This window comes from Roseitalea sp. MMSF_3546, from assembly GCF_030732865.1.
In the GTDB taxonomy this organism is placed as follows: Bacteria; Pseudomonadota; Alphaproteobacteria; order Rhizobiales; family Rhizobiaceae; genus Roseitalea.
Genome location: NZ_JASHKB010000029.1, coordinates 1 through 44,849 on the forward strand (window position 1 = coordinate 1; position 44,849 = coordinate 44,849).

The 44,849-nt window shown below is 68.4% G+C and carries 38 protein-coding genes and 1 riboswitch; of the genes, 16 read left to right on the forward strand and 22 right to left on the reverse strand.

Going from position 1 to position 44,849, the window contains the following annotated elements; all coding sequences use genetic code 11:
* Window positions 1-74: 74 nt before the first annotated feature.
* Window positions 75-2,249: a methylmalonyl-CoA mutase gene (scpA, locus tag RBB34_RS17260; RefSeq protein WP_306120491.1), complete on the reverse strand. Its 2,175-nt coding sequence runs from the start codon at window positions 2,247-2,249 to the stop codon at window positions 75-77.
* A gap of 98 nt (window positions 2,250-2,347) precedes the next feature.
* Here scpA and RBB34_RS17265 point away from each other — a divergent pair, with 98 nt between their 5' ends.
* The 7 genes from RBB34_RS17265 to RBB34_RS17295 all read left to right on the forward strand — a co-directional run bounded on the left by RBB34_RS17265 (window position 2,348) and on the right by RBB34_RS17295 (window position 9,635).
* On the forward strand, window positions 2,348-3,262 hold the full coding sequence (locus RBB34_RS17265) for a sugar kinase (protein WP_306120526.1): 915 nt from the start codon (window positions 2,348-2,350) through the stop codon (window positions 3,260-3,262).
* Between the two features lie 107 nt (window positions 3,263-3,369).
* On the forward strand, window positions 3,370-3,651 hold the full coding sequence (locus RBB34_RS17270; protein WP_306120492.1) for an acyl carrier protein: 282 nt from the start codon (window positions 3,370-3,372) through the stop codon (window positions 3,649-3,651).
* A 28-nt stretch (window positions 3,652-3,679) separates the two neighbouring features.
* Window positions 3,680-4,879, forward strand: coding sequence for a beta-ketoacyl-ACP synthase (locus RBB34_RS17275; RefSeq protein ID WP_306120493.1), 1,200 nt, complete (start codon window positions 3,680-3,682; stop codon window positions 4,877-4,879).
* The gene (locus RBB34_RS17280; protein WP_306120494.1) at window positions 4,876-6,156 is read left to right on the forward strand and encodes a beta-ketoacyl-ACP synthase; all 1,281 of its coding nucleotides are present in this window, start codon (window positions 4,876-4,878) and stop codon (window positions 6,154-6,156) included. Before RBB34_RS17275 ends, RBB34_RS17280 begins: the two co-directional genes overlap by 4 nt.
* Before the next feature lie 37 nt (window positions 6,157-6,193).
* The gene (locus RBB34_RS17285) at window positions 6,194-7,225 is read left to right on the forward strand and encodes a zinc-binding dehydrogenase (RefSeq protein ID WP_306120495.1); all 1,032 of its coding nucleotides are present in this window, start codon (window positions 6,194-6,196) and stop codon (window positions 7,223-7,225) included.
* A 9-nt stretch (window positions 7,226-7,234) separates the two neighbouring features.
* Complete coding sequence (locus RBB34_RS17290) at window positions 7,235-8,170, forward strand: lipid A biosynthesis lauroyl acyltransferase (RefSeq protein WP_306120496.1); 936 nt, start codon at window positions 7,235-7,237, stop codon at window positions 8,168-8,170.
* Between the two features lie 94 nt (window positions 8,171-8,264).
* Entirely contained in the window at window positions 8,265-9,635 is a 1,371-nt protein-coding gene (locus RBB34_RS17295; RefSeq protein WP_306120497.1) for a cupin domain-containing protein, read from the forward strand.
* 11 nt (window positions 9,636-9,646) lie between these two features.
* Here RBB34_RS17295 and RBB34_RS17300 read toward each other — a convergent pair whose 3' ends face one another.
* Window positions 9,647-10,078, reverse strand: coding sequence for a L,D-transpeptidase (locus RBB34_RS17300; protein ID WP_306120498.1), 432 nt, complete (start codon window positions 10,076-10,078; stop codon window positions 9,647-9,649).
* A 177-nt stretch (window positions 10,079-10,255) separates the two neighbouring features.
* Between RBB34_RS17300 and RBB34_RS17305 the strand changes: the two genes are divergently transcribed.
* From RBB34_RS17305 to RBB34_RS17320, 4 genes are all read left to right on the forward strand, one after another.
* Entirely contained in the window at window positions 10,256-11,731 is a 1,476-nt protein-coding gene (locus RBB34_RS17305) for an ABC transporter substrate-binding protein (RefSeq protein WP_306120499.1), read from the forward strand.
* A 334-nt stretch (window positions 11,732-12,065) separates the two neighbouring features.
* Window positions 12,066-13,010 carry an ABC transporter permease gene (locus tag RBB34_RS17310; protein WP_306120500.1) on the forward strand — a complete coding sequence of 315 codons (945 nt, stop codon included), beginning with the start codon at window positions 12,066-12,068 and terminating at the stop codon, window positions 13,008-13,010.
* Complete coding sequence (locus RBB34_RS17315) at window positions 13,007-13,882, forward strand: ABC transporter permease (protein ID WP_306120501.1); 876 nt, start codon at window positions 13,007-13,009, stop codon at window positions 13,880-13,882. The genes RBB34_RS17310 and RBB34_RS17315 overlap by 4 nt, the downstream gene beginning before the upstream one ends.
* Window positions 13,883-13,888: 6 nt before the next feature.
* Entirely contained in the window at window positions 13,889-15,565 is a 1,677-nt protein-coding gene (locus RBB34_RS17320; protein ID WP_306120502.1) for a dipeptide ABC transporter ATP-binding protein, read from the forward strand.
* A 99-nt stretch (window positions 15,566-15,664) separates the two neighbouring features.
* Here the strand turns inward: RBB34_RS17320 and cbiB are convergent, their stop codons facing one another.
* Genes cbiB through cobA form a run of 4 tightly spaced genes read right to left on the reverse strand, consistent with a single transcriptional unit; the run spans window position 15,665 to window position 19,825 of the window.
* Window positions 15,665-16,627, reverse strand: a complete 963-nt coding sequence (gene cbiB / locus RBB34_RS17325) for an adenosylcobinamide-phosphate synthase CbiB (protein ID WP_306120503.1) — start codon at window positions 16,625-16,627, stop codon at window positions 15,665-15,667.
* 23 nt (window positions 16,628-16,650) lie between these two features.
* Window positions 16,651-17,652, reverse strand: coding sequence for a threonine-phosphate decarboxylase CobD (cobD, locus tag RBB34_RS17330; protein ID WP_306120504.1), 1,002 nt, complete (start codon window positions 17,650-17,652; stop codon window positions 16,651-16,653).
* Entirely contained in the window at window positions 17,652-18,995 is a 1,344-nt protein-coding gene (locus tag RBB34_RS17335) for a cobyrinate a,c-diamide synthase (protein WP_306120505.1), read from the reverse strand. The genes cobD and RBB34_RS17335 overlap by 1 nt, the downstream gene beginning before the upstream one ends.
* On the reverse strand, window positions 18,992-19,825 hold the full coding sequence (gene cobA, locus RBB34_RS17340; RefSeq protein WP_306120527.1) for a uroporphyrinogen-III C-methyltransferase: 834 nt from the start codon (window positions 19,823-19,825) through the stop codon (window positions 18,992-18,994). The genes RBB34_RS17335 and cobA overlap by 4 nt, the downstream gene beginning before the upstream one ends.
* A 74-nt stretch (window positions 19,826-19,899) precedes the next feature.
* Here cobA and RBB34_RS17345 point away from each other — a divergent pair, with 74 nt between their 5' ends.
* Both RBB34_RS17345 and RBB34_RS17350 read left to right on the forward strand, forming a co-directional pair.
* Window positions 19,900-21,024: a cobalt-precorrin-5B (C(1))-methyltransferase gene (locus tag RBB34_RS17345; protein ID WP_306120506.1), complete on the forward strand. Its 1,125-nt coding sequence runs from the start codon at window positions 19,900-19,902 to the stop codon at window positions 21,022-21,024.
* Window positions 21,021-21,695, forward strand: a complete 675-nt coding sequence (locus tag RBB34_RS17350; RefSeq protein ID WP_306120507.1) for a cobalt-precorrin-6A reductase — start codon at window positions 21,021-21,023, stop codon at window positions 21,693-21,695. Before RBB34_RS17345 ends, RBB34_RS17350 begins: the two co-directional genes overlap by 4 nt.
* Window positions 21,696-21,714: 19 nt before the next feature.
* On the opposite strand, the gene cobM is transcribed toward RBB34_RS17350, so the two are convergent.
* From cobM to RBB34_RS17425, 15 genes are all read right to left on the reverse strand, one after another.
* Entirely contained in the window at window positions 21,715-22,494 is a 780-nt protein-coding gene (gene cobM / locus RBB34_RS17355; protein WP_306120508.1) for a precorrin-4 C(11)-methyltransferase, read from the reverse strand.
* A 4-nt stretch (window positions 22,495-22,498) separates the two neighbouring features.
* On the reverse strand, window positions 22,499-22,900 hold the full coding sequence (locus RBB34_RS17360) for a hypothetical protein (RefSeq protein ID WP_306120509.1): 402 nt from the start codon (window positions 22,898-22,900) through the stop codon (window positions 22,499-22,501).
* Window positions 22,869-23,081 (reverse strand): DUF6516 family protein, encoded by a 213-nt coding sequence (locus tag RBB34_RS17365; protein WP_306120510.1) that lies wholly within the window; start codon window positions 23,079-23,081, stop codon window positions 22,869-22,871. Before RBB34_RS17365 ends, RBB34_RS17360 begins: the two co-directional genes overlap by 32 nt.
* Before the next feature lie 118 nt (window positions 23,082-23,199).
* Window positions 23,200-25,011 (reverse strand): precorrin-3B C(17)-methyltransferase, encoded by a 1,812-nt coding sequence (gene cobJ, locus RBB34_RS17370; RefSeq protein ID WP_306120511.1) that lies wholly within the window; start codon window positions 25,009-25,011, stop codon window positions 23,200-23,202.
* Window positions 25,008-25,739: a precorrin-2 C(20)-methyltransferase gene (gene cobI, locus RBB34_RS17375; protein ID WP_306120512.1), complete on the reverse strand. Its 732-nt coding sequence runs from the start codon at window positions 25,737-25,739 to the stop codon at window positions 25,008-25,010. Before cobI ends, cobJ begins: the two co-directional genes overlap by 4 nt.
* The gene (cbiE, locus tag RBB34_RS17380; protein ID WP_306120513.1) at window positions 25,736-26,938 is read right to left on the reverse strand and encodes a precorrin-6y C5,15-methyltransferase (decarboxylating) subunit CbiE; all 1,203 of its coding nucleotides are present in this window, start codon (window positions 26,936-26,938) and stop codon (window positions 25,736-25,738) included. The genes cobI and cbiE overlap by 4 nt, the downstream gene beginning before the upstream one ends.
* Window positions 26,935-27,588, reverse strand: a complete 654-nt coding sequence (locus tag RBB34_RS17385) for a precorrin-8X methylmutase (protein WP_306120528.1) — start codon at window positions 27,586-27,588, stop codon at window positions 26,935-26,937. Before RBB34_RS17385 ends, cbiE begins: the two co-directional genes overlap by 4 nt.
* Window positions 27,589-28,476: 888 nt before the next feature.
* A complete protein-coding gene (locus tag RBB34_RS17390; RefSeq protein WP_306120514.1) occupies window positions 28,477-29,634 on the reverse strand; it encodes a sirohydrochlorin chelatase in 1,158 nt (385 codons plus the stop codon).
* A complete protein-coding gene (locus RBB34_RS17395) occupies window positions 29,634-29,831 on the reverse strand; it encodes a DUF6732 family protein (RefSeq protein ID WP_306120515.1) in 198 nt (65 codons plus the stop codon). Before RBB34_RS17395 ends, RBB34_RS17390 begins: the two co-directional genes overlap by 1 nt.
* Before the next feature lie 225 nt (window positions 29,832-30,056).
* Window positions 30,057-30,476 carry a TerB family tellurite resistance protein gene (locus RBB34_RS17400; protein WP_306120516.1) on the reverse strand — a complete coding sequence of 140 codons (420 nt, stop codon included), beginning with the start codon at window positions 30,474-30,476 and terminating at the stop codon, window positions 30,057-30,059.
* Between the two features lie 59 nt (window positions 30,477-30,535).
* Window positions 30,536-31,162, reverse strand: a complete 627-nt coding sequence (gene cobO, locus RBB34_RS17405; RefSeq protein ID WP_306120517.1) for a cob(I)yrinic acid a,c-diamide adenosyltransferase — start codon at window positions 31,160-31,162, stop codon at window positions 30,536-30,538.
* Window positions 31,159-35,358, reverse strand: a complete 4,200-nt coding sequence (gene cobN, locus RBB34_RS17410) for a cobaltochelatase subunit CobN (protein ID WP_306120518.1) — start codon at window positions 35,356-35,358, stop codon at window positions 31,159-31,161. Before cobN ends, cobO begins: the two co-directional genes overlap by 4 nt.
* Window positions 35,359-35,527: 169 nt before the next feature.
* Window positions 35,528-36,601: a cobalamin biosynthesis protein CobW gene (gene cobW, locus RBB34_RS17415; protein ID WP_306120519.1), complete on the reverse strand. Its 1,074-nt coding sequence runs from the start codon at window positions 36,599-36,601 to the stop codon at window positions 35,528-35,530.
* Window positions 36,602-36,604: 3 nt separating this feature from the next.
* The gene (cobU, locus tag RBB34_RS17420) at window positions 36,605-37,135 is read right to left on the reverse strand and encodes a bifunctional adenosylcobinamide kinase/adenosylcobinamide-phosphate guanylyltransferase (protein WP_306120520.1); all 531 of its coding nucleotides are present in this window, start codon (window positions 37,133-37,135) and stop codon (window positions 36,605-36,607) included.
* Window positions 37,136-37,273: 138 nt separating this feature from the next.
* Window positions 37,274-37,514, reverse strand: a riboswitch (cobalamin riboswitch).
* 19 nt (window positions 37,515-37,533) lie between these two features.
* Window positions 37,534-39,027 (reverse strand): cobyric acid synthase, encoded by a 1,494-nt coding sequence (locus RBB34_RS17425; protein ID WP_306120521.1) that lies wholly within the window; start codon window positions 39,025-39,027, stop codon window positions 37,534-37,536.
* Window positions 39,028-39,455: 428 nt separating this feature from the next.
* Here RBB34_RS17425 and RBB34_RS17430 point away from each other — a divergent pair, with 428 nt between their 5' ends.
* Complete coding sequence (locus RBB34_RS17430; RefSeq protein ID WP_306120522.1) at window positions 39,456-40,037, forward strand: DUF922 domain-containing protein; 582 nt, start codon at window positions 39,456-39,458, stop codon at window positions 40,035-40,037.
* A gap of 6 nt (window positions 40,038-40,043) precedes the next feature.
* Here RBB34_RS17430 and RBB34_RS17435 read toward each other — a convergent pair whose 3' ends face one another.
* Window positions 40,044-41,417 (reverse strand): aspartate aminotransferase family protein, encoded by a 1,374-nt coding sequence (locus RBB34_RS17435; RefSeq protein ID WP_306120523.1) that lies wholly within the window; start codon window positions 41,415-41,417, stop codon window positions 40,044-40,046.
* An 870-nt stretch (window positions 41,418-42,287) separates the two neighbouring features.
* Between RBB34_RS17435 and RBB34_RS17440 the strand changes: the two genes are divergently transcribed.
* Together RBB34_RS17440 and RBB34_RS17445 are read left to right on the forward strand one after the other, a co-directional pair.
* Window positions 42,288-43,592: an XRE family transcriptional regulator gene (locus RBB34_RS17440; RefSeq protein WP_306120524.1), complete on the forward strand. Its 1,305-nt coding sequence runs from the start codon at window positions 42,288-42,290 to the stop codon at window positions 43,590-43,592.
* Entirely contained in the window at window positions 43,589-44,716 is a 1,128-nt protein-coding gene (locus RBB34_RS17445; RefSeq protein ID WP_306120525.1) for a hypothetical protein, read from the forward strand. The genes RBB34_RS17440 and RBB34_RS17445 overlap by 4 nt, the downstream gene beginning before the upstream one ends.
* The last annotated feature ends 133 nt before the right edge of the window (window positions 44,717-44,849 follow it).

The following is a 44,849-nucleotide window of genomic DNA, read 5'->3' on the forward strand; positions in this document are numbered from 1 at the left end:
CTCCCCCGCACGCGTGGGAGGGATGAAGGGTGGGGGGCAGGGGCAACCAGAGCGCGCCCGTAAACGCCGGAGCCCTACTCCGCCGCCTCGCCCGGAAAGTTCCGGCGCCGCTCGCGTTCCTCGATCAGGTCGAGCAGATCCTCGGCGGCCTTGAGCACGTCCGTGCCCGGCCCGAAGATCGCGGCAATGCCCGCTTCCTTCAAGAAGGCATAATCGCGCTGCGGGATCACCCCGCCAACGATCACCGCCTTGTCGGCGGCATCGCGCGCGGCCAGTTCCTTGACCAGGATCGGCGCAAGCGTGGTGTGCGCGGCGGCGTGCGAACTCATGCCGACGATCTCGACATCGTGATCGACCGCCATCTGCGCCGCCTCGTCGGGCGTCTGGAACAGCGGCCCGACATGGACGTCGAACCCCATGTCGCCGAAGGCCGTTGCGATCACCTTGGCGCCGCGGTCGTGCCCGTCCTGTCCCATCTTGGCGATGAAGATCGACGGCGCCCGCCCGCTGCCGGACTTGCGCGCCTCGATCCGCGCCCGGATGCCCGCGAAGCGCGCATCGCCTTGATAGGCCTCGCCATAAACGCCCCGGATGGTCACCACATCGGCGACATGCCGGCCGAACGCGGCCTCCATCGCCGCCGATATCTCGCCGACCGTGGCGCGCGCCCTTGCTGCCTCCACCGCCCTTTCGAGCAGATTGCCCTTTCCGGACGCGGCGGCCTCTTCCAGCGCCGAGAGCGCGGCGCCGCATGCCGCCTCGTCGCGGCTCGAGCGGATGCGCTTGAGCCGCGCCACCTGCGCCATGCGCACCGCCTCGTTGTCGACGTTGAGAAGATCGATCTCCTCTTCGGCCTCCAGCCGGTACCTGTTGACCCCGACGATCACCTCCTCGCCCCGGTCGACGGCGGCCTGACGCCGCGCCGCCGCCTCCTCGATCAGCCGCTTGGGCAGGCCGTCCTGCACGGCCCCGGTCATGCCGCCGAGCGCCTCGACCTCCTCGATCAGGTCCCAGGCCTTGTCGGCCAGTTCCTTCGTCAGGCTTTCGACATAATAGGACCCGGCCAGCGGATCGACGGTGCGCGTCACGCCGGTCTCGTGGTTCAAGATGAGCTGCGTGTTGCGCGCGATCCGCGCCGAGAACTCGCTCGGCAGCGCCATCGCCTCGTCGAACGAATTGGTGTGCAGCGATTGCGTGCCGCCCAGCACCGCCGCCAGCGCCTCATAGGCGGTGCGCACGACATTGTTGTAGGGATCCTGCTCCTGCAAGGACACGCCGGACGTCTGGCAGTGCGTGCGCAGCATCTTCGATTGCGGTTTCTTCGGTTCGAACTCCTCCATGATCCGCGACCACAATAGCCGCGCCGCGCGCAGCTTGGCCGCCTCCATGAAGAAATCCATGCCGATACAGAAGAAGAACGACAGCCGGCCGGCGAACGCGTCGACATCCATGCCCTTTTTCAGCGCCGCGCGCACATATTCGCGCCCGTCGGCGAGCGTGAAGGCAAGCTCCTGCGTCAGCGTCGCCCCGGCCTCCTGCATGTGATAGCCGGAGATCGAGATCGAGTTGTAGCGCGGCATCTCGCGCGCGGTGTACTCGATGATGTCGGCGACGATCCGCATCGAGGCCTCGGGCGGGTAGATATAGGTGTTGCGGACCATGAACTCCTTGAGGATGTCGTTCTGGATGGTCCCGGACAATTGCGCCCGGTCCACGCCCTGCTCCTCGCCGGCGACGATGAACATGGCGAGCACCGGAATCACCGCGCCGTTCATGGTCATCGACACGCTCATCTCGTCGAGCGGAATGCCGTCGAACAGGATCTTCATGTCCTCGACCGAATCGATGGCGACGCCCGCCTTGCCGACATCGCCGACGACACGGTCATGGTCGGAATCATAGCCCCGGTGCGTCGCCAGATCGAAGGCCACCGAAAGCCCCTTCTGGCCGGCGGCCAGCGCCTTGCGATAGAACGCGTTGGACTCTTCGGCCGTCGAGAAGCCCGCATATTGGCGGATCGTCCAGGGCCGGCCGGCATACATGGTCGCGCGCGGCCCGCGCGTGAACGGGGCGATGCCCGGCAGCGAGCCCAGATGGTCGAGCCCTTCGAGATCGGCTTCGGTGTAAAGTGGCTTGACGGCGATGCCCTCGGGCGTCTGCCGGACCAGATCGTCGGGCGAAGCGCCCTTGAGTTCGCGTTCGGCCAGTTCGCGCCACCGGTCGAGATCGCCCTTGTGCGGCTTGGTCATGGCACACTCCGTTTTCCCGCCGTCATAATGCGCCCGGCGCGCCCTGCAATGCAACGAATGTATGGACGCCGGCCTTGCCGGTCGCTATCAGCGGCGCCATGCGCGTTGTCTCCATCGGCGAATGCATGATCGAGCTCTCGGACCGGCAGGCCGATCGCTGGCGCATGGGTTTTGCCGGCGATACCTTCAACACGCTGTGGTATCTGCGCGCCCTGCTGCCCGCCGACACCCAAACGGACTACGTGTCCGCCTTCGGCGACGACCCGTTTTCGGCCGAGCAGATCGCGTTCCTGTCCGAGCACGGCATCGGCATTGCAAGGAGCCCGAAGATCGCCGGCGCCGTGCCCGGCCTTTATGCGATCACGCTCGATGCGCGCGGCGAACGCTCCTTCACCTACTGGCGCAGCACCGCCGCCGCGCGCCGGCTCGCCGACGACCCGGCCGCCCTCGCCGCCAGCCTGACCGGTGCCGATCTGATCTATTTCTCCGGGATCACGCTGGCGATCCTCGAGCCGGCCGGCCGCCGCACCCTGCTGACCGAGTTCGCCAAGGCGCGCAAGGCCGGCGCGATCATCGCCTTCGACCCCAATTACCGGCCCCGCCTTTGGGCCCATGCCGACGAGGCGCGTCAGACCATCGGCGCGGCCTATGACGTCGCCAGCCTGGCCCTGCCGACCTTCGACGACGAGGCGGCGCTGTTCGGCGATGCCGACGCCCAGGCGACGATCGCGCGCATCGCCCCGCACGGGCCGGCCCGCATCGTCGTCAAGGCGGGCAGCGATGCCGCCGTCCTCTACGATGGCGGCGCAATGCACACCATCGCCCCGCCCGAGACGGTCGAACCGGTCGACACGACCGGCGCCGGCGACAGCTTCAACGGCGCCTTTCTGGCCTCGCTGCTGACCGGCGCCAGCGCGCCCGAGGCGACCGGTTACGCCCATCGCATCGCCGGCCGAGTGATCACCCATCACGGCGCGCTGATGCCGTTGCAGGCCCTGGCCGCGCTGCGATAGCCATGCGCCATTACGGCCTTTTCCTTGGCCGCCAAACGGTCTACAGACCGGCTCGAAAGACGGCAAGGGCGCCCCGGGGCGGCGCGAGGAAACAAGGGACGACAACCGTGGCCACAACCTTCGACAAAGTCGCCGACATCATCGCCGAGACCAGCGAGATCGACCGCGACACCATCACCCCCGAAAGCCACACCATCGACGATCTGGGCATCGACAGCCTCGATTTCCTGGACATCGTATTCGCCATCGACAAGGAATTCGGCATCAAGATCCCGCTCGAGCAATGGACCCAGGAGGTCAATGACGGCAAGGTGCCGACCGAGGAATATTTCGTGCTGAGCAATCTGTGCGGCAAGATCGACGGACTGGTGGCCGCCAAGACAGCCTGAGGCCGCGCACCGGCGGGCGGGAGAAGCCATGACGCATCGCGTCGCCATCACCGGCATCGGCCTGATCAGCTGCCATGGGGTCGGCGCGGCCGAAACATGGCAAGCGCTTGCCGAAGGCCGCGATCCGGTGGTCGATGGCCGGACGCTCGCGCCCTATCCGATCCATCCGGCGCCCGAGATCGACTGGTCCGAGCAGATCGCAAGGCGCGGCGACCAGCGCCAGATGGAACCCTGGCAGCGCCTGGGCACCTTTTGCGCCGGGCTGGCGCTCGACGATGCCGCGATCAAGGGCGAGGAGACGCTGACCGGCACGATGGACATGATCGTCGCCGCCGGCGGCGGCGAGCGCGATGTCGATGTCGACAGCGCCATCCTCGCCGAGGCCGCCGCCGGCCGCAACGATCACGGCATGCTGATCAACGAGAAGCTGACCACCGAACTGCGCCCCACCCTGTTCCTGGCCCAGCTTTCCAACCTGCTCGCCGGCAATATCTCCATCGTGCACAAGGTCACCGGTTCCTCGCGCACCTTCATGGGCGAGGAGGGCTCGGGCATGTCGGCGCTGGCGACGGCCGCCGCGCGCATCCGTGCCGGCCAGTCCACGCATGCTCTTGTCGGCGGCGCCTTCAATGCCGCCCATCCGGACATGCTGCTCAGCTACGAGCTGGTCGGGCACCTGCATCGCGGCGATTGGGCACCGGTCCTTGGCCGCTCCAAGGCCGATGGCGGCGGCATGATCATGGGCTCGGGCGCCGCCTTCCTGGTGCTCGAAGCGGCCGAACACGCGCATGCGCGCGGCGCGCGCATCTATGCCGAACTCGGCGCGGTCGCCGCCGACAATGGCGATGACGAAGCGGGCGCAACGACGGCGCGCCTTGGTCGGCTGGCCGCCGAAACCGGGCTCGGCGAGGCCGACATGGTGATCACCACGCCCAGCGGCGCCCATGCCCGCACGGCCATCGAGATGGTGTTCCTCGCCGAAACGCTGGCCGACACGCCGCTGCGCGCCGTCACCAACACGACAGGCTCCCTGCGCGACTGCCAGTTTCCCTTCGGCGTCGCGCTGGCCGCGCTCTCGGTCCATCACGGCGCGTGCCCGGCCGCAACGCAACCCGGCCACGAACGACCGCTTGACGGCGCCCCGTCGAGGATCGGCGTCCTGACCATCGGCTGCGAGGAGGCCGAGGGGGTCGCCATGGTCACCGCGGCGACGGGATTGACGTCATGAGCGCGACCACCGATCATCTGGGCCGGCCGACCGTCGCCATCACCGGCGCGGGCATCGTTTCCCCGCTGGGACGGGGCAAGGCCGACAACTGGGCGGCGCTCTGTTCGGGCACGTCCGGCATACACATGATCACGCGCTTTCCCACCGCGCATCTGCGCACCACCATCGCCGGCACGGTTGATTTCATCGGCCCGCCCGACACAACCGCCTCCGAGCTGACCTACGCGCTCGCCGAAGCGGCGGCGCTCGAGGCGCTCGCCGAAGCCGGCCTTGACGATGGCGATTTCGCCGGCCCGCTCTTCGTCGCCGCCCCGCCCGTGGAGGTCGAGTGGCCGCAGCGCCTGGCGCTCGATGCCGTCGGCGCGCGCCAGGGCGGCGAGCCCGGCTATGCGCGCATGCTTGGCGCCGCGCGCGCCGGCGCCGGCACGGCGTTCGTGCCGAGCGCCCGCTTTGCCGCCGTCGCCAACCGGCTCAAGCGACGCATCGGCGCACGCGGCCTGCCGGTGACGCTGTCAACGGCCTGCGCCTCGGGCGCCACGGCCATCCAGCTCGGCGTCGAGGCGATCCGGCGCGGCGAGGCGACCCGCGTCGTCTCCGTCGGCACCGACGGGTCGGTCAACGCCGAATCGTTGATCCGCTTTTCGCTGCTGTCGGCGCTGTCGGCCCACAACGAGGTTCCCGAGCGCGCCTCGCGGCCCTTTTCGAAGGACCGCGACGGCTTCGTCATGGCCGAAGGCGCCGGCGCCTTCGTCATGGAACCGTTGGCCGCCGCCCGCGCCCGCGGCGCCACCGTTCTGGGCATCGTCGAGGGCTGCGGCGAAAAGGCCGACGATTTCCACCGCACCCGGTCCAAGCCCGACGGCTCGCCGGCAATGGCGGCGGTGCGCGCAGCGCTTGACGATGCCGGCGTCGAGCCCGGCGCCATCGACTACATCAACGCCCATGGCACATCGACGCCCGAAAACGACAAGATGGAGTGCCTGTCGCTGAGTCAGGTCTTCGGCGAGGGGATCGGCGGCGTGCCGATCTCCTCCAACAAGTCGATGATCGGCCACACGCTGACCGCCGCCGGCGCCATCGAGGCGGTGTTCTCGCTGCTCACCATCCGCACCGGCACGCTGCCGCCGACGATCAACCACCAGACCCCGGATCCGGCGCTTGCCGTCGACTGCGTGCCCAATGTCGCCCGCGCGCAGGCGGTCACCCGCGTTCTGTCCAACTCGTTCGGCTTTGGCGGGCAGAACACCTGCCTTGTCATTGCCGGCGAACCCGCCTAGACCGTCGCCGCTTCCAACGCTTCCGCAAGGATCGCCCATGCGCGCGCTTCAACTCGTCGAGGACCGCAAGCTCGAACGGGTCGACATCGACCCGCCGCCGCCGCCCGGCCATGGCGAGGTCCGGCTGAAGGTGCAGGTCGTCGCGCTCAACCACATCGACGTGTGGGGCTGGCGCGGCATGGCCTTTGCCAGGCGCAAGCTGCCGCTGACGATCGGTGCCGAGGCGAGCGCCCTGGTCGATGCGGTCGGCCCGGGCGTCGCCGGCCTCGCGCCCGGCCAGCTCGTCGCGATCTTCGGCGCGCGCACCTGCGGGCTGTGCCGCCCGTGCCGGCAGGGCCGCGACAATCTGTGCGAGCATGTCGGCGGCGTGCACGGCTTCCACCTTGACGGCTTTGCCGCCGAGACGGTGACCATGCCGGCGCGCAATTGCGTGCCCGCCCCGCCCGGCGTCGATGCGGTGGCCGCCGCCCTCGCCCCGATCACCTTCGGCACGGTCCAGCACATGCTGTTCGACAACGCCCGGCTCGAGTCCGGCGAGACCATCCTCATCCATGCCGGCGGCTCGGGCATCGGCTCGGCCGCCATCCAGTTCGCCAAGGCCATCGGCTGCACGGTGATCACCACCGTCGGCTCGGACGAAAAAATCGAGCCGGCCAGGGCGCTCGGCGCCGACCACGTCATCAACTACCGCACCGACCGGTTCGAGGGCGCGGTGCGCAAGCTGACCAAAAAGCGTGGCGTCGACGTCGTCTTCGAGCATGTCGGCGCGGACACCTGGGCCGGCTCCATGCTCTCGCTCAAGCGCGGCGGACGGCTGGTCACCTGCGGTTCGACATCGGGCGTTTCCGCCCAGACCAATCTGATGATGCTGTTCCAGCAGCAATTGCGACTGATTGGCTCGTTCGGCTGCACCATGACCAACATGGCCGACGCCATGGAGACGATGGCGCGCGGCCATGCCCGGCCGGTCATCGATACCGAGGTCGACTGGGACAGCATCGACAACGCGCTCGCGCGCATGGAAACGCGCGATGTCTTCGGCAAGATCATCGCGCGCCTCGGCGGCTGAGCGCGCGCCATGACGCCGCTGCAAGTCCGGCTGCTCAAGCTGTCGCAGCGCACCAGGCGGGCGCGCTACTGGCTCGAGGCCAAGGGCGTCTTTGCGATCCTGGCCCTGCTCGAACGATTGCCGGCCGACCGTGCGATCGGCGCGATGGCCTGGCTGCTCGAGCGCATCGGCCCGCTTGTGCCGCGCCACTCGATCGTGTGCGACAACCTCCGGAATGCCATGCCCGAACTGACCGAATCCGAGCGCACCGCGATCGCCCGGGGCATGTGGGCCAATATGGGCCGGCAGATCGCCGAATACGTGGTTCTCGACCAGTTGTTCGACTACGACCCCGATGCCGCCGAGGACGGCCGCATCGAGGTGCGCGGCAAGGACATCTTCATCGACATCGTCCGGTCCGGCAAACCGGTCATCTTCTTTACCGGCCACACCGGCAATTTCGAGTTGCTGCCGATCTGCGCGGCCACCTTCGGGCTCGAGGTGACCGCGCTGTTCCGGCCGCCCAACAACCCCTACATCGCCAAGCGCGTGCTCGCCGCGCGCACCACGACCATGGGCCAGCTCGTGCCGTCCAGGGCCGGCGCCGCCGCCGGCCTCGCCCGCGCCCTTGCGGACGGCAAGTCCGTCGGCGTGCTCGTCGACCAGAAGTTCCACCGCGGCCGGCTGGGCACCTTCTTCGGCCGGCCGGTGCGCACCAACCCGCTGCTGCCCAAGCTGGCGCGGCAGTTCGACTGTCCGGTCCACCCGGCCCGCTGCGTGCGCCTGCCCGGCAACCGCTTCCGGCTCGAACTGGAAGAAGCGATCGCCCTGCCGCGCACGGGCGACGGCGCAATCGATGTCGACGCGACCACGCAACAGCTCAACGATACGGTCGAGCGCTGGGTGCGCGAATATCCCGACCAGTGGATGTGGCTGCACCGCCGCTGGGATCCGGCCGCGCTCTGAAGCGACAGCTTTCGACAACCTTCACGCGAATTCCGCGCAAGGCACCGCTTAAGGGTCCCGGATCGATAGTCCGGCCGTCCGCCGGAGACCATCGATGTCCGAACCGACGCCTGCGAGCCGCGCCCTGCCCGTCATCCTGGCCACCGACAGCCTGCCCATGCTGTGGCCGTCCTCGACGCGCGAGCGGCCCTATACGCTGGTCCCCGGCGCCGACGGCCGGTCGCCGCTGGAGCGCCTGGCCGGTGCGCTTGCCGAAGCGGCAGGATTTGCCCCGCCGTTGCTGTTTGCCGCCGAATGGAACGCGCGCGCCGCCCGCGACCAGCTCGTCGATGCGCTCGGCCTCGATCCGACGGTGATCAGCGCCCCCGCCGATTGCAGCGCCGCCGCGCTCGCCGCGATCGCCGCCCTGTGGGCGAGCCGCACGACCGGCCTGCCCGAGCGGCTCGTCTTCATCCCCGCCAATCTCGCCGCGGCGAACCCGCAGGACCTCGCACGGGCCCTGAGCGCGCTTGCCGGGGGCGATGCCAACGCACCGAACGGCTGTTGCCTGCTCGCCCGCCACGCCGACGAAGGCGAGGACGGACCGTTCATCGAGCCCTACATGACGCCCAGCCGCAGCGGCTGGCAGCCGATCCGGACCGTGATCGAGGATCGCCCGGCCGCCCTCGTCACGCCGGACCTGGTGTTGGCTTCGCTCGGCGCCGCCTCCGCAAGGATCGATCCGCTGATCGACGCCATCGCCCGAACCGCGCCCACCCTGCTCCAGGCCGCCCGCAACGCACTCGGCGCGGCGACCACGCTCCGGGACGCAACCGTGCGCCCCTCGGCCAATTTCCTGGCGCTGGCCGGTCGGCCCGACCTGACGACGCTTCTGGGCGCCGACCCGCATGCCCTGCGCGTGCGCGTCGTCGACACGGTCGGCTGCGTGACGACGTGGAACGACGCCAACGCCCGGCCCACCTCGATCGCGCCCGATCCGAAGAGCGCCGGACGCGTCAAGGTGGTCGGCGGCGAGGCGCTGCGGCGGATCGAGGGTCCCGGCGGCGTTCTCTTGCTGGATCGGGCGCACGCCCGCGCGGTGACCATTCCCGACGACGGCGCATGCGCCGACGGCACCGCCACCGACCCGCCGGTCAGCTTCGAACGGGTTTCAAGCCACGACAAGACCGATCTGTGGCGCATCACCCTGCAGCCCGGCGCACGGCTCGAGCCGAGCTTCCATTTCAGGCGGTTCGAGCGCTGGAGCGTGGCCGCCGGCTCGGCACGCGCCTTGCTGGACGGCATCGCCCACGAGGTCGAGGCCGGCGAGACGCTGCACATTCCGCCGCGCACCAGCCACGGGCTCGAAAATGCCGGAAACGCGCCCCTGGTCGTCTATGAACTGCGCGTCGGCGCCATCCGCGACGACGACGACACCATCCGCATGCCGCCATCGGCGGCCCGGGCCGACAGGCGCACCGCCTGATCGCCCGCCGGTCAGTAGCTGATGCTCACCCGCATGTTCGCCGGCCCCACCTGCCGCGTCAGATTGTAGAGCGTGCGGGCATGGCTGGTGCGCAGCCGGATGCAACCATGCGAGGCCGGCCGGCCCAGCCGCGACACATAGTTGGTGCCGTGAATGGCATAGCCGCCCCGAAAGAAGATGGAATAGGGCATCGGGCTCATGTCGTATTTGCGCGAATACCACATCTTGTGCATCCGCTTGGGACTGTAGGTGCCCGTCGGCGTCCTGTAGCCCTTGCGGCCCGACGAGATCGCCCAGCGATACAGCACGCGGCCGTTCTTCTTGACCGTCATGGTCTGGTTGGAGAGGTTGACCTGCGCGACGAGCCGCGCGGCCAGCGAACTGCTCACGCCAGCCAGCAGCACCGCCAAGACCAGCAACAATGACGCAACGAACCGTTTCATGGGCTTCCCCCGAGACCAACGCAACACGCATCGAGGATACACCGGCCTGCCGATCCGGCCCAGCAAGACCTTGGACTGATTGCCCCCCGCGTTCGCCGCACCGCACAATGGCTGCTGACACGGCGGCCCCAACCGGTCTATGACGGACCCGTCCGAGACCGGAGACCGTAACGCACGATGATTTCACGAATTGCCCTGGCCACCACGGCCGCCCTCGCCCTGACCGCCGCCGCCCACGCCCAGCGCACCGATCTGACGCTGGGCATGGTGCTCGAACCGCCGCATCTGGACCCCACCGCCGGTGCCGCCGCGGCGATCGACGAGGTCCTTTATGCCAATGTGTTCGAGGGGCTGACCCGCATCGGGCACGATGGCGCGGTGCATCCGGCGCTGGCGCAAAGCTGGACCATCTCCGATAACGGGCTGGACTACACCTTCACGCTGCGCCAAGGCGTGCAATTCCATGACGGCACGACCTTCGAGGCGAGCGATGTCGTCTTCACGCTCGACCGTGCCCGTGCCGAGGACTCCACGAATGCGCAGACCGCCCTTTTCGCACCCATCGAGACGGTCGAAGCGCTCGACGACCTGACCGTTCGGGTCACCCTGTCCCGGCCTGCCGGCGATTTCCTTTACAATCTGGGCTGGGGCGACGCGGTGATCGTGGCGCCCGAAAGCGCCGATACCAACAAGGAGAACCCCGTCGGCACCGGCCCCTTCCGCTTCGTGAACTGGCAGAAGGGCGCCGCCGTCAATCTGGCGCGCACCGACGCCTATTGGGGCGAGGCGCCGGCGCTGGAGACCGTGCAGATCCGCTTCATCCCCGATCCGGCGGCGGCGAGCGCCGCGCTTCTGGCCGGCGACGTGCACGCCTTTCCGAACCTGCCCGCGCCCGAGAGCCTGCCGCAGTTCCAGGCCGACCCGCGCTTTGAGGTGGCCGTCGGATCGACCGAGGGCGAGACGGTCCTGTCGACCAACAACCAGAGGCCGCCCTTCGACGACATCCGCGTGCGCCGGGCGATCGCCCATGCCATCGACCGCCAGGCGATCATCGACGGCGCCATGTTCGGGTTCGGCACGCCGATCGGCAGCCACTTCGCGCCGCACCACCCGGCCTATGTCGACCTGACCGACACCTACCGCCACGATCCCGACATGGCCCGCGCCCTGCTTGCCGAGGCCGGCTTCGCGGACGGCATCTCGGCGACGCTCAAGCTGCCGCCGCCCTCCTATGCGCGCCGCAGCGGCGAGGTCATCGCCGCGCAACTGCGCGCGGTCGGCATCGATCTTCAGATCATCCCCGTCGAATGGGCGCAGTGGCTGGAGCAGGTCTTCACCAATGCCGACTACGACCTGTCGATCGTCTCCCACACCGAGCCCAACGACATCGGCATCTATGCGCGCGAGGACTACTATTTCGGCTATGACAACGCCGAGTTCGACGCCGTGATCGACCAATTGTCGGTCACCGCCGAAGAGGCCGACCGCTACGCCCTGTTCCGCAAGGCCCAGGAGATCCTGGCCCGCGACGCGGTCAACGGCTTTCTGTTCCAGCTTCCAAAGAACGGCGTCTGGGACGCCCGGCTCGAAGGGCTGTGGGAGAATTCGCCCGTCCAGGCCAACGACGTCACGAAGGTCAGGTGGGTGGAGTGAGAACGGCACGACGCTCGTTGGTCACCGTGATGAAGCGCCCGCCTCCCCCTTGAGGGGAGGCACGCGATTGGTCCGGCGCAGCCGGGCCAGAGCGGGTGGGGGCAACAACCAGGCACGACGATAGTGGTGTCGGCGCGAACGGCGCGATGGCCGAGTACAACCGATACCCCCACCCGGATCAGCTTCCCTTCGGGACAAGGCCGAAGGTCGCTTCTCCGACCTCCCCTCAAGGGGGAGGTTGGGCGCCCCTTCCGCCAGCTCCGAGCGCGCAGCGAGCGCGGTGCCACGCATTCAACGCCTTGGGCAAACCGGCCAGTTGCGCTAACCCTTGCCCATGCTCGCCTACACCGCGCGCCGCCTGCTGATCGTTCTTGTCACGCTGCTTTGCGCCAGCGCGGTGGTCTTCTTCGTGCTCGAGATCGTGCCCGGCGACCCGGCGCGGCTCATGCTGGGGCTCAACGCATCCGATGCGGCCGTTCAAGCGCTGCGTGAACAAATGGGCCTCAACGAGCCTGTTTTGATTCGCTATTTCGCCTGGCTCGGCGGCATGGCGCGCGGCGATTTCGGAACCTCCTTGACCTATTCGGTGCCGGTGATCGAACTGATCGGCGAACGTGTCATGGTCTCTGTGCCGCTGGCGCTGATCGCGCTTGTCATGTCGACGGCGATCGCCATCCCGCTTGGCATCTTCACCGCCGCGCGGCGCGGCCGCCCGGCCGACACCGCCGCCATGGCCGGCGCCCAGCTCGGCATCGCCATCCCCAATTTCTGGTTCGCCCTGCTGCTCGTCTGGGTCTTCGCGATCACGCTGCAATGGCTGCCCGCCGGCGGCTTTCCGGGCTGGTCCGATGGGCTGTGGCCCGGCCTGAGCGCGCTCCTGCTGCCCGCCGTCGCGCTCGCCCTGCCGCAGGCGGCGATCCTGACGCGCATTACCCGCTCCGCGCTCATCGAGACCCTTGCAGAGGACTATGTCCGCACCGCCCGGGCCAAGGGCCTGCCCGCGAGGGTCGTTCTGTGGCGCCATGCGCTGCGCAATGCGCTGATCCCGGTGCTGACGATCCTGGGCCTGCAATTCGCATTCCTGCTCGCCGGCACGATCATCATCGAGAACGTGTTCTACCTGCCCGGGCTCGGCCGGCTGGTCTTCCAGGCCATCGGCCAACGCGACCTGATCGTGGTCGAGGGCGTCGTCGTGCTGCTGGTGGCGACCGTGGTCTTCGTCAATTTCCTCGTCGATCTGGCCTATGGCTGGGCCGACCCGCGGCTCAGACGCCGATGAGCACCGACCCGCTCATTGCCGCCGGACACGAGGACTGGCGCCTTTTCGTCGCCAAGGCGCGCGCCAACCGGTCGTTCCAGGCCGGTGCGGTGCTCACCCTCGCCGTGCTCGCCATGGCCGCGCTGTCGCTGGTCTGGACGCCCCATGACGTCGCCGCCCTGTCGATTTCCGACCGGCTGCAGCCGCCCTCCGCGGCGCACTGGCTGGGCACCGATCATTTCGGCCGCGACATCGTCTCGATGATCATGGCCGGCAGCCGCAATTCCATCGCCGTCGCCCTGATCGCGGTTGGCATCGGCGTCGGCATCGGCGTGCCGCTCGGTTGCTGGGCGGCGGCGCGGCGCGGGCTCGTCGACGAGGTGCTCATGCGCGCCTCCGACATCGTCTTCGCCTTCCCCGCCCTCGTTTCGGCGGTGATGATCACCGCGATCTTCGGGCCCGGCGCGGTCAATGCGATCATCGCCATCGGGATCTTCAACATCCCGGTCTTTGCGCGGGTGGCGCGCGGCGCGGCGCTGGCCCTGTGGCCGCGCGAGTTCATCCTGGCCGCGCGCGCCAGCGGCAAGGGCGCAGCGCGCATCACGATCGAGCACATATTGCCCAACATCGCCAACCTGCTGCTGGTGCAGGGCACGATCCAGTTCTCGCTGGGCATATTGGCCGAAGCGGGGCTGTCCTATGTCGGCCTTGGCGCGCAGCCGCCGGCGACGAGCTGGGGCCGCATGCTGGCCGAGGCCCAGACCATGATCGCCATCGCCCCGCAAATGGCGCTGGCGCCGGGCATCGCCATCATCGTCACCGTTCTGGGCCTGAACCTGCTCGGCGACGGGCTGCGCGACGTGCTCGACCCCAAGCTGCGGCGGGAGCGCTGAGCCGGGTTGGCAGCACCGATCCTGACCATCGCCGGGCTCGAGCTTGCCATTGCCGGCACGCCGGTGCTGCGCGGCATCGACATGCAGATCGCCCCCGGCACGGTGCATGCCCTGGTCGGCGAGAGCGGTTCGGGCAAGTCGATGACCGCGCTGACGGTCTTGCGCCTGCTGCCGAATGGCGCGCATGCCGCCGGCACCGTCCGCCTCGGCGAGGAGGACCTTCTGGCGGCGGGCGAAGCCCGCATGTGCGCGCTGCGCGGCGACCGGGTCGCCATGGTGTTCCAGGAGCCGATGACGGCGCTCAACCCGGTCAAGACCATCGGCGAGCAGGTGGCCGAGGGCATCCGCTGGCATACCGGCGCGGGCCGCGCCGATGCCGAAGCGCGCGCCGCGCGCATGCTCGACCGGGTCGGCCTGCCGCCGGCGAAGTTTCCGCTCGACCGCTATCCGCACGAATTGTCGGGCGGGCAGCGGCAAAGGGTGGTGATCGCCATCGCCTGCGCGCTCGCCCCCCGACTGCTGATCGCCGACGAACCCACCACCGCGCTCGATGTCGTCCTGCAGGCGCAGATACTCGACCTGCTCGGCGAACTGGTCGCCGAGGACCAGATGGCGCTGATGCTGATCAGCCACGATCTGGGCGTCGTCGCCGGCCGGGCCGACCAGATCACGATCTTGCGCGAAGGCGCGGTTCAGGAGGCCGGCAATGCGCTCGAGGTGCTGCGCGCGCAAAGGCACCCTTATACCCGCCAGCTCGCCGAAGCCTCCGCACATCGGCCGGCCTGGCACAACCGCGCCGCGCCGGCGGGCCAGCGTGCGCTGCTCGAGGCCCGAAACATCGTGCGCGAATATCCGGGCCAACGCGCCGGGCTCTTCTCGCCTGCCAGGCCCTTGCGCGCGGTCGACGATGTCTCGTTTGTCGTGCCGGCGGGCCGCTCGGTCGGCCTCGTCGGCCGGTCCGGCTGCGGCAAGTCGACCCTGGCGAGGATCGTTCTTGCGCTCGACAGGCCGACATCGGGCACCGTCGCGTTCGACGGCATGCGGACCACCGGGCTCGGCGACCGCGATCTGCGCGCCGCCCGGCGCAAGATGCAGGTCGTCTTCCAGGACCCTTACGGCTCGTTCGATCCGCGCCAGACGGTCGAAAGGCTCATCGCCGAGCCGCTGCATCTGGAGCCCCGGCCGCTTGCCCGCGCCGAGCGGCGCGACCGCGTCGAATCCGCGCTGCGCGAGGTCGGCATGCCGGCCGAGGCGATGCGCCGTTATCCGCACGAGTTCTCCGGCGGCCAGCGCCAGCGCCTGGCCATCGCCCGCGCCATCATCACCCGGCCCAGGCTCGTCGTCTGCGACGAGCCGGTCTCGGCACTGGACGTGTCGACGCGCGCGCAGATCCTCGATCTGTTCGCCCGGCTCAATGACGAACTCGGCCTTGCCTATCTGTTCATCACCCACGACCTGAGCGTTGCCCGCGCCATCACGCACGAGGTGATGGTGATGCAGGCCGGCCGGATCGTCGAGCGCGGCGCCACCGCGGACGTGCTGGACAGCCCGCACAGCGACGCCGCGCAGCGCCTGGTCGCGGCGGCGCCGGATCTGAACAGGGCGATTGAGAGGCGGGTGCGGAGCGGGGCCCCCTACCTCCCCCTTGAGGGGAGGTCGGAGAAGCAAGCGAAGCGAAACTGATCCGGGTGGGGGTAGACGGCGCGCAGATACCCCCAACCGGCTCTGCCTCGTTACACTCGGCAGTCGCCGACCTCCCCTCAAGGGGGAGGTGGGGCGCCACTAGCCAAACACCACCGCCAGCACTCCGACGATGACCACGAGCACCGCCATGGTGCGCCAGAACACATCGATCGCCCGGTCGATGTCATCCGCGGTGGCATCCGCCCGTCCGCCCTGGTTCAGGAAGGGCTCGTCCGTCCGATCCTCGCCATAGACGCGCGGGCCGCCCAGTGCCAGGCCGGTCACCACGGCCATCGCGCTTTCGGGCCAGCCGGCATTGGGCGAGCGGTGCAGGCCCGCATCGCGCTGCACGATGGCGAAATTGTCGGAGAAACCGCCCGGTCCCGCCGTCAGGACCGTCAGCACGGCCGTCAGCCGCGCCGGCACCCAGTTGATCAGATCGTCGAGCCGCGCGGTGGCGCGCCCGAAGGCGCGGTGCCTGTCGGTCCGGTGGCCGATCATGGAATCGGCCGTGTTCAGCATCTTGTAGGCGAACAGGCCCGGCAGGCCGAAGATGACGTACCAGAAGGCCGGCGCCACCACGCCATCGGAGGCGTTCTCGGCCAGGCTCTCGATCGCCGCGCGGCACACGCCCGGCTCGTCCAGCGTTTCGGGGTCGCGTCCGACGATCCGGCCGACCGCCCGGCGGCCGCCCTGAAGCCCCTCGGCGCGCAGCGCCCGGGCCACCGCGAGGACGTGATCGGCCAGCGATTTCTGCGCCAGGAGCACGGTGACGACGGCGATTTCGACGATCAGCCCCAGTCCGCCGAACGCATCGAGCAGGTCGCCGACTATGGCGCCGACCGCGACGGCGCCGATCAGCAGCCCGGCGATCACCACCGCCCCGCTGCGCTCGCGCTTGGCCGGCGAGGCGTCGTCGCGATTATAGGCCGCGTCGGCCTTGCCGATCAGCCGGCCGGCCATCTCCACCGGATGCGGCACGCGCTGCCAGAGCCAGTCCGGATCGCCGAAGAACCGGTCGAGCAGCAGCGCGACGAACAGCACGATCAGCGTTTCACCCATGGTTTGCGCCCCCTTGGTCGCGTTCACACGGCCTGCGCCAGCGCCCCTTCGAGCCGGGCGAACCCCGCATCGTCACCCGGCAGGCCGAAACGCAGCCAGCCCGCATCATAATCGAACGCGCGCACCAGGATATGCTGGCGGGCGAGATCGGCATGGATCGCCGGCGCGCGCCCGTGGCTGACGAGCACGAACAGATCGGTCTGGCCGACGATGGCAAAGCCGGCCCGCTCGAGCAGCGTGACCAGTCGCTGACGGTCGCGCATCAGCCGCGTGCGGGTCTCGGCGATCCAGGCGATGTCGCGCATGGCGCGCCCGCCGATGAACAGCGTCGGCCCCGGCACGGCCCACGGCCCGAGCATGGCGCCAAGCCGCGCGCACTGGCGCTGCGAGCCGATGGCAAAGCCCAGCCGGATGCCGGCCAGCCCGAAGAACTTGCCGAAGGAGCGCAGCACGATCAGCCCGTCCAGGCCGCAATTGGGCACGAACGAGGCGTCCGGTGCCACATCGCCGAAGGCCTCGTCGACGATGACCATGCAGCCATGGGCGAGCAGCCGCTCGATCGCCTGGCGGTCGTGGCGCCCGCCGACCCTCGCCCCGTCGGGGTTGTTGGGATTGCCGATCACCACGCAGCCGAAGCCGTCCTCGGGCCGCGGCACCTCGCGCACCGGCCCGACCGTGCGCTCATGGGCGGCGAAGCAGCGCTCATATTCGTTGTAGGTCGGCCCGACCACGGCGACACGCCGCTCCGGCTCGACCAGCGCCGGCAGCCGCTGGATCAGCGCCTGCGCGCCGGGCGCGGCGACGATGCCGGCATGTTCGGGCGCGCCGTAATAGGCTTGGGCCGCATCGCGGCAGTATTCGTCCAGACTCGGCTCGGGCAGACGATGCCACAGTTCGGCGGGCACCGGCGGCACCGGCCACGCATGCGGGTTGATGCCGGTGGAAAGGTCGAGCCATTGCTCGCGCTCGCCGCCGAACTCGGCGATCGCCCGGTCCAGACTGCCCCCATGGCGCGGCGTTGCCATCATCGGTCCGCCATGTCGATCACGTGGCACCAGGAGCCGGCGACGGTGCCGACTCGGCGCCCATAATGCCCCAGATCGTCGCCAAGTGCATCGCGCGCCGCAAAAAGCGCCGGCCCCCGCCCCTCGCGCAGCACGGTCGCATAGTGAAATTCGTGCGCCGTCAGCGCCATCGGCCACGGGCTGGCATCGAGCGGGGCGAGCCGCCGATAGCCCAGATGCCGCCGGCGCGCGGCAAAGCTGGTCTCCACGGGCAGGTAACCGAGCATGGCATGGCGCGCGCCGTCGGCGTCGATGACCCCCTCGCCGAGCACCATGTAGCCGCCGCACTCGCCATAGATCAGCGCGCCGCGGTCGCGCGCGGCGGTCATGCCGGCCCTGAACCCTGTGGCGGCGGAAAGCGTTCCGGCATGCAGTTCCGGATAGCCGCCGGGCAGGAAGATCGAATCGGCGGCCGGATCCGGCGCCTCGTCGGCCAGCGGCGAGAACGGGCGCAGTTCCGCGCCGGCGGCCCGCCAGCCATCGAGCAGATGCGGATAGGCAAAGGCAAAGGCGATGTCCCTGGCGACCGCGATGCGCTGGCCGAGCGGCGGGATCAGGGGAAGGCGGTCCTTGTCCTTGGCGTCCCGCAGATATCCCTCATCCTGAGCCACCCCAGTACCCTCATCCTGAGCCTGTCGAAGGGGGAGGGCAGCAAGCGCCGACAGATCGCAGCCTTCCGCCATCACCGCCCCCGCATGGACGATGAACGCTTCCAGCGCGTCGTGCTCGCCTGCCTGGACCAGACCCAGATGGCGCTCGGGCAGCGCCAGCGCCCGGTCGCCCGGCACCACGCCGAGCACGGCCACGCCGGTCGGGCCAAGGGCGCGGCGCAGCATCGCCTCGTGCCGGGCGCTGCCGACACGGTTGAGGATCGCGCCGGCAAGGCGGACCTCGGGCCGGTGGTCGCGATAGCCGGCGACCAGCGCGGCCACCGATTGCGCCATGCGCGAGGCATCGATCACCAGCACCACGGGCATGTCGAGAAGCGTGGCAAGGTCGGCGGCGCTTCCCGTGCCGTCCGCCGCGCCGTCGAACAGCCCCATCATCGCCTCGACGACGAGCACCCGCCCGGCGCCATGATCGCGCGCCAGCGCCGACAGCAGCGACGGCCGCATCGCCCAGGGATCGAGATTGACGCAGACCTGCCCGCTCGCGGCCCGGTGAAAGGCCGGATCGATATAGTCGGGTCCCGCCTTGGCCGGGGCGACGGCCATCCCGCGGTCGCCGAAAGCCCGCAGCAGGCCCAGCGTGACCACCGTCTTGCCGCTGCCCGAATGCGGTGCGGCGACGACAAATCCGTTCATCCGGCCGCGTCGCGCCGACGCGCGCCCAGCGGATCGGGGTCGAGCGTGCGGCCCATCGTCAACGCACCCAGCCAGTCGAGCCCGGCGCGCAGCCGCACCACATCGCCGACCACCACGATGGCCGGCGGCTCCAGCGCGGAAGCGGCGACATCGGCCTGGGCGCGCGCCAGCGTCGTCTCCAGCACCTGCTGGCGATCGGTCGCCGCACTGCAGACGAAGGCGACCGGCTCGTGCGGCGCCCGGCCGGCGGCGATCAGCCGCTCGGTGATGGCGCCGATATGCTTCATCGCCATATACATCACCAGCACCGGCGCGCCCTTTGCGACGTGATCCCAGGCGATCGCGTCGGGCACGATGCCGTTCGAATCGTGGCCGGTGAGGAAGGTGACCGCATGATTGGTGTCGCGGTGCGTGGCCGGTATGCCGGCATAGGCGAGCCCGCCAATGCCCGCCGTCACGCCCGGCACGATGCGGAACGGCACACCGTGGGCGGCAAGCGTCAGCGCCTCCTCGCCCCCGCGCCCGAAGACGAAGGGATCGCCCCCCTTCAGCCGCAGCACGCGCTTGCCCGACCGCGCCAGTTCGACCAGCCGCAGCGAGATGTCGCGCTGCTTGGGCGAGGGCTTGCCGCCGCGTTTTCCCGCATATTCGAGTGCCGCTTCCGGCCGCGCCAGCGCCAGGCAGCGATCGTCGACCAGCGCGTCATGGACGATCACATCGGCCCGGCCGAGCGCATGCAGCCCCAATAGCGTCAGCAGCCCCGGATCGCCCGGGCCGGCGCCGACCAGCCAGACATGGCCGGCCGCGAATTCGGGCAGGTCGGGCGGCATGGATGCACTTGAGAGAGCGCTCATCGGTTCTGTGCATTGTTGGTGTGTCATGCGCCCTCCCCTATAAGACAGCCATGACTGTCGCGCCACCACCCAAGGGCTACGCCATCCCGCGCAAGCCGGCCGGGCCGCTGCGCCGGGGCTGGACGACGGGTGCCTGCGCCACCGCCGCGACGAAGGCGGCACTGACCGCCTTGCTCGGCGGCGATTTCCCCGACCCGGTGACGATCACCCTGCCCAGGGGCGAAACGCCCGCCTTCGCGCTTGCCCGCGAGCGGCGGGGCGCGGGCTGGGCCGAAGCGGGCATCGTCAAGGACGCCGGCGACGATCCGGACGTCACCCATGGCGCCCTGATCGTCGCGCGCGTCGAACGCGGTCCGCCGGGCAGCGGCGTCACCTTCCGCGCCGGCGCGGGCGTCGGCACGGTGACCAGGGCGGGCCTGCCGATCGCGCCGGGCGAAGCGGCGATCAACCCCGTCCCGCGCTCCATGATGGCCGCGGTGGTGGCCGAACTCTGCGCCGCCCGTGGCGCAGCGCCCGATATCGCCATCACCGTCTCCGTGCCGGGCGGCGCCGAGATCGCGCGCCAGACCTGGAACCCGCGCCTTGGCATCGTCGGCGGCATCTCGATCCTCGGCACGACCGGCGTGGTCCATCCATTCTCCTGCGCGGCATGGATCCACTCCATCCATCGCGGCATCGACGTGGCGCGCGCCGCCGGGCTTCAGCACGTTATCGGTGCCACCGGCTCGACCTCCGAGACCGCCGCGCAGGCGATCCATGGCCTGCCCGAGATCGCCCTGCTCGACATGGGCGACTTTGCCGGCGGGCTGCTCAAATATCTGCGCGCCCACCCGCTGCCCCGGCTCACCATCGCCGGCGGCTTCGCCAAGCTGAGCAAGCTGGCCCAGGGCGCGCTCGACCTGCATTCGGCGCGCAGCCAGGTCGATCTCGACTTCCTGGCCGCGATCGCCGTCGAAGCGGGATTGAATCAGGATCTGAAGGAGGCGATTCGCACTGCGAACACCGCGGCCCAGGTGCTTGAAATGACTCGCCAAAACGGCATCGACCTTGCCGCGCCGATCGCCGAGCGGGCGCAGGAGACAGCCCGCCGCACCCTGCGCGGCGCGCCGGTGGCGGCCGAGGTGATGATCGTCGACCGCAAGGGCGTCGTGCTCGCCCGGACCGGATTTTCATGAGCGGGACGGTGCTCATTCTGGGCGGCACGCGCGAAGCGGCCGCCCTCGCCGAGACACTGACCCGCACGCATCCGCGCTCCCGTGTGATCACCGCGCTCGCCGGCCGCACCCGGGAGCCGCGCCCGCTGGCCGGGGAAACGCGTATCGGCGGCTTTGGCGGCGCCGAAGGGCTGGCCGCCTATCTGCGCGCCGAACGCGTCACGCGGCTGATCGACGCCACGCATCCCTACGCGCACCGGATCTCGGCCAATGCCGAGGCCGCCGCCGCGATGACCGGCATCGAGCTTGAAAAGCGCATCCGTCCGCCCTGGCGAAGGCAGCCCGGCGATACCTGGATCGATGTCGGGTCGGAGGCCGAGGCGGCGCGCGCCATCCCCGCCGGTGCGCGCGTCTTCCTGGCGCTCGGCCGGCAACACCTGGCACCGTTCGCACGGCGTGCCGATGTCCACTTCGTGGTGCGCATGATCGATCCGCCGCCCGCGCCGCTGCCCCTGCCACGGCACGATCTCGTCGTCGGCCGGCCCGGAACGACGGCCGCGGGCGAGGTCGCCCTGCTGCGTGCGCACCGCATCGACCGCCTGGTCAGCCGCAATTCGGGCGGCACCGGCGCCTACGCCAAGATCGCGGCGGCACGGACCCTGCAGATGCCGGTGATCATGATCGGCCGGTGATGGCGGGCGGGCTGTGGTGTCAGCCCGCCTTCGCCTTCTTCTTTCCCCGGTTGCGCAGCACATGCGCGAAACCGGCATCGTAAAGCGCGCTGTCGCGGAACATCGTCGCGCCGAACACCGGCCCGACCAGCACCAGCGCGGTGCGGGTGATCTTCGCGGCCCGCACCTGCTCCTTCATCTGCGCGAGCGTGGTGCGGATATAGCGTTCATCCGGCCAGGTGGCGCGGTAGGCGATCACGACGGGACAGTCGGCGCCATAATGGGGCTCGAGCGAGCGCCGGACATGGTCGAGATTCCGGATCGACAGGTGAATGGCCAGTGTCGCACCGGACCGGCCCAGTTCCTCGAGCGTCTCGCCGGGCGGCATTGCCGACGATTTCATCGCCGTGCGCGTGGCGATCACCGTCTGGGCGATCTCCGGCAGTGTGAGTTCGGTCTTCAGCGCCGCCGCCGCCGCCACGAAGGCCGGAACGCCGGGCACGATCTGGTAGTCTATGCCGAGCACGTCGAGCCGGCGCATCTGCTCGGCGATGGCGCCGTAAAGGGATGGGTCGCCCGAATGCACGCGCGCCACGTCATGGCCCGCTTCGTGGGCCGCCACTATCTCGGCGATGATCTCGTCGAGGTGCATCGGCGCGGTGTCGATGACGCGCGCGCCCTCGGGCGCGGCGGCGACCAGTTCGGCCGGCACCAGCGACCCGGCATAAAGGCAGACCGGGCAGCGCTCGATGAGCCTGAGGCCGCGCACGGTGACAAGGTCGGGCGCACCGGGGCCGGCGCCAATGAAATGGACGGTCATGGTCTCAGGCGGCCTCGCCGGTTTCGTCGGAGACGGCGCTGATCTCGGCGGTGATCTTGTCCCAGGGCACGAAGACCCTCTTGGCCGCGTTGCGTGTCACCAGGTCGTATTCCATCAGCTTGACGATATCGGCATGAACGCCGCGATAGTCCCGTTCGAGCAGCTTCGCCAGCGCCCGGATCGACATCGGCCCGGCCTTGTGCAGGGTCTGGATCAGCTTCCAGCGGTTCGGTGTCAGAACGCCCAGAAGCTGGTCCATGGTGGCGAAGACAAGCCGCGACGGCAGGTCGACATCCCCGCCCGCATCGAGGATGCGCGCGACCCGATGCAGCTCCCGCGAGGATTCCTCTGGCGACTGGACCAGCACGACGATCTCACTTTCGGCTCTTGTAGCGTGCGACGTCATTTTCGAAATCCGTTATCAGCCTGTCGATGGAAACGAACCTGTAGGGCTCTTCAACTGGGCCATAGTGCCTGTGGTCGCCCTTGCCGCGCTCATTGTCATAGCCGACAATGCGTTCGCCCGGCCGCCCGAAGAAGAGCGAATACTTGAACCCGTGCGATCTTTCGCCACTCGCTTTTGGCAACCGCCAGATTCGTACTTCCTCAATGAAGCCATCCTGCGTGGTTTCCTTCCGGCCCTAGGCAAGTTCGGCTTTACCCGATGCTTTCCTTATCATATGCGCATCATGGCATCAATTGCGATCACCGCTGCTTGCCGGCATAGCCGCGCGGCGTGTAGACCCAGTGGCGGCCGTCGCCGGTGCGCACGGTGCGCGTGTCGGAAGAGCCGACGATCACCACGGTCAGCATGTCGACGTCGTCGACGCACAATGCGCCCAGCGGCACGATGCGCACGCTCTCCCCGTCCCGGCCAAGATTGGCCGCCAGGATCACCGGCGTGTCGGCCGGCCGGTGCCCCAGAAGTTCATCGCGTGCCCAGGCAAGCTGCGTGCGGCGCTTCTTCGAGACCGGGTTGTAGAAGGCGATGACGAAGTCCCCCTCGCCCGCCGCACGCACGCGCCGCTGGATGTCTTGCCACGGCGTCAGAAGGTCCGACAGCGAGATCGTGCAGAAATCGTGCCCGAGCGGCGCACCGGCCCGCGCCGCCGCCCCCTGAAGCGCCGAAATGCCCGGCGCGATGTCGATCGCGATGCGCCGGGCACCCGGGCTCAACGTGCCGCGCGCAAGCAGTTCGAAGACCAGCGTCGCCATGGCGTAGATGCCCGCATCGCCCGAACAGACGAGCGCGACGTCGCGCCCCTCGCCCGCCAGTTCCATGGCGTGACGCACCCGGTCCTCCTCGCGGCCAAGGTCGAAATCGTGCCGCGCCTTGCCACCGGCGAGCGGACCGAGCAGGTCGAGGTAGAGCGAATAGCCGACCAGATCGCTGGACCGGCGCACCATGGCCGTTGCCTCCGGCGAACGCCATGCCTGCCCGCCCGGTCCGATGCCGACCACCGCGAGCGAGCCGCGTGCCCGGCCGGGCATCGCATCGGCGGTGAAGGGCGCCGGGGCGCGCGCGACGGCGCAGGTGGCCCGGCCCGATTTGTGCTTTTCGACGACGAGCTCTGCCGCCGCTCCGCCGGCGGCCAGCGCCGCCGCCTCGCACACGCCGTGGCAGCCCACTTCGGCAAAGACGACATCGGACGGATTGGCAAGGCGCGGGGTCTGCGCTTCGAGCGTTTCGGCCGCAAAGAACCGCGCCGGCACGCAGAAATGGCTCGCCACCGCATGCACGGCCGGCTCGTCGGCCTTCAGATCGAGCGAGACGACCACGCCGACCGCCTCCTCGGCGAGCCCGGCGCCCGCAAGGCTCGCCCGCGCCAGCGCCAGCGTCTCCACCGGATCGCAGCCGCGTTCGCAGCCAAGCCCAACTGCCAGACGTTTTGGATGGTAGATCAGCCGGTCGGCGCCGCCCGGATGCACCCGGTCAGTGACGACGATGCGATGATCGGCATTGGCGGCCTGCGGCAGGCGCGCCCCGTCGAGCCAGGGCGCGTGCCCGTCCACGGCGACCGGAGCGCCGGCCAGAAGGTCGGCCATCACCGCCTTGGCGCCCTCGGGGTTGGCCAGCTTATAGCCCTCCGGCGGCGCATCGAGCGCAACGCCAAAGCGCGTGTCGCCGGCCGTGGTGATCGCCGCCGCCCCGCCCAGTTCTGCGGCAAGCCGGCGTGCCAGGTCGTTGGCACCGCGATGGCCGCCAAGCAGCGGCACGACGGCACTGGCATCCTCAGCCACCGCGATGACGGGCGGTTCGGCGCGCTTGTCGGACAGCGCCGACGCCAGAAGGCGGATCACCGCCCCGGACGCCATCACCGCGATGATCGGCGTGCCCGCGGCAAACAGGGCCCGCAGATGCGGGCCCGCATCGTCGAAGGCGATGTCGATGCCCGAAGCGGCCATGCGGCGTGCCGCGCCATGCACATTGCCGCCGACCAGGGCACGGATGCGTGCGGCGAGCGGCAAGGCCCGCGGCGAAAGCACCACGATGGCCGGCGGCGCGTCGGCCTTCATCGCGACGGCCCGGCACCGACGGCCGGCGCCGGCCCGGCGGCGGCACGGCCCACATAGATCATCGAGAAATACGGTCCCGGCTCGGCTTTCGCCTCGGCAAGCGGCATCACGCGTTCATTGGCAAGTGTCACACGCTCGGCATACCACGCGCCGTCGATCAGGCCAATCGCGTCGATGAGCGCGCGAACGCGCGGAAGGTGCCGCCCGACCTTGATGATCACCGCCGCGTCGGCGGCCTCGATCTGCGCCGCGATGGCCGCGTCGTCGAGCGGAGCGGGGACGACCGTCAGCACGTCGTTGCGCCCGGCGAGCGGCAGGCCGAGCGCGGCGGCGCCCGCCATCACCGAGGATATGCCCGGCACGATCTCGCAGCGGTAGCGGCCGGCCAGCCGCTCGTACAGATACATGAACGAGCCGTAGAAGAAGGGATCGCCCGCGCACACGACCGCCACGTCGCGCCCGGCATCCAGATGGGCGGCGATCTGCGGCGCCACGCGGTCATAGACCTCGCCGGCCGGCGCCGGGCCGGGCCGCATCGGCACGCGGATGGGGATTTCAGCATGGTCGGCGCGGATGCAGCCGGCGACGATGGAGCGCGCAAAGCTCTCACCGGTCTCGGGCGCCGGCCAGGCGATCACCGGCACCGCCGTCAGCAGCCGGTATGCGCGCAGCGTGATCAGGTCGGGCGCGCCGGGCCCGACCCCGATGCCGTAGAGCGTCCCGCTCATGGCGTCTTGACCCACGACCATTGCGTCACCGGCATGGCCGGACGCCAGCCGTGATAGGGACCGACCGGCTCTGCGGTCTCGACCGAGATGCGCTGCAGGTCGCCGCCATGATCGGCAAAGGCGGACAACAGAACCTGTTCGCTTTCGAGCGTCACCGCGTGCGCGACGAGCCGGCCATGCGGCTTGAGCGCGGTCATCGAGGCCGCGACGGTCTGGGCGCAAACGCCGCCGCCGACGAACACCGCGTCCGGCGCATCGAGCCCCTCGAGCCCCGCCGGCGCCTCGGCCTCGACCAGTTCCAGCCTCGGCACGCCGAGCGCCAGCGCGTTCCGCGCCGCCATGGCACGGCGTTCGGCCTTGGGTTCGATGCCGATGGCGCGCGCCTCGGGCGCACCGCGCATCCATTCGATGCCGACCGACCCGCACCCCGCACCGATGTCCCACAGCACCGCCCCGCGCAGCGGCACGAGCTTCGCAAGCGCCAGTGCCCGCGCCGTGCGCTTGGTCATCTTGCCGTCATGGACGAAGGCGCTGTCGGGCAGGCCGGTGCGCGGATAAATCACCGCGTCAGGGCCGGCGATGCACTCGACCGCCAAGGTGTGGAAGTCCGGCACCTCCGATGGCGGCGCCTCGGCGGTTCCCTGCATGCGCCGTTCCTCCGGCCCGCCCATCGCGGCAAGCACGGTCAGTTTCGAGCCGCCATAGCCGCGCTCGCGCAACAGCCCAGCAATCGTCGCGGGCGACGTGGCGTCCCTGGTCAACACGAGCAGCCGCGCGCCGGGCGCAAAGAACGGCACGATCTGTTCGGCCGCGCGGCCGTGCACCGTGACCGTCTCCACATCGGGGATCGACCAGCCCATGCGGCATGCCGCCCATTGAAAGGCCGACAATTGCGGATGAAAGGCGATCTCGCCGGCATCGAACGCACGCAGCAGCCGCGCGCCGACCGAATACCACAGCGGATCGCCGGTCACGAGCACGACGACGCGCTTGCCCTTCTGGGCGCGGATCGCGTCGATCATCGCATCGAAGGGCGAAGGCCAGGCGATGCGCTCGGCGTGAACGTTCGGCGCAAGGTGGTGATGGCGGTCGCCACCGACGATCACCTCGGCGCTTTCGACCAGCGCCCGCGCGGCCGGCGACAGCCCGGCCATGCCGTCCTCGCCGATGCCGATGACGTGCAGCCAGGGCGCGCTCACGTCGCAAGCCCGCCGGCGAGCGCGTTGAGTGCGGCCTGCGCCATCGCCGTGCCGCCGCGCCGGCCAAGCAAGGTGACATGGGCCATGCCGCGCGCATCGCGCACCAGTTCGGCCTTGCTCTCGGCCGCACCGACAAAGCCCACCGGAAAGGCGATCACCGCGGCCGGCCGGCCGACGCGCCCTTCGTCGAGCAGTTCCAGTAGGCGGAACAGCGCCGTCGGCGCATTGCCGATGGCGACGATCTGCCCTTCGAGCCGCTCGCCCCAAAGGTCGATCTGCGCGGCCGCGCGCGTCATCCCGTGCTCATGCGCATACGCGGCCACCTGCGCGTCGCCGATGGCGCAATGCAGCCGGCAACCTTGTGGCAGGAGCTGCCGCATCACCCCGTGCCGCAACGTCTCGACATCGCAGAAGATGTCCGCTCCCGCCTCGAACGCCGCGCCGGTCCGGTCGACGATATCGGCGCTGAAGCGCAGATCGCCGAGCACGTCCGGCATGCCGCAGGCATGAACGATCCGCGTGGCCAGCGGCCGGACCGGCTCGGGCAGCGCCGCCACCCCCTCGATCCGCGCGATCTCGGCAAAGGACTGCGCATAGATCGCCTCCGGATCGCGGATATAGTCGAGACCGCTCCGTCTGCGCGCGGTAATCGACGTGCGGCCAGCGCCGGCAATCCACCCCTCCTCGGCGAGAACCGTCTCGCGCGTGCTCGGATCGAGCGCCGGCGGTGGCCCCAACAGTTCATCGATCCTGCCTTCTTCGTCCAGTGCCATGAAGGCCATCGCCGCCGCGCGAACCTGCGCCGCATCAAGGGGCTCGTCGTTCTGCTGATCAACGGAAAACAAAGATGGATAAATCTCGACAACCGTAATGGATCGGCTCAGGTCTTGCTCGAATTTGGTCTCGAAGGGCCAAATCGCGATATGCCGGCCGATCTCAGCATCATTGCGCATGGCTTCAAGATGCGCGATTCCCAACAGTGTCTGCCTGCCCACCGCGCCACTATACGCAAGTTGCCAGACCGACTTGGCACCCTTCGCCACGCGCTCGACATGGCGGAATTCAGCCACTTCGAGTCCTGCCAGATCGGGCTTGGTCGGCGCCAACCCGTCATACATCCCGCCATGCTGGTGGGGATGGCCCCAGAACGGGCCGGGCCGACCCTCGCCCGACATCTCGCGATTGATGCGCGCCGCCGCCTGAAAGCTGTTTGACCGATTGTCGGGTCCGTCGGCGATTCGTTCGGCAAAAAGACGCCAGACAGCCCGCCAGGATGCCTCACCCCCAAGCTGCCCTGCGGCGCCGGCCGGAAGCCCGAAGGCAAAATCGAATCCGGCCACCAACTTCTTGCCTGCCGCTATCGTCTCGGCGGCAACCGAATGAATTAGCGCCATGGCTTCCGTGCGGGTCGCAACGTTCCGCACCCACGCAAGTCCTCCGCCTTCGGCCATTGCGATCCAGATCGAGTCCTTGCCGAGCTTGGGAGCATTGGCCGCAGACCAGTCCACCATCAGATAGCGATCATAGCGCCGCATGCCTCAGGCTTTCGGACCAGCCATGCTCCTTGGTCCGAGCGGGTGGTCGGCCTGCGGATAGGGATGGTGATGATGGCCGTGGTCATGGCCATGGTCGTGGCCGTGGCTGTGGTCATGCCCGTGACCGTGCGCATGGTCATGATGGTGATGATCGTGCGCATGGCTGTGCACCGGCGTCCATTCGAGCCCATGCTCGCGGCAGAACGCCTCGTCGCGGCAGCGCGCGTCGCAGTCGCCATTGCACGGGCAGTTCTCCGGCGCCCCGCCGACGCCCTCCACATGATGGTGATGGCTTTCCTGCGCCAGGCCCACCTCGGCCTCGAAGCCGAGCACCTGCTCGCGATACTTGCACATCTGGCAGTTCATCAGGTTGGCGCCTTCGGTGATCTCGCGCACCCGTTCGGCCATGGTGTCGATGACCAGGTCGTGGTCGTTGAGATAGCCCGCCTTGACGAAGTCGATCTGCGGATGGGCCTCGGCCACCGCGTCGGTATGCGCATAGATGCGCTTGACCAGAACGCCGGTGAACAGGAAGTAGGGAAACACCACGATGCGCCGATAGCCGAGCTTTGCGGCGTGTTCGAGGGCGGGCTTGACCAACGGGAAGGTGACGCCGGAATAGGCCGTCTCGCCCCAGCCGAAGCCCATGCCCTCCCATAGCATGCGCATCACCTTGGCGACGTTGGAGTTGGCGTCGGGATCGGAGGAGCCGCGTCCGACGACGACCAGCATCGTGTCGTGCAAGGGCTCGCCCTTCTTCCAGCCACTGGCGACAAGCGCCTCCTCGATGCGCTCGCCTGCGGCGCGGATCATCTTCAGGTCGATGCCCAGTTCGCGGCCGTAATCGATCGTCACGCCGGGCTTTTGCGCCTGATAGGCGTTGAGCACGGAGGGAATGTCGTTCTTGGCATGGCCGGCGGCGAACAGCATGCCGGGCACGGCCAGGATATGGTTGGCACCGTGCGCGACCAGCGCATCGAGCCCCTTGTGGATCACCGGATTGGCAAATTCCAGATAGCCGTAATCGACCGGCACGTCGCCGAACCGGCCGCGCAGCCTCTCGGCGAGTTGCGCGAACTGGTCGACGGCGTTCCTGTTGCGGCTGCCATGGCCGCAGATCATCACGCCATAGCGGGTGCCGGGCGGCGGCGTGCCCAGCATCAGCGGTCGCGCCTGGCGGCGCGCCGGCGGGCGATGACGAGCGCGCCGACGCCGATCAGCACCGCCAGCCCCGCCGCGCCATAGGTGAGGTAGTGCTGGTGGCCGGCCTGCTCGGCGACATGGCCGGGATGGGCGAAGGCCGGCACGGCGGCAAGCGAAACGATGGCGCTCAGTGAGGCAAGGCGAACAGATGTCATGACGGCAGTCCTGCTGGGTTGGCGTTGCGTCGCAGGCAGCTCGCGCGCCCCACCGAGGCTGGGCGCGTCTTCCAACGGCAGTTCCGCACCGGCGCCCCCGGCATGGGTCGACGCGTACGGACACCGTTCCGGCCGCCCGGGGGCGGCACTGCCGGCAACGGCGCCAGACTAGACCTCGCGCCCCGGCCGGTCAATCGCGGCCGGCGGCCTTTCCCCGACCCGCGCTCAGCCGGGCCCGCCCTTAAGGTCGAATCCCAGCGCGTCGGCGGTGCGCTCGAGAAGGCGCATTTCCCTGACATCGAGCGCATGGTCGGCCTGGGCGACCGCGATCATGTGTTCGAGCAACGCCTTGCGCCGCTCCATCGGCAGGTCGCGGAACACGTCCGTGGATTGCAAATCGCTGGTCTCGTAGCCGAAATCCTGAAGATAGCGGTAAACGCCGTCCATCGCCTCCGGCTCGAGCCCGAACGCCTGTCGGCAGATGCGCTTGAACGTGTCGAGTTCCTCCCCGCGCACCTGTCCGTCGGCCAGGATCACGCGGAACAGCAGCAGCAGTTCGGCCGTCAGCGCCGGGTCGCTGGCCACCAGCCGGACATTACGTTCGCGTTCGAGCCTGCCGCGGATCGTTTCCAATAGCCCTGCCATCGCCACCTCCCCGATGCCCGCCCGGCGAGCATCGTCCGCCGGCCGAGCGCTGGCAAGTCCTAATATTCGACGCCTATCTGCGCCTTCACGCCCGAGCGGAACGGGTGCTTGACCAGTTCCATCTCCGTGACCAGGTCGGCCGCCTCGACCAGCGCTTCGGGCGCGTTGCGGCCGGTCAGCACGACATGGGTCATCGCCGGCTTTTCGGCTTCAAGAAAGCCGATCACCTCTTCGGCCGGAACATATTCATAGCGCATGGCGACATTGATCTCGTCGAGCAGCACCATCTTGTTGGTCTCGTCGCGAATCAGGGCCTTCGCCTTGTCCCACGCCGCGCGCGCGGCGGCGACGTCGCGCGCCTTGTCCTGGGTTTCCCAGGTGAACCCCTCGCCCATGGTGTGGAACGCGCACAGATCGGCAAAGTGCCGCTCGATCAGATCGCGCTCGCCGGTGTCCATGCCGCCCTTGATAAACTGCACGACGGCGCATTTGCGGCCATGGGCAATGTGCCGGAAGATCATGCCGAAGGCGGCGGTCGACTTGCCCTTGCCCTTGCCGGTGTGGACGATGATCAGGCCCTTCTCGTTGGTCTTGGTCGCCATGATCCTGTCGCGCGCTGCCTTCTTCTTGGCCATCTTGGCGGCGTGGCGGGCGAGATCGTTTTCTTTGTCCTGTCCATTCGTCATGCCTTGTCCTCCTTTGTACCCCCCTCTGTCGGCTCCGCCGACATCTCCCCCACAAGGGGGGAGAGCGGGCGGGTGCTATCGGACCGGGCTCCCACTCTCCCCCCTTGTGGGGGAGATGTCCCGTCAGGGACAGAGGGGGGTGCATCGCCAGACAATCCAGCCAGATCAAACTGCGCCGAATTGGATTTCGGTGTCCACAGGCCGCGTTCGATCGCCTCGCGCAGCCGGTCGGCCATTTCGACCAGCGCGTCGGGGTTCTTGTCGGCGATGAAGCCGCGCACCGTCTCGTCGACGAGGTAGGCCCGGTAGACCGCCTCGAAATGATGGTCGCGCACCGCGCCCGTGGTCGCGGCGAAGGCGAACATGTAATCGACCGTCGCCGCCATCTCGAAGGCGCCCTTGTAGCCGTGCCGCATCACGCCCTCGATCCATTTGGGATTGACGACGCGCGCCCGCACGATACGGCCGATCTCGTCCTCGAGCGTGCGGATCACCGGCCGTTCGGGCCGGGAGTGATCGTTGTGATAGACCGCCGGGCGCTCGCCCCGGACCGTTTCGACGGCCGCCGTCATGCCGCCCTCGAACTGGTAATAGTCGTCGGAGTCCAGAAGATCGTGCTCGCGATTGTCCTGGTTCTGGACGACGGCCTCGACGCTGGCGAGCCTTGTCTCGAACGCGGCGCGTTCGGCCCGGCCTTCGGCGTTCGCCCCATAGGCGTATGAGCCCCAGACCATGTAGGCCTCGGCCAGGTCGGCGGCGCTATCCCAGCCCTTCTCGTCGATCAGCGCCTGCAACCCCGCGCCATAGGCGCCCGGCCTGGACCCGAACACGCGGAAACCGGCGCGGCGCGCGGCGTCATCTTCGGCCACGCCTTCAGATTCCAGCCGCGCCCGCTCGGCGTTCATGCGTGCGGCGATCGGGTTGTCGGCCGCGTCCTCGTCGAGCGCGCCGATCGCCCGCACCGCCCTGTCGAACAGGGCGATCTGGTCGGGAAATGCATCGCGAAAAAAGCCCGAAATGCGCAGCGTGACGTCGACGCGCGGCCGGCCCAAACCGGCGAGCGGGATGATCTCGTAGCCCGTCACGCGCCGCGACGCGCCGTCCCAGACCGGCTTGGCACCGATCAGCGCCATGGCCTGGGCGATGTCGTCGCCGCCGGTGCGCATGTTGGAGGTGCCCCAGGCGGTCAGCCCGAGCGACGTCGGCCATTCGCCATGGTCCTGCACATGGCGCGTGACCAGAAGGTCAGCCGATTTTCGGCCCAGCTCCCACGCCGTCTCTGTCGGCACGGCGCGGCTGTCGACGGAGAAGAAGTTGCGCCCCGTCGGCAGCACGTCCGGCCGCCCGCGCGTCGGCGCGCCCGACGGCCCCGGCGCGACGAACCGCCCGTCGAGCGCGGTCAGCACGCCGTCGATCTCGGCGGGTCCGCAGGCGGCGACCGAAGGCTTCAGTTCGCCCTCGATCCGATCGAGCACGGCCCGCGTTCGGCTCCACCCGTCGGGGCAGTCGATCTCGCCGCCCACCAGCTTCGCCGCCAGCAATTCGATCCGCTCGACCGTGTCGCCGTTCGTGCGCCATGGATCGTTCGAGAGTTCTTGAAGGATATCGGGCCTCGGCCCGTGCCAGGGCTCGGCCATGGCGCAGTCGAGCGGATCGAACGCCGCAGCTTCCACCTCCCCCTTGAGGGGAGGTCGGCGAGCCGCAGGCGAGCCGGGTGGGGGGTCGCCACCGATTTCACCCCCACCCGGATCAGCGTCGCTCCGCTCGCTTCTCCGACCTCCCCTCAAGGGGGAGGTTTGGCGCGAACTCACCAGATCTGCATCCGCCGCGATCGCCCGGTGCAGGCTCTCACGATCCGCCGAAGGGACACGTGCCAGCGCCACGGTCAGATCGGTCAGCAGCCGGCCCTCGGGCGCGCGGCCGAAGACATGCAGCCCGTCGCGGATCTGCATTTCCTTGAGATCGCACAGATAGGCATCGAGCTTTTCGAGCGCCGCGTCGTCGGCCTCGCCCTCGGCGATGCCGGCGTCGTGGTCGAGCCCGATGTCGCGCACCAGATCGAGGATGCGGGTCTTGAGCAGGCTCAGCCGGCGCGGATCGTTGCCGGCCGCCTCGTAATATTCGTCGACCAGCGCTTCGAGGTCCTTGAGCGGACCGTAGCTTTCGGCGCGCGTCAGCGGCGGCGTCAGGTGATCGACGATCACCGCGGCGGCCCGGCGCTTGGCCTGCGTGCCCTCGCCCGGATCGTTGACGATGAACGGATACACATGCGGCAGCGGGCCGAGCGCGGCTTCCGGCCAGCAGGTTTCGGCCAGCGCCAGCGCCTTGCCGGGCAGCCATTCCAGATTGCCATGCTTGCCCATATGGACGATCGCATGCACGCCGGCCTGCGCGCGCAGGAACGCGTAGAAGGCGAGATAGCCGTGCGGCGGAACAAGGTCCGGCGAGTGGTAGCTGTCCTTGGGATCGATGTTGTAGCCGCGCGCCGGCTGGATGCCCACGAACGCGTTGCCGAACCGCGTCAGCGGCAGGGCGAACCGGCCGTCCGCAAAGAACGGATCGGCCTCCGGCTCGCCCCAGCGTTCGCGAACCTCGACCTGATTCTCAACCGGAAGCGATGCGAAGAAGGCCTTGTATTGATTCAGCGAAATGGTCTCGCGAATCTCCCTGCCATCGGTCGCCGCATTGGTCGGCCCGGCCTTGAGATGATCGATCAGCGCATCGCCATCGGGGGGAAGTTCGCCGGCATCGTATCCCGCCACTTTCATCGCCTTGAGCACTTCCACGGTGCCCGCCGGCGTATCGAGCCCGACGCCGTTGGCGAGCCGCCCGTCGCGGTTGGGATAGTTGGCGAGAACGATGGCAACCCGCCGCTCGGCCGCCGGCGTGCGCCGCAGCCGCGCCCAGTTCGCGGCGAGATCGGCAACGAAAGCGATCCGGTCCGGCACCGGCCGGTGCGAGACGATGTTGGCCTGGGTCGCCGCGTCCCATGTCTCGGCCGCCTTGAACGAGACGGCGCGCGAAAGGACACGCCCGTCGACCTCGGGCAGCGCGACGTTCATCGCCAGATCGCGCGCGGTCAGCCCCTGCGTGGAGGCCTCCCACACCGCCTGCGGCGAGCCGGCCAGCACCGCCTGCAGCACCGGCGCGCCGGTGGCTTCGAGCACCGTGGGCACGCGCGCCCCGCCCGGGGCGGAGACGGCAAAGCCGGTCATGTTGACGACCACGTCCGGCGGGGCCTTGTCGAACAGCCGTTCGACGGTCGCCGCCGACACATCGTCCTTCAGGCTCGACACGTAGATCGGCGTCACCGCCATGCCGCGCGCGCCGAGCGCTTCAGCCAACATTTCGACCGGCGCGGTCTGTCCCGACTGCACCAGCGCCCGGTAGAAGACGATGGCGGCGTGACGCGCCAATCCCTCCTCCTGAGCCTGTCGAAGGACGGGAGATTGCCGGGCCGAGCCCCGTGCCGGGGTTGAGGAAGACGGCGAAGCACCCCCCTCTGTCGGCTGCGCCGACATCTCCCCCACAAGGGGGGAGAGCGGGCCCGCTTCATCGACGTCCGAATCATCGACCGTCGGAGAAAACGCCGAAGTGGAAGCCCCCCTTGGCTCTCCCCCCATGTGGGGGAGATGTCCCGAAGGGACAGAGGGGGGTATTTCCCACACCCCTGCCTTCAGCAGCGGCGTTGCCGCGCCCTCGATGGGCCGGCTGACGATCAGGTCGTCGCACGCGTCGAGAAACCCGCACGCATTGTCCGCCCCGCCCTCGCGCAAAAACGCCCACAGCGCATCGCAGTCCGCCGGCGCCACCGTGCAGAACGGCGCAAGACCCGGGTCGGGCCTGTCGTCGCCCGGCAGCAGCGCCAAGGCAAAGCCGTGAGCGTCGGCGGCCGACCGCAGCGCCTCTGCGACATAGCGCCAATAGGACTGCCCGCCGAGCAGCCGCGCGACGATGAGCCTGGCGTGCCGGCCGGTGCGCGCGATCCAGGTGTCGACGCTCATTTCGTGGCGAAGCTGCATCAGGTTGACGAGCCGCAGCGCGGTTTCGCCATCGCGCCCCCGGTGCGCGGCGGCGAGCGCGGCCAGTTCGGTATCGGCGGCCGACAGCACGCAGAGATCGCCCGGCGTCTGGCCGAGATCGACCGCCTCGCCCTCGTCGCCGATGGACCCCTTCTGTGCGAGCAGCAGGTGCATCAGCGGCAGGCCGACCGCAAACCTGCCGACACCCCCCTCTGTCCCTGCGGGACATCTCCCCCACACGGGGGGAAAGTGGGTGCTGGACAGGACCGCTTGCGCCTGCTCTCCCCCCTTGTGGGGGAGATGTCGGCGCAGCCGACAGAGGGGGATATGGTCGACACGCCGCTCACTCCGCCGCGATCACCGCCTCGGCGGTCGCCGCCCGGACCGCCGCCTCTATGGCCGCGCGGTCCATGCCGTGCAGGCCGATGACGACGAGCCGCGTCGAGGGCTGCTCACCAGTCGCCCAGGGCCGGTCGAAATAGGTGTCGATCCGCTGGCCGACCGCCTGCACGACCAGCCGCATCGGCTTGCCCGGCACCGCACACAAGCCCTTCAGCCGCAGCACGTCATGTTCGGCGATGATCCGCTTGAGCGCGGCGACGAACCCGTCCGGATCGGCCACCATGCCGGCCTCGACGACGAAGCTGTCGAAATCGTCATGGTCGTGCTCGTGGCCGTCCTCATGGTGCATCTCGTGATGCGACTTGCGCGCGCCGATCTGCGCTTCGGTCGCGGCACCCAGTCCCAGCAGAACCGCGACCGGCAGATCGCCATGGCTGGCATGGATCACCTTGAGCGGCCGGTCGACCTGGCCGGCGACGTTGGCGCGCACTGCCTCGAGCCGCGCCTCGTCGACCAGATCGGCCTTGTTCAGCACCACCATGTCGGCGGCGCGAATCTGGTCCTCGAACAGCTCCTCGAGCGGGCTTTCGTGATCGAGACTGTCATCGGCCGCCCGCTGCGCGTCGAGCGCGTCATGGTCGGATGCGAACCGTCCGTCGGCCACCGCCGCCGCGTCGATCACCGTCACGACCCCGTCGACGGTCACCTGTGTCCTGATGTCGGGCCAGTTGAAGGCGGCGACGAGCGGCTGCGGCAACGCCAGCCCGGAGGTCTCGATGACGATGTGATCGGGCCGGTTGTCGCGTTCGAGCAGCGCCGTCATGGTCGGCACGAAATCGTCGGCGACCGTGCAGCAGATGCAGCCATTGGTCAGTTCGACGATGTCGTCCTCGGTGCAGTTCTCGACACCGCAGCCCTTGAGCACCTCGCCGTCCACGCCCAGATCGCCGAACTCGTTGATGATCAGCGCGATCCGCTTTCCGCCCGCATTGGCAAGCATGTTGCGGATCATCGTCGTCTTGCCCGCGCCGAGAAATCCGGTGATCACGGTGGCGGGGATCTTCGCATTGAGCATCGGTCAGCCTTTCATTGTCATCGGCAGGCCAGCGGCCATGAAATAGACGTGGTCTGCGTGGGCGGCGATTTCCTGGTGCAGGCGCCCGGCATGGTCCCTGAACGCGCGCGCCATGGCGTTTTCGGGGACGATGCCCATGCCGACCTCGTTGGAGACGATCACCACCGGCCCGCGCGCGGCACACAGCGCATCGATGAGCGCGAACATGCGCGTATGCATGTCGGCATCGGCCATCATCAGATTGGTGATCCACAGCGTCAGGCAGTCGACGAGCACGGCGCGATCGGGCGCCGTGTGCCGGCCGAGGACACCTTCCAGATCGTCATGTTCCTCGACGAGCTGCCAGCGATCGCCGCGCCGCACCTGATGGGCGGCGATGCGCGCGCGCATTTCCTCGTCGAAGGCCTGCCCTGTCGCCACATAGACCGGGCTCAGGCCCGAGCCGCCGACCAGCCTTTCGGCAAAGGCCGACTTGCCCGAGCGCGCGCCGCCCAGGATGAATGTGACGCCCTGTTCAAGGACCGGATCGCGCATCGGCTGTCCCACGCCCTCCTCGTTGCGGGCACGGGCCTTGCCGGCGTAGCAGCACCGATGCGGACGGCACGCGCCGGCGAAAACCGGCGCTCTGCGCATTGGCCTGCCGGGGTAAGCCCGCCCCTTCAGCACTGCGGACCGTGCGGCCCGACGATCGGCAGGTCTCCTGGCTCATGGCGCCGGCACGGGCCGGACCGGGGTCTTGTCGCCTTCCCGGATCGCTCCAGTGGCGGCCGGCACTGCCGGCTGCAAGACCCGCGCCATTCTACAGTCGCGGGGACGGCTGCGATTGGAGCGCCCTGTCTGGGTCCGCCCGTCGCATTCCCTCTTCGTCCGCCGCACAGCCAAGCTTGGCGGAACCGATCGTCCGGCCAGTTAGGCGCGCGGGCCACGCACTGTCAACGCAAATCGGCGCCCGCGCCGGCCGGCGGCGCAAAGGCCCGCGCCGCGGCGAGCATCGCTTCGGTGTCGATGACGCGGGCGAGCCCTTCGGCGAGTTCGTCGAGCGCCGCATCGATCCGGTCGCGATGATCGACCGGCTCGATCGTCAGGCCGAAGCCGGCAAGGAAGGTCCGGCGGAACGCACCGCTGTCGAAGATGCCATGCAGATAGGTTCCCCAGATCCGGCCATCGGCGGACATGGCGCCCTCGGGCCGGCCGTCGATGATCGTCACCGGGCGTGCGCGGTCCGGCCCCTCGGTCCGGCCGAGATGGATCTCGTAGCCGGTCAGCGGCTCCTGATGCGCAACGCTCCGGGCGCGCGTGTTGCGCACAGTCTTTTGCGGCTCCATGACCGTTTCGACATCGAGAAGCCCGAGCCCGCGGGCCTCTCCCGGTGGCCCTTCGAGCCCGTCCGGATCGCGCACCGTGCGGCCGAGCATCTGGTAGCCGCCGCACAGGCCAACGACCGCGCCGCCCCGCGCGGCATGGGCGCGAATCGCCGCGTCCCAGCCATGGGCGCTCAGCGCGGCCAGGTCGGCCATGGTCGATTTCGACCCGGCGATGACGACCAGGTCGGCATCGGCCGGAAACGTCTGACCGGGCCGGACCATGACCAGTTCGACCGCAGGCTCGGCGGCGAGCGGATCGAGATCGTCGAAATTGGCGATCCGCCCGGTTACCGGCACCGCGACCCTGAAGCGCCCTGCGGCGCGCGCCCGCCCGCGTTCGAGCACAACCGAATCCTCGGCCGGCAGCCGGCCGGCCGCCGATAGCCAGGGCACAACGCCCAGGGACGGCCAGCCTGTGAACCGCGTGATCGCCGCAAGGCCGTCATCGAACAGCGCGACGTCGCCGCGAAACCTGTTGATCAGATAGCCGACGATCATCGCCCGGTCCCGGGGCGGCAGGATCGCATGGGTGCCCACCAGCGAGGCGATCACACCGCCCCGGTCGATATCGCCGACCAGCACGACCGGCACGCCCGCCGCGCGCGCGAAACCCATATTGGCGATATCGCCGGCGCGCAGATTGATCTCGGCCGGCGAGCCCGCGCCTTCGACGATGACCAGATCGGCCTGGGCCGCCAGCCGCCCATGGCTGTCGAGCACGGCCGACAGCAAGTGCGGCTTGAGCTCCTGATAGGCGCGGCCGCGCGCCCGGCCGGTCACCTGGCCATGCACGATGACCTGGCTGCCGGTCTCCGATTCGGGCTTGAGCAGCACCGGGTTGAAATGCACCGAGGGCCGCACATTGCAGGCCAGCGCCTGCAGCCACTGCGCCCGGCCGAGCTCGCCGCCATCGTCGGCGACGGCGGCGTTGTTGGACATGTTCTGCGGCTTGAACGGGCGGACGGCCAGCCCGCGCCGGGCAAACAGCCGGCACAGCCCGGCGACGAGAACCGACTTGCCGACATCCGAGCCGGTGCCCTGCAGCATGATCGAAAGCGCCATGGCCGACCGGTAGCCGAAAGCGGCGGCGCGGCAAAGCCCGGCCTTGAGCGCCCGTCGGCGTTTCTTTGCGGTTGTGATCGTGGTTGGCGGGGAAAGGCAGGCCAGGCAAAACCGTGTCCCGGGCGGGTGCTCCGGTACGCAATACCTGTTCCGGAGGCCGTCGAGGTGCTGGCATCCACCTCGGTCGCCATGATTAGCCGGACATCGTTACCAGCAGGTTGACAAGTGCTTAAGCATTTCTGAACACGGCGTTTTTCATCCCGGCCGCCGGCCGCTCGGCGCGCATTCCAGCGCCGCGACAACCATGTCGCGAGCCGCAACGGGCAATGGCCGATCGGGTGCGGAGATTCGGCCTCAACACTACCGCATGGACCGCGCAGGGTGCATATAGAACGGTGTCGAGGAATCCGGCTTCCGCAAGGTCACCCATGCACATCGCCAACATCGTATCCGCCGTTCTTTTCGCCCTGACGCTGTGCGCGTGCACGAGCACGGCCTCCACCGTCACCACGCGCTACTACTCGGTGTCGGGCACGACCAGCGACGAACTCGACCGACAGTTGCGCCAGAAGGGCCCGATGCACGGCCACGCCCTCGCCGTTGCCGCCATCCGCTTCGTGCCGGTCGTCGTGCGCCAGGGCCAGACCGAGGCGGGCTGCGTCTTCAAGACGGCGCGTTTCAAGGTCGACGCCGACATCACCCTGCCGCGCTGGCGCGAGCGCTCGCGCTCGGACGACCCCGATCTCAAGCGCGCCTGGGATGCGCTGTCGCGCTACGCGCGCGCGCACGAGCGCACCCATGTGCGCATCGCCGAGAGCTACGCCGACAAGCTGGGCGAGGCGATCGAGGCGCTGCCGGCGCGCGAGACCTGCGAGGCGCTCGACGCCGATGCCGAGCGCGTGGTCAGGCGCATCGACCGAGCGCACAATGCCGAGCAGCTCGCCTTCGACGATGCCGAGGAACTGCGCCTTGACGAATTGCTGCGCCAGGCCGAGGCGCAGGCGCGCTAGCGCCGGTCACGCCAAGTCGGCGACCGCCGCGTCGAGCGCGCTCCGGATCCGGTCGACGGCCGTGTCGATCGTCTGCGGCGTCCAGATCAGCGGCGGCGACAGGATCATCGTCTCGCCCACCGCGCGCATCATGATGCCGCCCTCGATCGCGTGATCGCGGACCAGCGTCGGCGCGTGGCCGGCCGGCGCGAACCTCTCGCGCGTGTCGCGATCCCTGACGATCTCGATCGCCGCGACAAGGCCGAACGAGCGCACCTCGCCGACCAGCTCATGATCGCCGATGCCCGCCGCGAGCGCTTCGCCCAGATAGGGGCCGGTGTCGTCGCGCACGCGCTCGATCAGCCCCTCGCGCTCGATGATGTCGAGATTGGCGAGCGCCACGGCGCACGCCACCGGATGGCCCGAATATGTGTAGCCGTGAAAGAACTCGCCGCCCTTGTCGACCAGCGTCGAAGCGATCCGGTCGCCGACCAGCAGCGCCGACAGCGGCTGATAGCCCGAGGTCAGCCCCTTGGCCGTGGTGATCGTATCGGGCCTTATGTCCATCGACTGGGCGGCGAACCATGCGCCGGTGCGCCCGTATCCGGTGATCACCTCGTCGAGCATCAGCAGCACGTCGTATGTCTCGCAGATGCGCTGGATTTCCGGCCAGTAGCTCGCCGGCGGGATCTTGACGCCGCCCGCGCCCTGGATCGGCTCGCCGATGAAGGCGGCGACATTGTCCGGCCCGGCCTGAACAATCGCGTCCTCGACGGCCCTGGCCGCGCGCAGGCCGAAATCATGGTCGCTCTCGGCCGGTTCGGCCAGCTCGAACGCATAGGGGCACATGACGTGGCGGATGTTCGGCACGGCCCCGTAGAGTTGCCCATGCATCGCCGCCATGCCGCCCAGCGAGGTCGCCGCGATCGTCGAGCCGTGATAGGCCCAGTCGCGCGAGATCACGATGGTCTTTTCCGGCTTTCCCTCGAGCGCCCAGTAGTGGCGCACCAGCCGCAGCGCGGTGTCGTTCGCCTCCGAGCCGGACGATCCGTAGAACACCTGGTTGATGTGGTCGGGCGCGATTCGCGCCAGCCGGTCGGCGAGCAGCACCGGCGTCGGCGTCGTGCAGCGGAAGAAGGAATTGTAGTAGGGCAGTTCCTCCATCTGCGCGCGGGCCGCCTCGACCAGTTCCTTTCGGCCATAGCCGGCATTGACGCACCACAGCCCGGCCATCGCGTCGAGGATTTCGTTGCCGAGCGCATCGTAGACGTAAGCCCCGTCGGCGCGGGTGATGATCCGGCTGCCGGCGGCGCGCAGATCGGCATGGTCGGTGAACGGGTGCAGATGGTGCGCGGCGTCCATCGCCTGCATCTGCGCGTTGGAAAAGTTCTGGTAGCTCATCGTGTCGCTCCTGCCCGGGGCGCCCGGAGGCCGCCCGCTCGATCGTGCCCGCAAGCGGGCGGTGGGGATCAGGCGAGGGAACGCGGCGGCGAATAGCCGATGCGCGCGCACAGCATCAGAAGGTCGAAATGGCGTGTGTGCGAGGATTCCAGGACGCGCATGCGCCAAAGATAGCGGCGAGGCGCGAACGGCGCAATGCGGGATGGGCGGCCGGCCTCTGCTGGGGGCATCGGATGGGACCGAATCGCTGCCGCCGGGCCGTTCCGGCTCACTCGGATTCGCCGCCCTTCCGATCCACCGTCATTCCGCCCCGCCGTCATTCCAATCCACCGTCATTCCGGAACTTGATTCCGGAATCCATGGCGCCGCCCCGTGCCGTGGATTCCGGAATCAAGTTCCGGAATGACGTTCGAGACGGGCGTCCGCGCCCTCACGGCACCATCGAGCGTGCCGCGCCGAATCTCGGCCGGATTGCTACTTCATTCCACCGCGTTGCTACGTCATTCCGGAACTTGATTCCGGAATGACGTTCGAGACGGGCGCCCGAACCCTCACGGCACCATCGAGCGTGCCGCGCCGCCAAACGCGCGTAAGGTTCAGCATCCAGCGCCGCACCTCTGCGACACCCGGCAGGCCACCGTCCCCTTCCCCGGATGATCGGCAAACGACCCGAGGTCCCGCGAAAGGGATGGCAGCGAGGATAAGGGCGGGTGCAGGTTGGGGGATAAGTCTTCTTTATGGGCACACTGAGCTCTCGGGCCTTCGCAGTGATCTACTGCTCCGGATCGGATGACATCGAGTGTGCCTGCGGACCTGTGGAAGAAGGGTGATTTGGAGTAGCACAACAAAATTGTTGTGCTAGATTGAGGTATGGCAGTCGATTCTATCATTGTCTCTGATGCGAAGGCGCGAAGCGCGCGAAACTCGCTTGGCGCAGTCGAGGGCGTGTTAGCTTCAACGGAGGAACTCAACCTCCTATTGAAGGGGCTCCCGCAGACGATCATCGCAAGCGTCACCGCTGCTCTGAAAACCGAACGCACGCACATCAGGAACGCGCTTGAAGCTTACGAAAAGGCCTCAGCCGGGCACGTAAATGATCTCTTGGCGCTCGGAGAGTTGGACCAGGGCACCATGCTCATTGTCGGGCGGCTTCGGCTCGGTTTGTCACAGAAGGAACTCGCGCGACGCCTTGGCATGCGGATGCAACAGGTGCAGCGATATGAAAAGGAACGGTATCGTTCCATCAGCCTATCGAACTACCGAAAGGTCGCCGCAGTGGTTGGTATTCGACCACACAGCGAATTACTTGAAGAGCCTAGAAGCGGGTGGGTCGGCGCGCAGGACATTTCCGTGGAGGAGGCCCGCAAGGTTGTGCGACATGCCCGCAAGCGGGGATGGATCGAGGGCGGCCGCGAGTCTATTGAAGATGGGCTCGCACAACTAAAAAAAGACATTGCCGAGCACGTTGTCGAATATTCGAGACCTTCAATGCTAAGAACCGGCCTCAACGTTCGGGAGGATGTTGTTGACGATTGGTCTCTTCTCGCTTGGAAATCGCAAATAACTCGGCGGGCGGAGACTATAGCGGAATCTCTCGATGTTGACTATAATCCTCTAGACTTGGGCTGGCTAACCGACCTCGTGCGTTTGTCCAGTGACGCAGATGGTCCAAGGCTAGCGATCGATTTCCTTCTGCAACGCGGCATTGTCGTGGTTGCCGAGCCGGCGGTACCGGGTATGCCGCTCGACGGCGCAGCTTTTGTCGTAAACGGCGTGCCGGTGGTCGGACTTACTTTGCGTCACGATCGCCTCGACAACTTCTGGTTCACGTTGTTGCACGAGATCGCCCATGTAGTACTGCATTACCGAACTGGCTTGGCGACCGGCTTTTTCGATGACATCGACAAACCGACACGGGACGATTTGGAACTCGAAGCTAACGAGTTCGCCAGCGAGTTGCTGCTGCCTGAGCACAGGTGGAAGCGATCACCCGCTCGAATTGCGATGAAGCCTGGGCCCATCATAGCATTCGCAAAGGCGCTGGGCGTACACCCTGCTATTGTCTTTGGACGGATTCGTAAGGAGCGTGATCGGTACGATCTTTTCAGTCAGTATGTCGGACATCGGGGCGTCCGAAAGCATTTCGAGGATTTCAATGAGAAGGAACCAAGATGAGCTTCATTTATAGTCCGGCAATGCGTGGGAAAGAGGGCGAATGGTCTGCGCTCAGATTGTTGGCACCATCGGTGCAGCAGGTCATCCGACCTCGAATGATCCTGCCTCCGGCTAAAGGGGACGCGCACCCTCCCCTCTTGGCGGACGCATCGTCACTGGGCGTTCTCCTTCACGCGAGAACATTGCTGAGTTGCTGGCCGGTCGAGCGACCCATCGAATTTGACATCGAGTATGTCGAGAAGGCTCTCTCACCGAGCAATCGACAAAAGGCTCTTCGGACGCTGTTCGACGAAGCGCGTTCGCACGGGCACGTCGTCATTCCCGTTGTCGATCTTGCGTCACTCGCGCGAGGGCTTGGGCCTTTGTACAGAGTTTTGGCGGCTGGTGGCCCTCTCACGCTCAGGCTTACCGCTGCAGACCTTGCGGACCCAACGACCTTTGAATCGGTCACACGCCAACTCTCTGAGCTTGATGTGGAGCCGGCGCAAAACAACCTCATCCTCGATTTTGGGGCGTCGGATTTTTCAGACGTAGCAATTACGGCCAGCGTTATTGAGGGCGCAATTGAAGATGCTTTGGAGACTGCAACGTGGGAGACGATAACCTTCCAAGGTTCGAGCTATCCTAGGCAAAACCCTGCGAGCCCAGGCGATGGCGCCAGCGTCCCCCGCAACGAGGCTCTTGCTTGGCAAGCCGCCAGCGATACGTTCGCCGGTACCGGGGAGTCAATTATCTTCGGCGACTACGGCGCGGATCATGCCGAGGTGGAGTTTGGTCCAGGGGGAGGTCGAGCGGATCCCCACCTTCGTTGGGCTGACGCAGATTGTTGGCGTGTTGAGCGTGGCTCGGGTAGGGGCAAACACACCACGCAAATGCGGGATGTTGCCAACCGGCTGCGGACGTTTGGCACCTCACCAGGCCCCGGTATGTGCAGGGGAGATGATTTCGTGGATGGCCTAGTCAACGGTACAGGTGGATGCGGAAATCCCAGCATATGGCGTTCGATGAACATGACTAGGCACATTACCTACGTTGCGCGTCAACGAGCGACAGCGCTCGGTATCAGTATCGCCGTGCCGAGAACGCGCAAAAGCCCCACGCAGCCAAGCTTCGTATTTACCTGATAGTTTGCGGAAGGCCTACGACCGCGCCTTTCGCTGCTCTCGCCCCTCACCCCATCGTAAGCGTCCGGCCAAGCCTTCTTTGAGCGATCGTGGTCTTTGTGCAGATTTCGAAGCTGATTTCGCAATCAATTTC

Bases quoted from the DNA above. Each gene is read 5' to 3' on its own strand.
- scpA (WP_306120491.1), bottom strand. From the start codon at position 2,249: ATGACCAAGCCGCACAAGGGCGATCTCGACCGGTGGCGCGAACTGGCC.
- RBB34_RS17265 (WP_306120526.1), top strand. From the start codon at position 2,348: ATGCGCGTTGTCTCCATCGGCGAATGCATGATCGAGCTCTCGGACCGG.
- RBB34_RS17275 (WP_306120493.1), top strand. From the start codon at position 3,680: ATGACGCATCGCGTCGCCATCACCGGCATCGGCCTGATCAGCTGCCAT.
- RBB34_RS17280 (WP_306120494.1), top strand. From the start codon at position 4,876: ATGAGCGCGACCACCGATCATCTGGGCCGGCCGACCGTCGCCATCACC.
- RBB34_RS17285 (WP_306120495.1), top strand. From the start codon at position 6,194: ATGCGCGCGCTTCAACTCGTCGAGGACCGCAAGCTCGAACGGGTCGAC.
- RBB34_RS17290 (WP_306120496.1), top strand. From the start codon at position 7,235: ATGACGCCGCTGCAAGTCCGGCTGCTCAAGCTGTCGCAGCGCACCAGG.
- RBB34_RS17295 (WP_306120497.1), top strand. From the start codon at position 8,265: ATGTCCGAACCGACGCCTGCGAGCCGCGCCCTGCCCGTCATCCTGGCC.
- RBB34_RS17300 (WP_306120498.1), bottom strand. From the start codon at position 10,078: ATGAAACGGTTCGTTGCGTCATTGTTGCTGGTCTTGGCGGTGCTGCTG.
- RBB34_RS17305 (WP_306120499.1), top strand. From the start codon at position 10,256: ATGATTTCACGAATTGCCCTGGCCACCACGGCCGCCCTCGCCCTGACC.
- RBB34_RS17310 (WP_306120500.1), top strand. From the start codon at position 12,066: ATGCTCGCCTACACCGCGCGCCGCCTGCTGATCGTTCTTGTCACGCTG.
- RBB34_RS17315 (WP_306120501.1), top strand. From the start codon at position 13,007: ATGAGCACCGACCCGCTCATTGCCGCCGGACACGAGGACTGGCGCCTT.
- cbiB (WP_306120503.1), bottom strand. From the start codon at position 16,627: ATGGGTGAAACGCTGATCGTGCTGTTCGTCGCGCTGCTGCTCGACCGG.
- cobD (WP_306120504.1), bottom strand. From the start codon at position 17,652: ATGGCAACGCCGCGCCATGGGGGCAGTCTGGACCGGGCGATCGCCGAG.
- RBB34_RS17335 (WP_306120505.1), bottom strand. From the start codon at position 18,995: ATGAACGGATTTGTCGTCGCCGCACCGCATTCGGGCAGCGGCAAGACG.
- cobA (WP_306120527.1), bottom strand. From the start codon at position 19,825: ATGCCGCCCGACCTGCCCGAATTCGCGGCCGGCCATGTCTGGCTGGTC.
- RBB34_RS17345 (WP_306120506.1), top strand. From the start codon at position 19,900: ATGACTGTCGCGCCACCACCCAAGGGCTACGCCATCCCGCGCAAGCCG.
- RBB34_RS17350 (WP_306120507.1), top strand. From the start codon at position 21,021: ATGAGCGGGACGGTGCTCATTCTGGGCGGCACGCGCGAAGCGGCCGCC.
- cobM (WP_306120508.1), bottom strand. From the start codon at position 22,494: ATGACCGTCCATTTCATTGGCGCCGGCCCCGGTGCGCCCGACCTTGTC.
- RBB34_RS17360 (WP_306120509.1), bottom strand. From the start codon at position 22,900: ATGACGTCGCACGCTACAAGAGCCGAAAGTGAGATCGTCGTGCTGGTC.
- cobJ (WP_306120511.1), bottom strand. From the start codon at position 25,011: ATGAAGGCCGACGCGCCGCCGGCCATCGTGGTGCTTTCGCCGCGGGCC.
- cobI (WP_306120512.1), bottom strand. From the start codon at position 25,739: ATGAGCGGGACGCTCTACGGCATCGGGGTCGGGCCCGGCGCGCCCGAC.
- RBB34_RS17390 (WP_306120514.1), bottom strand. From the start codon at position 29,634: ATGCTGGGCACGCCGCCGCCCGGCACCCGCTATGGCGTGATGATCTGC.
- RBB34_RS17395 (WP_306120515.1), bottom strand. From the start codon at position 29,831: ATGACATCTGTTCGCCTTGCCTCACTGAGCGCCATCGTTTCGCTTGCC.
- RBB34_RS17400 (WP_306120516.1), bottom strand. From the start codon at position 30,476: ATGGCAGGGCTATTGGAAACGATCCGCGGCAGGCTCGAACGCGAACGT.
- cobO (WP_306120517.1), bottom strand. From the start codon at position 31,162: ATGACGAATGGACAGGACAAAGAAAACGATCTCGCCCGCCACGCCGCC.
- cobN (WP_306120518.1), bottom strand. From the start codon at position 35,358: ATGCACCTGCTGCTCGCACAGAAGGGGTCCATCGGCGACGAGGGCGAG.
- cobW (WP_306120519.1), bottom strand. From the start codon at position 36,601: ATGCTCAATGCGAAGATCCCCGCCACCGTGATCACCGGATTTCTCGGC.
- cobU (WP_306120520.1), bottom strand. From the start codon at position 37,135: ATGCGCGATCCGGTCCTTGAACAGGGCGTCACATTCATCCTGGGCGGC.
- RBB34_RS17425 (WP_306120521.1), bottom strand. From the start codon at position 39,027: ATGGCGCTTTCGATCATGCTGCAGGGCACCGGCTCGGATGTCGGCAAG.
- RBB34_RS17430 (WP_306120522.1), top strand. From the start codon at position 39,456: ATGCACATCGCCAACATCGTATCCGCCGTTCTTTTCGCCCTGACGCTG.
- RBB34_RS17435 (WP_306120523.1), bottom strand. From the start codon at position 41,417: ATGAGCTACCAGAACTTTTCCAACGCGCAGATGCAGGCGATGGACGCC.
- RBB34_RS17440 (WP_306120524.1), top strand. From the start codon at position 42,288: ATGGCAGTCGATTCTATCATTGTCTCTGATGCGAAGGCGCGAAGCGCG.
- RBB34_RS17445 (WP_306120525.1), top strand. From the start codon at position 43,589: ATGAGCTTCATTTATAGTCCGGCAATGCGTGGGAAAGAGGGCGAATGG.